Source organism: Lysinibacillus sp. NPDC093190 (assembly GCF_050280425.1).
Lineage (GTDB): Bacteria > Bacillota > Bacilli > Bacillales_A > Planococcaceae > Lysinibacillus.
The window spans coordinates 1-56,756 of record NZ_JBNNVG010000033.1; the positions used below are offsets into that span (position 1 = coordinate 1).

At 36.0% G+C, this 56,756-nt stretch carries 51 protein-coding genes and 3 pseudogenes; 29 read left to right on the top strand and 25 right to left on the bottom strand.

Annotated features, from left to right (window positions below; all coding sequences use genetic code 11):
• The 3 genes and pseudogenes from ACQKOF_RS20835 to ACQKOF_RS20845 all read left to right on the top strand — a co-directional run.
• Window positions 1-231 (top strand): annotated as a pseudogene (locus ACQKOF_RS20835) (collagen-like protein); the annotation flags it as partial.
• 464 nt (window positions 232-695) lie between these two features.
• Window positions 696-1,703 (top strand): annotated as a pseudogene (locus tag ACQKOF_RS20840) (hypothetical protein); the annotation flags it as partial.
• 105 nt (window positions 1,704-1,808) lie between these two features.
• Window positions 1,809-2,360 (top strand): GNAT family N-acetyltransferase, encoded by a 552-nt coding sequence (locus ACQKOF_RS20845; RefSeq protein ID WP_427561213.1) that lies wholly within the window; start codon window positions 1,809-1,811, stop codon window positions 2,358-2,360.
• Window positions 2,361-2,404: 44 nt separating this feature from the next.
• On the opposite strand, the gene ACQKOF_RS20850 is transcribed toward ACQKOF_RS20845, so the two are convergent.
• From ACQKOF_RS20850 to ACQKOF_RS20875, 6 genes are all read right to left on the bottom strand, one after another.
• Window positions 2,405-2,785, bottom strand: coding sequence for a GntR family transcriptional regulator (locus ACQKOF_RS20850; protein WP_427561215.1), 381 nt, complete (start codon window positions 2,783-2,785; stop codon window positions 2,405-2,407).
• Window positions 2,786-2,933: 148 nt separating this feature from the next.
• Entirely contained in the window at window positions 2,934-4,514 is a 1,581-nt protein-coding gene (locus tag ACQKOF_RS20855) for a hypothetical protein (protein ID WP_427561217.1), read from the bottom strand.
• Window positions 4,504-5,229: an ABC transporter ATP-binding protein gene (locus ACQKOF_RS20860; RefSeq protein WP_427561220.1), complete on the bottom strand. Its 726-nt coding sequence runs from the start codon at window positions 5,227-5,229 to the stop codon at window positions 4,504-4,506. Before ACQKOF_RS20860 ends, ACQKOF_RS20855 begins: the two co-directional genes overlap by 11 nt.
• Before the next feature lie 128 nt (window positions 5,230-5,357).
• Window positions 5,358-6,137, bottom strand: a complete 780-nt coding sequence (locus tag ACQKOF_RS20865; protein ID WP_427561223.1) for an ABC transporter permease — start codon at window positions 6,135-6,137, stop codon at window positions 5,358-5,360.
• A 4-nt stretch (window positions 6,138-6,141) separates the two neighbouring features.
• Window positions 6,142-7,044: an ATP-binding cassette domain-containing protein gene (locus ACQKOF_RS20870; RefSeq protein WP_427561226.1), complete on the bottom strand. Its 903-nt coding sequence runs from the start codon at window positions 7,042-7,044 to the stop codon at window positions 6,142-6,144.
• A complete protein-coding gene (locus tag ACQKOF_RS20875) occupies window positions 7,028-7,279 on the bottom strand; it encodes a PLD nuclease N-terminal domain-containing protein (protein WP_427561229.1) in 252 nt (83 codons plus the stop codon). Before ACQKOF_RS20875 ends, ACQKOF_RS20870 begins: the two co-directional genes overlap by 17 nt.
• 176 nt (window positions 7,280-7,455) lie before the next feature.
• Between ACQKOF_RS20875 and ACQKOF_RS20880 the strand changes: the two genes are divergently transcribed.
• Together ACQKOF_RS20880 and ACQKOF_RS20885 are read left to right on the top strand one after the other, a co-directional pair.
• Window positions 7,456-7,992 (top strand): helix-turn-helix domain-containing protein, encoded by a 537-nt coding sequence (locus ACQKOF_RS20880; protein ID WP_386845233.1) that lies wholly within the window; start codon window positions 7,456-7,458, stop codon window positions 7,990-7,992.
• Window positions 7,993-8,026: 34 nt separating this feature from the next.
• Window positions 8,027-8,887, top strand: coding sequence for a YitT family protein (locus tag ACQKOF_RS20885; protein WP_054771156.1), 861 nt, complete (start codon window positions 8,027-8,029; stop codon window positions 8,885-8,887).
• Window positions 8,888-8,939: 52 nt separating this feature from the next.
• Here ACQKOF_RS20885 and ACQKOF_RS20890 read toward each other — a convergent pair whose 3' ends face one another.
• Entirely contained in the window at window positions 8,940-10,127 is a 1,188-nt protein-coding gene (locus ACQKOF_RS20890; protein ID WP_427561231.1) for a YbfB/YjiJ family MFS transporter, read from the bottom strand.
• A 104-nt stretch (window positions 10,128-10,231) separates the two neighbouring features.
• Here ACQKOF_RS20890 and ACQKOF_RS20895 point away from each other — a divergent pair, with 104 nt between their 5' ends.
• On the top strand, window positions 10,232-11,110 hold the full coding sequence (locus ACQKOF_RS20895) for a LysR family transcriptional regulator (protein WP_427561234.1): 879 nt from the start codon (window positions 10,232-10,234) through the stop codon (window positions 11,108-11,110).
• Between the two features lie 167 nt (window positions 11,111-11,277).
• Window positions 11,278-11,586, top strand: a complete 309-nt coding sequence (locus ACQKOF_RS20900) for a hypothetical protein (protein WP_427561237.1) — start codon at window positions 11,278-11,280, stop codon at window positions 11,584-11,586.
• A 37-nt stretch (window positions 11,587-11,623) separates the two neighbouring features.
• On the opposite strand, the gene ACQKOF_RS20905 is transcribed toward ACQKOF_RS20900, so the two are convergent.
• The 5 genes from ACQKOF_RS20905 to ACQKOF_RS20925 all read right to left on the bottom strand — a co-directional run bounded on the left by ACQKOF_RS20905 (window position 11,624) and on the right by ACQKOF_RS20925 (window position 16,416).
• Complete coding sequence (locus tag ACQKOF_RS20905) at window positions 11,624-13,141, bottom strand: HAMP domain-containing sensor histidine kinase (protein WP_427561239.1); 1,518 nt, start codon at window positions 13,139-13,141, stop codon at window positions 11,624-11,626.
• Window positions 13,125-13,826, bottom strand: coding sequence for a response regulator transcription factor (locus ACQKOF_RS20910; RefSeq protein ID WP_427561242.1), 702 nt, complete (start codon window positions 13,824-13,826; stop codon window positions 13,125-13,127). Before ACQKOF_RS20910 ends, ACQKOF_RS20905 begins: the two co-directional genes overlap by 17 nt.
• A 274-nt stretch (window positions 13,827-14,100) precedes the next feature.
• Window positions 14,101-14,694 (bottom strand): DedA family protein, encoded by a 594-nt coding sequence (locus ACQKOF_RS20915; protein WP_427561244.1) that lies wholly within the window; start codon window positions 14,692-14,694, stop codon window positions 14,101-14,103.
• Window positions 14,694-15,266, bottom strand: coding sequence for a class I SAM-dependent methyltransferase (locus ACQKOF_RS20920; RefSeq protein ID WP_427561247.1), 573 nt, complete (start codon window positions 15,264-15,266; stop codon window positions 14,694-14,696). The genes ACQKOF_RS20915 and ACQKOF_RS20920 overlap by 1 nt, the downstream gene beginning before the upstream one ends.
• Before the next feature lie 520 nt (window positions 15,267-15,786).
• Complete coding sequence (locus ACQKOF_RS20925) at window positions 15,787-16,416, bottom strand: hypothetical protein (protein WP_427561250.1); 630 nt, start codon at window positions 16,414-16,416, stop codon at window positions 15,787-15,789.
• A 507-nt stretch (window positions 16,417-16,923) separates the two neighbouring features.
• On the opposite strand from ACQKOF_RS20925, the gene ACQKOF_RS20930 reads away from it, so the two are divergent.
• The 4 genes from ACQKOF_RS20930 to ACQKOF_RS20945 all read left to right on the top strand — a co-directional run bounded on the left by ACQKOF_RS20930 (window position 16,924) and on the right by ACQKOF_RS20945 (window position 20,642).
• On the top strand, window positions 16,924-17,823 hold the full coding sequence (locus ACQKOF_RS20930) for a hypothetical protein (RefSeq protein ID WP_427561252.1): 900 nt from the start codon (window positions 16,924-16,926) through the stop codon (window positions 17,821-17,823).
• 478 nt (window positions 17,824-18,301) lie between these two features.
• Window positions 18,302-18,949, top strand: a complete 648-nt coding sequence (locus ACQKOF_RS20935) for a TetR/AcrR family transcriptional regulator (RefSeq protein WP_427561255.1) — start codon at window positions 18,302-18,304, stop codon at window positions 18,947-18,949.
• Window positions 18,950-18,960: 11 nt separating this feature from the next.
• Window positions 18,961-19,848 carry an ATP-binding cassette domain-containing protein gene (locus tag ACQKOF_RS20940; protein WP_427561334.1) on the top strand — a complete coding sequence of 296 codons (888 nt, stop codon included), beginning with the start codon at window positions 18,961-18,963 and terminating at the stop codon, window positions 19,846-19,848.
• Window positions 19,845-20,642, top strand: a complete 798-nt coding sequence (locus ACQKOF_RS20945; RefSeq protein WP_427561258.1) for an ABC transporter permease — start codon at window positions 19,845-19,847, stop codon at window positions 20,640-20,642. Before ACQKOF_RS20940 ends, ACQKOF_RS20945 begins: the two co-directional genes overlap by 4 nt.
• A gap of 61 nt (window positions 20,643-20,703) precedes the next feature.
• Here the strand turns inward: ACQKOF_RS20945 and ACQKOF_RS20950 are convergent, their stop codons facing one another.
• Window positions 20,704-21,303 (bottom strand): TetR/AcrR family transcriptional regulator, encoded by a 600-nt coding sequence (locus tag ACQKOF_RS20950; RefSeq protein ID WP_427561261.1) that lies wholly within the window; start codon window positions 21,301-21,303, stop codon window positions 20,704-20,706.
• 638 nt (window positions 21,304-21,941) lie between these two features.
• On the opposite strand from ACQKOF_RS20950, the gene ACQKOF_RS20955 reads away from it, so the two are divergent.
• Together ACQKOF_RS20955 and ACQKOF_RS20960 are read left to right on the top strand one after the other, a co-directional pair.
• Window positions 21,942-22,670, top strand: coding sequence for an ABC transporter ATP-binding protein (locus tag ACQKOF_RS20955; protein WP_427561264.1), 729 nt, complete (start codon window positions 21,942-21,944; stop codon window positions 22,668-22,670).
• On the top strand, window positions 22,667-23,683 hold the full coding sequence (locus tag ACQKOF_RS20960; RefSeq protein WP_427561267.1) for an ABC transporter permease: 1,017 nt from the start codon (window positions 22,667-22,669) through the stop codon (window positions 23,681-23,683). Before ACQKOF_RS20955 ends, ACQKOF_RS20960 begins: the two co-directional genes overlap by 4 nt.
• 173 nt (window positions 23,684-23,856) lie before the next feature.
• Here the strand turns inward: ACQKOF_RS20960 and ACQKOF_RS20965 are convergent, their stop codons facing one another.
• Window positions 23,857-24,009, bottom strand: coding sequence for a hypothetical protein (locus ACQKOF_RS20965; protein ID WP_427561269.1), 153 nt, complete (start codon window positions 24,007-24,009; stop codon window positions 23,857-23,859).
• A 577-nt stretch (window positions 24,010-24,586) separates the two neighbouring features.
• Between ACQKOF_RS20965 and ACQKOF_RS20970 the strand changes: the two genes are divergently transcribed.
• The 5 genes and pseudogenes from ACQKOF_RS20970 to ACQKOF_RS20990 all read left to right on the top strand — a co-directional run bounded on the left by ACQKOF_RS20970 (window position 24,587) and on the right by ACQKOF_RS20990 (window position 27,980).
• Entirely contained in the window at window positions 24,587-25,453 is an 867-nt protein-coding gene (locus ACQKOF_RS20970; protein WP_427561335.1) for an ABC transporter ATP-binding protein, read from the top strand.
• Window positions 25,454-25,471: 18 nt separating this feature from the next.
• Window positions 25,472-26,179, top strand: a complete 708-nt coding sequence (locus tag ACQKOF_RS20975) for an ABC transporter permease (protein WP_427561272.1) — start codon at window positions 25,472-25,474, stop codon at window positions 26,177-26,179.
• Window positions 26,180-26,480: 301 nt separating this feature from the next.
• Window positions 26,481-26,966 carry a DinB family protein gene (locus ACQKOF_RS20980; RefSeq protein WP_427561275.1) on the top strand — a complete coding sequence of 162 codons (486 nt, stop codon included), beginning with the start codon at window positions 26,481-26,483 and terminating at the stop codon, window positions 26,964-26,966.
• Window positions 26,967-27,206: 240 nt separating this feature from the next.
• Window positions 27,207-27,347: pseudogene (locus ACQKOF_RS20985) on the top strand (ABC transporter ATP-binding protein); the annotation flags it as partial.
• Between the two features lie 363 nt (window positions 27,348-27,710).
• Window positions 27,711-27,980: an FtsX-like permease family protein gene (locus ACQKOF_RS20990; protein ID WP_427561277.1), complete on the top strand. Its 270-nt coding sequence runs from the start codon at window positions 27,711-27,713 to the stop codon at window positions 27,978-27,980.
• A 263-nt stretch (window positions 27,981-28,243) separates the two neighbouring features.
• Here ACQKOF_RS20990 and ACQKOF_RS20995 read toward each other — a convergent pair whose 3' ends face one another.
• Window positions 28,244-28,702 carry a DUF523 domain-containing protein gene (locus ACQKOF_RS20995; RefSeq protein WP_427561279.1) on the bottom strand — a complete coding sequence of 153 codons (459 nt, stop codon included), beginning with the start codon at window positions 28,700-28,702 and terminating at the stop codon, window positions 28,244-28,246.
• A gap of 243 nt (window positions 28,703-28,945) precedes the next feature.
• Here ACQKOF_RS20995 and ACQKOF_RS21000 point away from each other — a divergent pair, with 243 nt between their 5' ends.
• Entirely contained in the window at window positions 28,946-29,425 is a 480-nt protein-coding gene (locus ACQKOF_RS21000) for an NUDIX hydrolase (RefSeq protein WP_427561281.1), read from the top strand.
• Between the two features lie 50 nt (window positions 29,426-29,475).
• Here ACQKOF_RS21000 and ACQKOF_RS21005 read toward each other — a convergent pair whose 3' ends face one another.
• The 3 genes from ACQKOF_RS21005 to ACQKOF_RS21015 all read right to left on the bottom strand — a co-directional run bounded on the left by ACQKOF_RS21005 (window position 29,476) and on the right by ACQKOF_RS21015 (window position 32,161).
• Window positions 29,476-29,997: a DUF6886 family protein gene (locus ACQKOF_RS21005; protein WP_427561284.1), complete on the bottom strand. Its 522-nt coding sequence runs from the start codon at window positions 29,995-29,997 to the stop codon at window positions 29,476-29,478.
• A gap of 13 nt (window positions 29,998-30,010) precedes the next feature.
• A complete protein-coding gene (locus ACQKOF_RS21010; protein ID WP_376069949.1) occupies window positions 30,011-30,772 on the bottom strand; it encodes a class I SAM-dependent methyltransferase in 762 nt (253 codons plus the stop codon).
• Between the two features lie 186 nt (window positions 30,773-30,958).
• Entirely contained in the window at window positions 30,959-32,161 is a 1,203-nt protein-coding gene (locus ACQKOF_RS21015) for a YbfB/YjiJ family MFS transporter (RefSeq protein WP_427561337.1), read from the bottom strand.
• 119 nt (window positions 32,162-32,280) lie between these two features.
• Here ACQKOF_RS21015 and ACQKOF_RS21020 point away from each other — a divergent pair, with 119 nt between their 5' ends.
• The 5 genes from ACQKOF_RS21020 (at window position 32,281) to ACQKOF_RS21040 (ending at window position 38,619) form a co-directional block, all read left to right on the top strand.
• Window positions 32,281-33,171, top strand: coding sequence for a LysR family transcriptional regulator (locus ACQKOF_RS21020; protein WP_427561287.1), 891 nt, complete (start codon window positions 32,281-32,283; stop codon window positions 33,169-33,171).
• Between the two features lie 463 nt (window positions 33,172-33,634).
• Entirely contained in the window at window positions 33,635-35,002 is a 1,368-nt protein-coding gene (gene guaD / locus ACQKOF_RS21025) for a guanine deaminase (protein ID WP_427561290.1), read from the top strand.
• 40 nt (window positions 35,003-35,042) lie between these two features.
• Window positions 35,043-36,395 carry a uracil-xanthine permease family protein gene (locus ACQKOF_RS21030; protein WP_427561292.1) on the top strand — a complete coding sequence of 451 codons (1,353 nt, stop codon included), beginning with the start codon at window positions 35,043-35,045 and terminating at the stop codon, window positions 36,393-36,395.
• Window positions 36,396-36,529: 134 nt separating this feature from the next.
• Window positions 36,530-37,651, top strand: coding sequence for an N-methyl-L-tryptophan oxidase (gene solA / locus ACQKOF_RS21035; RefSeq protein ID WP_427561295.1), 1,122 nt, complete (start codon window positions 36,530-36,532; stop codon window positions 37,649-37,651).
• Window positions 37,652-37,977: 326 nt separating this feature from the next.
• A complete protein-coding gene (locus ACQKOF_RS21040; protein WP_427561298.1) occupies window positions 37,978-38,619 on the top strand; it encodes a response regulator transcription factor in 642 nt (213 codons plus the stop codon).
• A gap of 551 nt (window positions 38,620-39,170) precedes the next feature.
• Here the strand turns inward: ACQKOF_RS21040 and ACQKOF_RS21045 are convergent.
• From ACQKOF_RS21045 to ACQKOF_RS21070, 6 genes are all read right to left on the bottom strand, one after another.
• The gene (locus tag ACQKOF_RS21045) at window positions 39,171-41,150 is read right to left on the bottom strand and encodes a hydantoinase B/oxoprolinase family protein (protein ID WP_427561300.1); all 1,980 of its coding nucleotides are present in this window, start codon (window positions 41,148-41,150) and stop codon (window positions 39,171-39,173) included.
• A gap of 23 nt (window positions 41,151-41,173) precedes the next feature.
• Window positions 41,174-43,198, bottom strand: coding sequence for a hydantoinase/oxoprolinase family protein (locus ACQKOF_RS21050; protein WP_427561303.1), 2,025 nt, complete (start codon window positions 43,196-43,198; stop codon window positions 41,174-41,176).
• Between the two features lie 180 nt (window positions 43,199-43,378).
• Complete coding sequence (locus ACQKOF_RS21055) at window positions 43,379-44,776, bottom strand: aldehyde dehydrogenase family protein (protein WP_427561306.1); 1,398 nt, start codon at window positions 44,774-44,776, stop codon at window positions 43,379-43,381.
• A gap of 38 nt (window positions 44,777-44,814) precedes the next feature.
• Window positions 44,815-46,143, bottom strand: a complete 1,329-nt coding sequence (locus ACQKOF_RS21060; RefSeq protein ID WP_427561309.1) for an aspartate aminotransferase family protein — start codon at window positions 46,141-46,143, stop codon at window positions 44,815-44,817.
• 525 nt (window positions 46,144-46,668) lie between these two features.
• Entirely contained in the window at window positions 46,669-48,315 is a 1,647-nt protein-coding gene (locus tag ACQKOF_RS21065; protein ID WP_427561312.1) for a sigma-54 interaction domain-containing protein, read from the bottom strand.
• 162 nt (window positions 48,316-48,477) lie between these two features.
• Window positions 48,478-49,893, bottom strand: a complete 1,416-nt coding sequence (locus ACQKOF_RS21070) for an amino acid permease (RefSeq protein ID WP_427561315.1) — start codon at window positions 49,891-49,893, stop codon at window positions 48,478-48,480.
• Window positions 49,894-50,276: 383 nt separating this feature from the next.
• Between ACQKOF_RS21070 and ACQKOF_RS21075 the strand changes: the two genes are divergently transcribed.
• The gene (locus ACQKOF_RS21075; RefSeq protein WP_427561318.1) at window positions 50,277-50,558 is read left to right on the top strand and encodes a hypothetical protein; all 282 of its coding nucleotides are present in this window, start codon (window positions 50,277-50,279) and stop codon (window positions 50,556-50,558) included.
• A gap of 17 nt (window positions 50,559-50,575) precedes the next feature.
• On the opposite strand, the gene rpoN is transcribed toward ACQKOF_RS21075, so the two are convergent.
• Window positions 50,576-51,913, bottom strand: coding sequence for an RNA polymerase factor sigma-54 (gene rpoN, locus ACQKOF_RS21080; protein WP_427561321.1), 1,338 nt, complete (start codon window positions 51,911-51,913; stop codon window positions 50,576-50,578).
• Between the two features lie 223 nt (window positions 51,914-52,136).
• Here rpoN and ACQKOF_RS21085 point away from each other — a divergent pair, with 223 nt between their 5' ends.
• From ACQKOF_RS21085 to ACQKOF_RS21100, 4 genes are all read left to right on the top strand, one after another.
• Window positions 52,137-53,291, top strand: a complete 1,155-nt coding sequence (locus ACQKOF_RS21085; protein ID WP_427561323.1) for an acyl-CoA dehydrogenase family protein — start codon at window positions 52,137-52,139, stop codon at window positions 53,289-53,291.
• The gene (locus tag ACQKOF_RS21090; RefSeq protein ID WP_427561326.1) at window positions 53,288-54,364 is read left to right on the top strand and encodes an acyl-CoA dehydrogenase family protein; all 1,077 of its coding nucleotides are present in this window, start codon (window positions 53,288-53,290) and stop codon (window positions 54,362-54,364) included. Before ACQKOF_RS21085 ends, ACQKOF_RS21090 begins: the two co-directional genes overlap by 4 nt.
• 70 nt (window positions 54,365-54,434) lie before the next feature.
• The gene (locus ACQKOF_RS21095) at window positions 54,435-55,241 is read left to right on the top strand and encodes an enoyl-CoA hydratase/isomerase family protein (protein WP_427561329.1); all 807 of its coding nucleotides are present in this window, start codon (window positions 54,435-54,437) and stop codon (window positions 55,239-55,241) included.
• A 20-nt stretch (window positions 55,242-55,261) separates the two neighbouring features.
• Window positions 55,262-56,404, top strand: a complete 1,143-nt coding sequence (locus ACQKOF_RS21100; RefSeq protein ID WP_427561332.1) for a CaiB/BaiF CoA transferase family protein — start codon at window positions 55,262-55,264, stop codon at window positions 56,402-56,404.
• The last annotated feature ends 352 nt before the right edge of the window (window positions 56,405-56,756 follow it).

Sequence of the window (56,756 nt, forward strand, 5' to 3'; positions counted from 1 at the left end):
CAATTCACACTATTTTTAAATGGTGCACCGGTTACGCAAGCAGTCTATGGTTCAGGAGCTGGTACTCAACAAAACACAGGTCAGGTAATAATTTCCATACCATCCGGCGGGTTTCTTACACTTAGGAATCATTCTTCTGCCGCAGCAGTAATCCTTCAAACTTTAGCAGGAGGCACACAAATAAACGTAAATGCTTCTATTATCCTTAAAATGTTAAGTCCAATTGTCTAGAGATATAAAAACTCTCTTTATTTCAAAACTTCAATAGATTTCATAGTTAGGAGTGATTAACCTTTTGCCAGGAATTACTCCTTTTTTCTCTACATATTTATGCACTCTTCCTTTTCTGAACAATATTGTTCGTTTGATCCTCACAATGGTCAGTAACTCATTTGGAATTTTAAGTTATGCACTAACATTGAAATTACAATTAGTACCTAAGGCAATTTACTTTTTTATTGCACATTAGAAATCCTTCACAAAAAAATGTCTGCTTCCCCTATAAGCAGACATTTTTTTATCTTAACTATACTTTGTTTGAGATATGTATTCTATATCATCAAAAAAATGACTGTAGGAAATGGGTTTCATTTCACTTCGAAGCATCCCCTTAAAGCCGTTGGTTACTCCGAAACATTTCCAAGTGTTGTTGTTTAGTAACCATTTTAAAAATGAAAAAAATCTTCTGCTGTGGACTATTAGGTAGTCTCTTGCCTGTTGAGTTACATATATGTCTGTCAACACTCGGTGTGGCGATGGCGATGAATTTATTTGGTCACGGAATTGCTCTCTCGAGTGATTTTGTTATACAAGGGGCTCCAAAGCTGACTGCTGATGCTGCTGGCATTCCAGTCGGTGAAGTAATGTCTGCTAGTATCCCCTTGTTATTACCATGGGCGTTGTTACTACGTTAGTCGCCCATATTTTATTACGCCGTGATATGAGGCGTGGATCACCGAATTTATACGCTACAAACGACACAAATGAAGACGTAGAACGAGTAATTCCTGAAAACCTGCTAACTCTCGGACAAAAACGCTTTTTCGTAGTACTTATTCCAATTGCCTTTGTACTCGATGTCATTGCAATGTCTATATTAAAATTACAAGGTAGAGATGCAACAGCTTAATAGGAGGGACATCTGTCTTTATCCTACTATTGCTTTGCGTTGTAGCCCACAAAAAACAAGGGCTGGAAAAGACAACAAGCTATTTAATTCAAGGATTCCAATTCGGTTTTAAAGTGTTCGGACCGGTTATTCCCATTGCTGTTTTTTCTATCTAGGAGATTCCGGATTTACACAAATTATTGGTGATTACTTACCAGCCGCTTCACATGGTATCGTTAACGATCTCGGCGTGGGTCTAGCTGCGGTAGTTCCATTAACGAAGGGAATTGCAGTCGTCACTATAGCAATCGTTGGCGCTATCACAAGCTTAGATGGCTCTGGTTTCTCAGGTATTTCCTTAGCAGGCTCCGTCGGTAGTTTGTGCGGTAATGCTATTGGTGGCGGTACTGCAACTTTAACAGCTTTAGGACAAATAACAGCGATCTTTGTTGGTAGATGAACAATCATTCCCTGGGCATTAATCCCGGCTGCTACCATTTGTAACGTTAGCCCCTTCGAGCTTGCAAGGCGTAATTTATTGCCCGTGGTGATTGGTCTTGTGTTTACCACCATTGTGGCGGTGTTTTTAATATAACATTGTAAAGGAGGGAACTCTTTTAGTGGTTTCTTGCTTTTTTCTCTTCCTCACAATTCCAATGGTATAATTTAACTATAATAAATTAGAAAGGAGGTAATTTCAATGAAAGTCTCCTATTGGTGTGGAGATAAAATACGTTTAAGGGCGCCTAAGTCTGAGGACATTCATATATTTGAAGATTTAGATGATGATATACTAAAAAACCATGACTCAATCGCTTTTCCTCGGACAAATCAGCAAATTGAAGAATGGATCAATGAAATATCAAAAGGGGCATCTACAGAGAGTGATGATTTTTACTGGATTGCGGAGGATGCTTCGAACAATGTCGTAGGGACAATTGAGGTTTCTGGATGTGATGCAAAGAATGGGACCTTTGATTATGCTATAACGATATTTCCTTCATATAGAGGAAAAGGATATGCAAAAGATATGATTTTAACAATCTTAAAGCATTATTTCTTTGAACTTCGCTATCAGAAAGCAACCATTTGTGTTTATTCCTTTAACGTATCTTCTATAGCTCTACATAAAAAACTACGATTTGTGGAGGAGGGCAGATTAAGAAATATGATTTATACAAATGGTACCTTTTATGACGAGCTCTATTTTGGAATGACCAAGGATGAGTTTACTAAAATACACTCTAATTAGAAAGAGATGGCTTCTGTACATTGCAGAAGCCATCTCTTTCTTTCTTAACGCTTACTATAATATTTAAGCAAATTCTCATGAAATATCTGCTGTAATTGATGTTCGCTAATACCTAAAACATATGCTTCACACATTATTTGTTCGACTTTTATAGAAATCTGTTGAAGGTTAACACCCTTTGCTTCAGCAGACTTATTAACAATTGCTTTTGAGTTAGGTTTTATAGCAATTATTCCCTTCTTTTGAAGCTCCTTATAGCTTTTATGAACGGTATGAAGATTGAGTTTTGTTTGCGCTGCTAAATCACGAATGGAGGGCAATGGATCACCATTTTGCAAATTTCCTGTCGCTATTTCAAAAAGTAGTTGCTGGGTTAACTGTTGATAAAGAGGAATGTTACTCTTTGGATCTATTTTTACATTCAATTGTTTAGGATCCTTTCATATGACTCTTCGCCAAAAGTAAGAATGACATTGATAAAATGTATGTCATGGATATAAGTTGATTGGAGCGCATGCGGCTCATCGGACGCCCCCAGGGAAGCGCCCAATCGAAACTGAAATTAACTCCACGTTATGATGATAAGCATTCCGAATTTTTCTTATCAAATATTTTGTAAATTAATATAGTTGTACATAGAGTTACAATCATCAAAATAATTACGGCTGTCATCAACGGAGAAACATCGAAAGTAAGTAAGCTAAATTGAAGAAGTCCGATGACAATCAATAATGGTAATCCATATAACAAACTTATTAATACTGTAGGATTTGATTTTATTGCCGCAGATGGATTAGACCATTCAAGTAAAGGATGCCTTTTATCATAAAGCGGGGACAATAAATTATACGTAATGACTAATAGTAATGTAATCAATAAATGTAGTCCCGTAATAATATCGCCTCTACCAAATAGCATGTTAATGATATAGCTTATTACAACCGATATTATACCGATACATGATGAAGTCATAACTTTTGCTAGATAAACCTTTTGTGGATTAAATGGCAAAGTCATGCTAGATGCATAGTATTTCCCCTCTCTTGAATAGGGAGTTCCACTAATATTGTTCATACAACTCATCAACAAAACCATATAGACAAAAAGAAAAGATTCATTGTTCACAATCCATTCAACCTTTAAATTATTCGTCTGTACGAGAATTAAAAAAATGATTGTACAAATTGGCGTTAAAATCATCCCTAAAAAAGCTTGCATTTTAAAGTATGGTTCAGACTGAATAATCCAATATTCACGTTGCAAATAATTGACCAAACTACTTTGAATATCTCTCCCCCAAACTTTGGTCGTTTTTTCTATTCTGCTGACAAGCAAGCCATGTTCATAATACTTAGACGCAATCATTTTTATAGTTGATTTAAACAATAAATAACATAGTACAAATAATAAGATGAAACTTATTGCAGTATTTAATGACAAAAACGTCTCCACGACTGACTGTTGCATTGCAAATCGATAACCTATACCGAGAAAATCTGAAATTGAAGCACTTAAGGCTGATATTGTTGAAGCATCTAATTTCGCTAAAACAATGCTGATAGCATGATAATTATTTATTAGAAAGTACAATATTGGGCTTATTCCAATACCTACTATAAGAATCATCCTACCAAGAAAATACACGGATGTATTAATAAATACACTGCGAAAATGATTCAAAATGGATAATATAAATAAAAGGAACAGTACAATTAAAACGTTCATGATAAGTAAAAATGCAATTGATTTTACAGCAATACCTAGATTAAACTCTATCAGTAATATGAAAAATGTCGGTATTGATAGAATACTTACTACCATCATCGGTAAAGCTACTCCACTTATTATTTTCGACATCACTACCCGCTTCGCAGAAATGGGTAAATGAGCAAATATAGCAAAATCACTTTGACTAAACACTACAAAGATAGCAAAATAAGAAATCAATATATACGTCATACCATTTGAAAGCAGAATATTGTAAAATAAATACACCTCTGGGGTCGCTATAAAATAAATACTTAGAGTAAGCACAAAATACTGAGTGGCTACATAAATGAATGCCATCAATAGGAGTACTTGAATTACTGGCTGCTTTGGCTTTGCATAAAAGGATGTTAAAAAGAATTTGATTAATTGCATATTATCCTTCATTAGCTTGTTTCTCCATAAAAATAGTCTCTAAGCTCCCATCGACTAGCAATTTCTCAACACGCTCATGTAAGACAATCTTTCCATCCTTTAAAAACGAAATGGATTGACAAATTTTCTCGGCAACATCTAACAAATGAGTTGAAAAGAGAACGGTCCCACCCTTTTCAACATACTCTTTCATACAATTTTTAAAAGCAACGACAGCAAGTGGATCTAATCCATTTAACGGCTCATCCATAATTAGGATGGGCGGACTAATTGTAAAAGCAGTAATCAACGCAATCTTATGAAGCATTCCATAAGAATACGTTCCCATAGGTTTATAAATACTTTTTTCCATACTAAAGACGCTAATAAAGTTTTGTAGTTTTTCATCATCAGTCTTTTCATATAGCTTCAAAACAAAATGTATCCAATCATATGCAGCTATATTTGGAAATACATGAATCGTATCGGGTATAAAATAAAATTGCTTTTTATATTCGAGCGATTGCGATTGCGAAACATTATTAATTATTATTTTCCCGCAATTTTGTTCTACTAATCCAGCAATACAATTTAATGTCGTTGTTTTACCTGCACCATTCCCACCAACAAACGCCAGTATTTCTCCCTTTTCAATTTTTAAATCTACGCCCTTCAAAACCTCATGCTGTCCATATGATTTCTGTAAATTTTGTATCGATAACAATTTCATCACCTCATCCCATATCATTTATACCACCTAATGTTTGATCAATTAATGAAAAAGTGACTTAAATTCTATTCATCACCCCATAAAGTGGCAGGGGACATCTGTACCTGTCGCTTCGCTTTCGCACAGAAAACATCTACTGAAAGAAGTTAAAATTTCTTTTTCGCAATGAAACTTTGCATACTAATGATCATCAATAAAACTAACAGCAGTGTTACTATAATATTGATGCCATACCAAGATCCCACATCACCCGACATTAGAATATTTGTTGCATACATACTATTACTAGCAGGATTAACAATGTCCATTAATGGATGTAGCCCAGCGATAAAACGACATATTAATAGGACAACGATGCTTATTAGTGCAATAAATGCAGGACTTTTAAAAAATGTACTCATCATCGCAACAAACGTTATGATGAATAACAGCCAAACACAATAAAATGCAAAAGCCCACATAGCTTGTTTCATAGGAACAGTAGTAAATAAATACGCTGAATAGCCATAGGATGCTGCATAGCCAAGAGCTATACATATAACAGCCAATATATAATGAATGATGATTTTACTATTTAAATAAGATGATATCGATACTGGCCTTGTTAAGATAAATGCCATCATGCCATTTGCTTTTTCCCCTTGAATAATACTCATAGTGGCAACGACCAGAATAATAATACCTAGCTGATCAAACTGTGAATTTAATGTTGAGGCAAGTACCTCCTGTCCCATAGGCTTTGCCATCGTAGGATCAATTATTATACCTTGAACACCACCCGCTGATTGTAAAATAACAGGTAAATAATACATCATAATCGGTTGTGTTAGCCCTAGTAAAATAAATACGATTGGGAGCCACAATATTTTAAACTCCCTTGCCATTTGATGTACTTCTTTTTTGCTTAATTCGATAAAAGCATTCATTCACTTACACCACCAATTCTAAAAAGATTTCTTCTAGATTGTCTTGAATACCCACTTCAAATTTAGTAAACATCACTTTTGAATCCAGTCCGTGCTGTATTAATCGATTAGCATCTGTTTCCAAATTTTCAACGTGTATTTTGAAACCATTTCCACAGCTTTCGATTTTCTGCACATAAGATAATTGTTCAAGCCTTGTTAACCACTGAAAATCTACCTTGCGAATCATTAAAAAGATAGCTGATTCTTGATGGCGCTCAAGTAACTCTGATTTTGTAGCATCCTCTATTTTGTGACCATTTTTAATCATCACAAAGCGCTCACAAATTTCCTCCGCATCGCTCAATATATGCGTTGATATTAAAACTGTCGTTTCTTTTTTTATCTCTTTTAATAGATTTAACACTTCTCTTCTTCCTATTGGATCTAGCGCTGATACCGGTTCATCCATAATCATTAAAGCTGGCTTATGCAACAATGCTTGTGCAATGCCAAGGCGTTGCTTCATACCACCTGAAAATGTCCCGACATGAATATGTGCTTCTTTCCCTAAGCCTACCTTTTCTAAAAGTAATGGAATTTCTTTCTGCAATTCATTTTTTGATATGCCTGAAAGTGTTCCCATAAAGGACAATGTTTCAAATGCTGTCATCCATGAGAAAAAATTAGGATACTGAGGTAAGTAACCAATCTGATTTCTCATAGATGAAATCTTTTGACCATCAAGAAGTATTTCTCCTTTGTCTGCATTCAGAATGTCGGCAATGATTTGAATTAACGTGGATTTCCCCGCTCCATTTGGTCCAATTAATCCAACACACTCATTGGAATCAATGACCATTGAAAAATCATTTACGGCTGTTTTTTGTTTAAACTTTTTCGTAATATTTTTAATCTCTAAGCGCACGTTTATTTACATCCTTCCTACCAATAATGAAGTATAGAACAGAACCAATTGAGTTACAGAACAAAATAATAATTGTCCACATCAGTATGCTTTCCCGCGTATGTCGGTGCCTATATAAATCGAATAAAGCAACAATGATTAGAACAAATCCTACGAATATCAATGGCAAAATGATTGGAAGTATGCTTGCCCAATCCAATTGGCTTATTTCATCAAAACCATAGTGTAATTTCATGCCTAAAACCTCCATTCGTTATCATTATCAATAATGATAACATAAGGTGTAAAAAATTTCATTACCTTTCTACTGTACATCTGTAAAAAAAATATATAGTATATTTATTGATAATGTTCTCATATTGATAACATTTGATTGCTTCCCTTGATACCATCTGATAGGAGGATCGTTTTATGCGGAATAAGGCAGAGACTTTAATGCACCCTGTGAGAATGAAAATTTTCCAAGCTCTGATGCACAATAAAGAAGAAGGTTTAAGCACTTTGGAGATGATTTCTATTATAAAGGATGTACCTCAGGCTACTTTATATCGACACATCCAAATTTTGGTAGATGAAAACATCATAAAAATTGTGAAAGAGCGAAAAGTACGTTCTGTTACAGAGAAATTTTATGCATTAAATGAAGGAGCAGAAAAACTTAGTCAGGAGGATTGGACACAACTAACGATCAAACAAAAATTAAATTATGTTTCCAACTATCAATTAACTTTACTATCTCAATATCAAAATTATTTACATTCACTTGGTGAAGAAGAAAGACTTGCAGATTTAGCAACTTTTTCATTTATTGATTTAACATTAACGACTGATCAATTTATGAGCTTTGAAAATGAATTAAACGATTTAATAATTAAATACTATAATATGACCGACTCAAACAATGATGAGACAAAAACAATAGCTATAAATATTATTCCAAAACCTTAAGTATGATTTTTATGTAAAGAAATGGAGAAGATTTATGAAAAGAAGAAAGTCAGTTGAAAACACACGAAAATTTATCATGATTATTATTGGCGCCATCATCGCAGCATATGGACTAGAAGCGGTATTAATTCCGAACGATGTCATTGATGGTGGCGTGACGGGTATTAGTATTATGGGCGCACACCTCTTTGGTATTCCATTAGGCGTACTGCTCTTTGTATTAAACATTCCTTTTATTTGGATTGGCTACAAACAAGTAGGTAAAACTTTTGCATTGATGAGTAGTGCTGGGATAGCAGCTCTCTCTATTTCCACAGTGCTTATGCATGATGTTAAAACAATTTTAGGTCCAAATGATCCGTTATTAATTGTTTTATCTGGTGGTATGCTACTAGGTGTTGGGATTGGGATTGTCTTACGTAACGGTGGTGCTTTAGATGGCTCTGAGGTTTTAGCCGTGTTACTATCACGTAAAATTCCGTTTTCAGTCGGGGATATTATATTATTTATTAATGCCTTTATTTTCTTAGGGGCAAGCTTTATTTTTGGCTTAGAAAGCGCATTATACTCAGCTTTAACGTACTATATTGCGAAAAACGTTATCGATATTATTCAAGTAGGTTTAGAAAAATCAAAAGATGTTCGTGTTGTCAGTGCAAAATCAGAGGAAATTGGTGATGCGATTCAAGCTCGTTTAGGACGTGGTGTTACATATACTAAAGGGCGTGGCGGTTTCTCCAATGAACCTACTGATATATTAAACTGTGTCATTAACCGTATGGAAGAAAATAAACTTGTATCGATTATTAAAGATATTGATGAAGGTGCCTTCGTAGTTATTTCTGATGTTTCAGAGGTACGTGGTGGGAACTTCAAAAAGCGTGATATCCACTAAAACAAAAGTAAGTAAGTCGCTCGTAGACTTACTTACTTTTTTGTCTATTTGCTTACGTCGCTAGCTCTCCTACTTTTTCTTTTTCATATTTTAATCCACTAATAAGACATAATGCTCCTACTACTACAACGGCTGTTGCGCCAAATAAGGCATACTGATAGCTATTCGTATAATTAGCTAATGCCCCTGCAAGTGAAGGACCTAACATTTGTCCCAAAGCATAACCAGCAGTTAGGTAACCTAATATTTGGTGACTGTTCACAGGCACGACTTGTCTTGCTAATGTTGTAGCTACTGTTGTAATTCCCATAAAAGTCGCTCCAAAAATAAAGGCACTTGTATAAAGTGTCATTGTATTTGTTGCAAACGCTGGTAAAACAATGCCTAGCCCTTGAAACAGCATAGAAATCAATAATGTTCTCACGTAGCCGTATCGCTGTGCCAGCTTAGAACAAACAATACAGGATGGCATCGCTGCAATTCCGACAACAAACCATACAAAGCTAGCATCACCATGAAAATTAGTTGATTCTTCTGCGATTGACACGATAAATGTTCCCGTGACAATATAGCCAAGGCCCTCTAAGCTATAAGCTAAAATGAGCCACTTCATCCATGTCGTAGGTGGGACTTTTTGCGACGCTACTGTTTGACTTGGCTTCTGTTGTGTATATTGTTGAGTAACTGGCTTTATGAACAATACGATGAATACAAGCAATATGACACTAAACAACGCCAAAGCAACCCATGTTCCACTCCAATCAAACATTGCATGTATGGGTGACACCATAACCGCACTTAAGGCAATTCCTGTACCTACCCCGCTATAAAAAAGCCCAGATAAATGTGATTTACCATTCCCAGCTAACTGATCGAGTACAAGGCTTGCAGCAACTACAAAAACAAATGCACTCATAATCCCTGAAATAAAACGAAGTACATACCATGTGAAAACAACATCAGTAAAGCCCATCATAGCCGTTGTCAAAATGCTAATAACGAGTGCTATTTGTAAAAATGGAATACGTTTATCCCCAATTTGTAAGCGACCAGCCACCAATGCCCCTACCAAGTATCCTAAATAATTACTCGTTGCTAGAAAACCTGCTGTGGCACGACTAAAGGCAAAAGTATCTTGCATATACGGCAAGATAACCGTATAGGAAAAACGACCAATACTCATAGCAATGACTAATGAAAAAATGCCTCCTACTAAATATTGAACTGTTTGCTTGTGCATATTTTCCCTCCCCTCCTTATCACTATAACGAAAATGCAGATATCACAAATAGTACGAATTCGTTATAATAGATATCAAATAAATTGATGGCTGGAGGGAACATATTGAATATTAACGATCTCTTAATTTTTCGGACAGTCGTGCAAACAGGTAGCTTCTCCAAGGCTGCTACAGAGCTTAATTACACACAATCCAACATCTCTATGAAAATACAAAATCTTGAGGCCATGTATCAAACAACCTTTTTTTATCGAGGACATCGAGGTATTCGATTGACACCAAAGGGAGAACAATTTTATGAAATGGTATTAAAAATGCTATATCTCTATGAAAAATCCTTTGAAATACTTCAGGATACCGAGGAAAATCGAGGACTTTTACGTGTCGGTTCAATGGAAACGACTGCGGCGCTACACTTACCTACCTTGTTAACTACTTTCCATAAAGCCCATGAACAAGTGGACATCACGATATTGACAAGTCCATCCCAACAAAATATCGAACGGCTAGAAAACTATGAATTAGATGGTGCGTTTGTAAATGGACCCGTTTATAAAGAAAATATCCTTGCGAAGGAATTTGTTTATGAGGAGCTTGTTGTCATCACATCTAGCGAGCATAAACGAATTGATAGCCAACGAGATTTAGAGGACAGCACATTTATTACTTTTCCTCAAGGCTGCTCATATAGAGCGATTTGGGAGCATTGGTTGCGTGAGGACGGTATACAACCAAAAAAGCGTATGGAATTTGGCACCCTCGACGGAATCATTGGCTGTGTTGCTGCTGGGCTAGGTGTAACTTTACTACCACGTGCAATCGCTCAAAGATATATGGATACACAGTCACTGTCGCTGCACATACTAGCAACAAAGCAGGCTCAAATCCCGACCTGGTTTATTTATCGCAATGACGAAGTACAATCACCTGCACTAAAATATTTTCTAGAGACGATTGATGCATACAAATATCCGTCGATTTGAGGGGGCTATCCATTATTTTGATAGTTCTATCCATAATTTTGTCTATCCTTCACTTTGAGGCGGCGCTATCTATCATTTTGATAGTCCTATCCATAATTTTGTCTATCCTTCACTTTGATGGTTCTTTCCATCACTTTTAACATCAAGATATAAAAAAGGAGAAATAAATGGACTTATTTATCGCAAGTAATCGTCAATTACCTATCCGATATTACGTCAATGAAGCGATTTGGATTCGTCGCGGTTGCTTAAGTTTACATCAATTAACACTGCCCTTTTTTGTAGAAATAGAAATGAAAGACCCACTTCATTTATTGAAAATTACAGAATATGTTCAAGAAGTCCAAAAACAATATAGCTATACAGAAATTCAAATTATTATTAAGGACAAAAATATTTTAATGCACTTACAAAAGATTCTCCCTCACTCTAATGCCAATCATATTCTCACTATCGAGCAACTAATTCACCCATAAAAAAGGTAGCATTGCTCTAATGCTACCTTTCTATTTTTTATAAAGCTGTAGCAGGCAGTTCGATGATAAACTGCAGCATACCATCCTTATACTTCGCGTCAATTTTACCACCATGTAGTTCTACAATGCTTTTAGCAATAGCAAGTCCAAGTCCCGAACCTTCCGTTACATTAGTTCTGGATTGATCTTTTTTATAAAATCGCTCAAATAAGCTCATTAGCTCTTCGGATGTAAATTCATTACTTTCATTAGCAACACAAATATGAACATATCTTTCTTTTCTTTCAAGAGAAACAAAAATCTCACCGTCACCCGTACTATATTTAATGGCATTCATTAATAAATTATCAAAGACCCTAACAATTTTTTCAGAATCCACTGTAGCAAAGATCCGCTCCTCTGAGAAATTTTTAATAAATGTACGATGGTTTTCCTCTGCTTGCGGAATCAACTCCTCAATTAACTGATCGAGAAGTTCATTGATGCATACCTCTTGTTGCCCAAGGACAATGCTTTCATTCGTTAGCTTCGTATATTCAAATAAATCATCAATTAGGTTTTTTAACTGTTCGGATTTTGAGAAAGCAATCTTTAAATACTCATCATATTGCTCCTTCGTGTCGTATCTCTCATCTCTTAACAATCGTAAATAGCCCATAATTGAAGTAAGTGGTGTTCGTAGGTCATGCGAAACATTAGTAATTAATTCATTTTTTTGTTTTTCAATCCTTCGTTCCATCTCTATATTTGTCATGATTGCCTCGGCCATATGATTAACATTCTCAGTTAATAAAGCTATTTCATCTATTCCCTTTTTCTCAATTCGATAGCTTAAATCTCCTTTTGCGATTTCCTTTACTCCCTTCGCCAGTGCCTCAATTTGTTTCATTTTTCGTTTTGTTATATAAAAGAATGAAAAAGTAAAAAAAGCAATTCCAATTAAAGCAGGAATAGGACCCTCTGCTGTTTTTGTAATAACTACACCTTTTGGAATTCCACTGACAAACAAATATAAATCTTTATCTTCTATCGTTAATGGATAAAAGGCAATAAATTCTTGCCTCGAATCCTCGACTTGCGGTGTATCATAATTATAGAATGGGTTGTTGATTGCAAAATCCATTACATGACGAATCTTATTATGCAAATCAATTTGTTCCTCTTCCGCTTGTTTTGTTTTATACAAAACCTTCCCGCGCTCATCGGTAACTAACACTTTCAACTCACTCTGTTTCATTTCCATCTTTACATTTTCATCTTCAATCATTTGCTGTAAAGCTTCAATACTATTTTCACTAACAGCCAAATCTGCTGCACGCTGCGCTTGAAAATTTATTTGCTGCATACCTGCACTATAGTCAATGGTAGGTGTTGCATTGATATTTCCCAAAAATGGCAGAGTAGCGCGTGCAACAAGTAAACCGAGAAATGCACAAAGAATAAAAGTTGTTAAAAGTTGAATTCTAATACTTTCCCGAACTTTTGTAATGGCATTCATTATAAATAATTTAAGTTTGCTTAGTAAGTATTTGAATGGCTTAATGATCTTTCTCAATTTTATAACCTACTCCCCATACCGTTTTAATATATTGAGGATTTCTTGGATTTGTCTCAATTCTTTCTCGAATTTTACGAATATGTACCATTACTGTGTTTTCAGACTGAATAGCCTCTTCCTTCCAAACCTTTTCATAAATTTGCTCAGCGCTCATCACAATGCCTTGATTTCTTGCAAGTAATTCAAGAATTGAAAACTCCCTTGGCGTAAGCTTCACTTTTTCATTGTTGACGATTACTTCATGTGTGTCGGTATTGATTCGCAGATCACCAATCTGTATTTCATTCTCGTCCATCATATCTGAACGATTCATTTTGATATATCTACGAAGCTGAGATTTTATGCGCGCAATTAGCTCTAATGGGTTAAAGGGCTTTGTTACATAATCATCGGCCCCTAATGTTAATCCAACGATTTTATCCATATCCTGAGACTTTGCAGACAGCATAATAATTGGCATCTCGGCGATTTCCCTTACCTTCATACACATTTCAATGCCATCCACGTTCGGCATCATAATATCTAGGACAATTAAATGTACTTTATGCTTCTTTAAAAGACTTAAGCCCTCCTCTCCATCACTTGCTTCTAGAACATCATAGCCTTCATTTTTTAAATAAATAGCAATAAGATTTCTAATCTCTTTTTCATCATCAACTATAAGTATTGTTTCTTTAGTCATCTAATCCCACCAATTTCAAAGTATAATCAATTATTTTATTCAGAACCATTATCTTAGCGTAGTGTTGTTTTCCGTTCCATCTGGCCGCTTCCTTAGTATCACAGATGAGCCGTTTCGCTTCGCTCAAGAGTCTCATCTGTGATACTAATCCCCAAAGAGTCGCCCAGTTTTCTCTCCAACCAACCTAATTCATGCAATTATTTCCTATCAATAATTACAATTCCTAATTTTAACTATTTTTTTATTTTTCGTATATAAAAATAATAAAAACATTCTACGATACCGACTTTAATTTTCGTGTATAAAAATAATAAAAACATCCTGCAATACTGACGAAAGCGCCAAAGTATATACCGTATTTTGTTGCAAGAATGGAAATATTTTCAATGTGTTTTCCAAAGAACAAACCAAGTGTAAAGTAAATCAATGTCCAAACAAAACCTGCTGTGTAGTAATACAAAGCGTATTTTTTAAACGACATGTTATTCATACCTACTAAGTATGGAAGTATATGTCTCACAATTGGTATGAAGTAGCTTATAACTAAAGCAAAATGACCATACCTGTCTATTAGTTCTTTTGACTTTAATAAATATTTAGCCTTGTTCTTTTTCACCAATTTATCAAGTATTTTATGGCCAAACACTTTACCAAGGATAAATCCTAAGGAAAGCCCTGAAACTGCACCAAGATAAGTTATTACAAAAGCTTTTAACACACTCATTTTTTCTAACGAAGACATAAAGCCGCCGCTCATAACGATCATCTCATCAGGAAGGGGCATACCCACGATTCCTAGCCATAAGCTGAAAAATAAAGCAAAATAACCATATTGCTCGATATATGATACAAGATCCTGTAATCCCATTAACTAGCCCTCACATTTCCAAGTTTACAGCTCAGCACATAGGCAGGTGGAAGGTTAATCCATACTTTTTCATGTGTAATATCCTCAAAATAGTTTTGGATAAAGGATTTCCTAACAAGTGAATATTGGAATGTAATAAATTTTCCGTCTACTAAGCACTCCTTTACATTCCGTAAAATACGTGAGGAAACGGCAGGATTCAAAGATGTAAAAGGTAACCCAGATACAACATAGTCAATTTTTTCGATATTTAATGCTGACATATATTTGCATAAATCCTCAGCTGATCCATGTATTACGATTATACTCGGCTCATGCTCAAATTGTTCACGAAGTTTTCCATAAAAAATCTCATTATTTTCAATAAGAATTAACTTTGTTGACTGCTCTTTTCTTTTCATTAATTCTTTCGTAAATGAGCCTGTACCTGGACCGAGTTCAACAATACATTGGGCATTTTCAAAACAAATTGTTTCGACCATTTTTTTGGCTAATTTTTTTGAACTAGGTGAAATCGCACCTATAGTTTTTGGATGTTTTATAAATTCAGTAAGGAACGTAATTAATTGCATAAATTTTCTCCCCGATCATGAGTAATGTTTAGATGCTTTTACTATAAAGAGCATTTCTTAAAGAATTGCGAGGAGATTTCTTAAATTTTTCTTAAGAGTTTACATTATTTAACTGTATTTATAGTAGGCGAACTATGATTAAATCTATATTTTCATGTCCTTTTGTATGCAGTAATTTAAAGGAAGTTTTATTTATTGATATTTCATCGTATTCTCATGCGGGGTAATTGGGGTACGGGGCATTTTTGGTACTTGAGGTACTCAAAAATATATGGCCAGGTAGTATATATTGAAGCTGATAACTTTAGTTTAAAAAATTTAAAAAGGTCACTCATTATTGTTCAAATGAGTGACTTTCTTTTTCTATAATTCCTCCACTAGGTGTTAATTTTCTTGCCTTAAGATTAATTTTGGGTCAACATAAACTCTAATGGATTTGTACTAATAACAGTTCCGTAAACAACAGTAGACAACTTTTGAGCATTTAAAACTCCTAAAATCATCTTTTGTACTACGATTATTATTTTTTTTCATTCAAATCATCAGGATAAACAACTTTGTTAATTTCATCTCCATTTGATTCATCTTTAAAAATTACTGTAACTTTAAACTTCTCTGGATCTGTTCCTCCGAAAAGTTGATAATACATTCCCACTATAGCAAGTCCCATTGATGACATAGCATCAAAACTGTTTTCAAACTCTTCTTTATTTACTGTAAGCGTAAACTCCGTAAAAGACTTGTTATAAGTTACATCTTTTATAGAAGTAAAATCATCACTAGTTTTAATCTCTTCTACCGTTTCTAAAACACTTTCTTCCAACTCTTTCATCATTTTTTTATGAACTGATTTAGACATTTTGTATGTTACTGAACCGTCATTATTTTTAATAACTTCTTTAACTCCTTCATTTTTCGCTTCAGTAATCGCTGCATCGATGTCTTGACCTTCAAATAACGAAGCCGGTATTGTAACTTCAACGTTTAAAAGTCCTTTATCAACTTTTATTGACTCGTCTTGAGATGTTTCTTCTGCTTTTTTGTCAGCACTATCGTTTTTTTTACCACTATCACTTTCTTTATTTTGGCTACACGCTACTAACAAAATAGCTAGTAATAATGTTAGTGGAAATATTAGTAATTTTTTCATTGCTCAAACCCCTTCCTCCACAAATATACATAAAAGGATGGAGATTTACTATACCTAATTTATATCGCTTTTTTCTTTTTGCTACTCAATTTGCTTTTGTGCATAAGAAAAAGCACTCAAAATTAAGAGATATTGAAAATCTATTAGATCCTATTTCCAGACAAATTTCCTAATTACACTTTAGAACATGCTTTTAGGTAGCAGTTAATAAAAAATTCATAGCCACGGGCATAAACCTTTAAGTTCATTTCTACGGAAACACCCAACATTTTTGCAGGATACTTTGAGAAATTAATGGAAGCGTAATACGTTAAATTAGTACCCCTCTCCCCAATACATCAACACTTCTTCACTTTATAAGAATTAAATTTATCTTAAGAGTCAGAAAAGGTTTTCAGGTAATTGGTTCTAATAATTATTTCCTATACAAAATAGTCATACAATTGCTTCCAGTAGAATAGAAACCTATATAGAGTTATACGGAAAAATAAAGTGGGGTGTGAAAGGATGCTTAAACTAAATGATGCAAAAGAAACGGTACTCGGAATTGTGCAACATGACCCATTGTTTGTCGTAATACAAAATACGCCTTTAGAAGAAATACTTTATAATGACGACTATTTAGCGCAAATTGAAGAATCAAATCATTATTCTATTTCAGAAGTCGCAGGTTGGTTTGACATAACGGATGCGATGCTTCGTTATTACATTAAACCATTCGAACAATATATTTTTGATAATGCTTCGAATAGCCCAAACACCAATATTCGTTTAAACCTTCCTGCCATTTTAAGACTTCGCATGATTTTACTACTAAAAGATGTTCACCGCGTCAAAGGCTTAAAACTTTTACTAGGAATTGATGACAACGGTCAACTCTTCAAACACCAAGTAACTGCAACAACTATGGGTACTGATGATTTAGCGAATAAAGTTGATGTTCTTGGAAATGTTCTTCAGCAAATGATTCAGACAGGACTTTTTAATATTCTTCCAAACGAAGAACATGGAGCCTTACAAGTAACAATCAATCAAGATTTTCTTACACAAAACATTCAATTAGTATCCTCAGAATCGAATCTTCAAGTAGAGGAAATTCAAAAAGAAACAGCTGAACTTAAACTAGAAAATGAAAATCTACAAAAACAAATTTCAGAACTGCAAGAGCGAAGCGTAAAGGATATTGTTCAAAAAATTCGTGAACGCCATATTGAAAATGAAATTGTGTCGACATTACGAACAGAAGCATTACAGCAATTTGCGGTGGAAAATAAGGCAGGCTTTTTCAGAAAAACTTTTCGTTCCTCTCAAATTGAGATGGAAAAGGAGCAATTTGTGTTGAGCTATATTTCGAAACACCTAGAAGAACGTTTAGACGTAGCACTGAATAATTATTATGGAGAATAAATATCTTTCCTTTAGAAACCATCTAACTTTTTTCAATTCTCCATTCTTTAAACACTTAAAAGCATCTCATCTTGAGTACCAGTCAAAAGTTATTCACTGAGAAGATATTGAGCCTCCTCAGAGTAAAATGATGTGGTCACGAAGGAGTCGTCAAAAGAAGTGACGATTTCAGTCTTCGTACTTTTCTATCATCCCTGCGGAGTCTCACATTTCCCGCTTTTAACCTTATTTTTAAACGGTTAGCTTCAGCTATAAGATTTGATGCTTCCTCCTGCATTTCTCCTTATTTTTGAAAAATAACACGATTTGTCCCTTCCCTCCTCACCTATCTGTTACACATAAATTGTGACAAAGCACAATACCTTAAAATCCACATGATAATTTTTAATTTATTTGTAAAAATACCCATTTTATAAATTGACCACCCTGGTCAACTTATATATAATCATGTTAAAAATACACTGAAAGGAGAAAAACCTTGTATCAAACATTCCTTAATTTAGAGGTTGAAAAACAACATAAAATTATCAACGCTGCACTTAAAGAATTTTCGACCAATAATTACGATACCGCTTCAACAAATAAAATCATTAAAGATGCCGAAATTTCAAAAGGTATTTTATATCACTATTTTGGTAGTAAAAAAAATTTATATCTTTATTTATATGAGTACGTTACAACGATTTTTATTGATGCAATGAATAGCCGCTTAGATTTAGAAGAACCTGATATATTTAAACGTTATGAACAAATCATGAAAATAAAATTGGAGTTAATTAAGCAGTACCATACTTTTTTTGATTTCCTTAAAAAGACATATGCTGAAACAAATGTAGAAGTAAGAAGTAAGCTTGATCAATATAATTTGACTATACAAAATAGTTCCTATAACAGTGTGTTTGCAGGAATTGATTACGATTTGTTTCATAAAAATATAGATAGTAAAAAGGCGATAGATACCCTTCGATGGGTTACGGATGGAATAAGTAATCGATATGAAAAACAATTAAAGAGTAATGTAGATAACAGTGAAGCCTTTAACCAACTGTTAGAACAATGTATGGAAGAAGCAGATGATTATTTTCATTTTTTAAAGCAATTATTATATAGAAACATAAAGGGGTGAATTGTATGCCAATGATCGAGGTCAATAATTTAACTAAAAAGTTTGCGGATTTTTATAGTGTACAGAATGTGAACTTACAAATTGAAAAAGGTGAAGTGTTCGGTTTTTTAGGTCCAAATGGTGCTGGGAAATCTACAACAATACGGCATTTAATGGGCTTCATACAGCCCACAGAAGGACAATGTTTCATAAAAGGGTTGGATTGTCGCCGATCTACGGCTGAAATTCAAAAATTCGTAGGCTATTTACCTGGTGAAATTGCGTTTATCGATAAAATGACTGGACAACAATTTATCAAATTTATTGCCCAAATGCGAGGGTTACATGATTTAACAAGAGCTAACGAACTTATGGAATACTTTGAATTAAATGCCACTGGGCTTATTAAGAAAATGTCAAAGGGTATGAAGCAAAAAGTTGGTCTAATTTGCGCTTTTATGCATAACCCTGAGATCGCCATTCTAGATGAACCGACAAGTGGATTAGATCCTCTTATCCAAACAAAGTTTATAGATTTTATTTTAGCTGAAAAAGAAAAAGGAACGACCATATTCATGTCCTCTCATATGATTGAAGAAATTGAAAAAACTTGTGACCGTGTAGCGATACTTAATGCTGGTAAAATTGTTGCAACGGAAACAATTGCTGACTTAAAAAAGCGAAAATCTAAAAAGTTTTTAATTGAATTTCAAAGCGAACAAGAGCTCTCTCGTTTCTTAGGAGAACAACTTAAAATTGAACAGACTGGGCCAACACAAGCCATTATAAAAGTTCAGGGTAATGTCCAAACACTACTTCATATATTAGCAGACTATAAAATTAATGACCTCGATATAATTTCACAATCACTTGAAGATATATTCATGCATTACTACGAAAGAGGAGGTAAAGAATCATGAACTTTGCTTTGCTAAAACATGAGGTGCTAGCTACTGTTAAACTTTTTAGTATTATACTCGCTGTATTAATGCTCTATATCATTAGTATTGTTTATATGTATAACCCTGAAATGAGTAATACTCTTAATAAGCTTACCGAAACAATGCCTGAATTGATGACAGCATTTGGCATGAGTAACATAGGTAATACGTTAATTGAATTTCTATCAACCTATTTGTATGGATTTTTATTGCTTATTCTACCGTTAGTTTTCATCATTATGTCGGCAAATAAACTAATTATGGGCTATATCGATAATGGTTCCATGGCATACCTAATTGCGACACCGAATACACGTTTTAAAATTGTCTTCACGCAAGCATTTTTCTTAATTGCTAGCATTTTTATACTGCTCTCTATAACAACTTTGGCTGCAGTTATATTTTCAGAGATTCTATTTCCAAATGAATTGGATATAAGTGCTTTTTTGACTTTAAATATTGGTCTTTTTTTCTTACACTTTGCCATTAGTGGCTATTGCTTTTTTGTATCCTGCAGTAGCAAGGATTTAAGAACCTCTTATGCGTATAGTACAGGAATTCCTATTCTATTTTATTTAATTCAGGCACTTAGTAATATGGGTGGTGCTTTAGGAAAGTTACAGTACTTCACCATCTACTCATTGTTCACACCTGAAAAATTAATGACTCAAGATAGCTCGTCTATTTGGATGCTAGGGGCATTATTTTTAATTGGGATGCTTTGTTATATGCTGGCTATACGTGTTTTTGTTAAAAGAGATTTGTATTTATAAAGCTAAAATTAGAATCTGCTTTCTCTGGCAAGCAGATTCTTAGACCTAGAAATATAAAAACTCATTGCTGCAAAGATGCCAAATTACCAAGGAAGCGCAATAAACGAAAATGAATCATTGCTAACTCCTCCACGTTTAACTCCTCATTTCCACTGTCTAGCCACTCTTGAATAACACCTAAAATCGCAGAAGTTAAAAAAGCCTCAAAATATTGTTGAAACCCTGGATCAAGTCCTTCTTCCTGAATAACAGAGATTCTGTCCAATATATGATTACTAAAAACTTTCTTCATCCTCTTACTAAAGGCGGGGCTCCCCTGCTCTCCTAAAATAACGCGAAAGGCTGTTGCATGCTCTTTAATATATTTAAACACTGCTATAAATGGTTGATAAAGTTGGCCTATTTTTATCGTGTGAAAGGCTTCTAGTGGTTGAACGTTTTTTACATAGCTTTCTAGTTCATTTAATAATTCCTGCTGCAAATCTTCCATCACTTCATATTTATCCTTATAATGTAAATAAAAAGTTCCTCGATTAATATTTGCAGTAATAGCAAGTTTTTTTACTGTTACTCGTTCAAAACCTACTTCCTCTATTTGTATAAGTAATGCATTTTTTATAGCTCGTTTTGTTTCAAAATTCATAATATCGTGAATAGACATTTAGAACCCCCATTGTATTATCACTTTATTCCGATTAGTATTTAGCGATGTTGATCAATTATGCCTCGGCATAATTGCGTCTGGAATCGGCTTTGTGCTTAGGCCTGCAGGATGCAGGTCAGTTAACCGTTATCGCATGGATGCGATGATTTTAGGCTAACATCCTTTAAGAACTCCTTTCCGATTCCGTGACATCCGCCGAAGGCTATAACTTCTTTCAGCGGGTGTTTGGACACCTGCTGAAAGAAGTTATATGGTTACCTAATGATCACAACAAGGTCAAAAAGTGTTTGCAATTACAGTTACCTTATTTATCGGCATTCTTCTTTATTTATTTCCATCAATCTAATTTAGTAAAATGGTTATTTAAAAAATTTTTTAAAAGGTATCTAAAGTAGTACTGCAGCACGAAGAATATACATCCTTAATGGTTAAACAACGCGAAAAATTTTCCATTGAATTAGATGATTAATAGCTACTATTTTCAACGACAAAGGCAGTCTGATTTCACCTAGCTCGAAAATGTTGAAATCCAAAATCACTGAACACTTTTTAATTATCTGTTTATTGTAATTCCCCATACACTGCCTTAAAATTTCAGGTATCAACACTGTGTTTAGTAAAGGAGAGATGGATATATGGGAAACAATGCAATTTCATTAAACTCCATAGAAAAAAAGTTTCACCAAAAACAAGTAATTGCCCCGCTTTCCTTAGAAATTCCAAAGGGACAGCTTATTGGCTTACTTGGTCCTTCAGGTTGTGGGAAAACGACGTTAATTAAAATAATTATGGGAATGATCAAACCCGATAACGGTAGTATTCAAGTATTAAATTATACAGTCCCCCATAAGCAATTGCTGACGGATATCGGCTATATGGCACAATCTGATGCGCTGTATTTGGATTTAACCGGTGAAGAGAACCTTCATTTTTTTGCTAAGCTTTATCGATTATCAAAAAAAGAGCGTGCGGAGCGTGTAAATTATGCTGCAAGCCTTGTTCATTTAACGGATGATTTAAATATTAAGGTGTTGAATTATTCTGGCGGAATGAAACGGAGATTATCCCTTGCAATTGCCCTTATCCAAAATCCAAAGTTGTTGATTTTAGATGAGCCAACGGTTGGTATTGATCCCGTATTGAAAAAAGAAATTTGGCAGGAGTTAATTCGTTTAAAAAACGATGAGCATAAAACAATTTTAGTAACAACACATGCAATGGATGAAGCAGAGCGCTGTGACCAGTTGGCTATGCTACGCAATGGGCATATTATCGCGCATGGTACACCACATGATTTGAAAGCTCATTATCAGGCAAAAGACTTTGATGAAGTGTTTTTAAAGGCTGGAGGCGAAGCACTATGAGAATCGGCGCAATTGTTACAAGAATTATGCAGCAAATGATCCGCGATAAACGTACACTTGCCTTATTATTTTTTGCACCTCTTCTTGTGCTTTCGTTAATGTATTTTGTTTTTAATAGTAACGAACCTGAAATGACACTAGTCGTATCAAATGGTCCTGCATCAATAATTGAAAAGCTTGAAGAGGCAGATTTTCATGTTATCGAAAAAAATGACTTTTCTATTGCCAGTTTAAAAGATGAAAAATATGATGGCTGGTTAGCTTTTCATCAAACTCAATTGAAGCTCTCATTATTAAATAATGATCCGTCTACAGCCAAGGCTTTAAAGATGAAGCTTTCTCAAGTTTTGCAGCCAGAACAAACTGCAATGATGAAGTTGAAGACTGAGTATGTATATGGCGATGAAAATACCGCTATTTTTGATATTTTTAGCCCGATGTTGACAGGCTTCTTTGTTTTCTTTTTCGTCTTTTTAATTACAGGTATAGCATTGTTAAAAGAACGAACTTCAGGGACATTGGAACGCTTACTAGCGACACCGATTAAACGTTCTGAAATTGTTGCTGGTTATATGATTGGTTATGGATTGTTTGCTTTTATTCAAACGACTATTATTGTTCTATTCGGAGTTTATGTCCTTGATATTGTACATGTCGGTTCTATTTGGCTAGTTCTGCTAATCAATATTACAGTTGCACTTGTGTCATTATCATTAGGAGCTCTTTTATCAAGTTTTGCTGCTTCAGAATTTCAAATGATGCAATTTATTCCGCTAGTCATTGTACCGCAAATTTTCTTTTCGGGTATTTTCCCACTGGATAATATGGTGGTGTGGTTGCAAAATATTGGTCGTATTATGCCACTATACTATGCCGCTGACGCTTTGAATGGGGTTATGTATAAGGGATATTCCTTTAGTGAAATTCTAGCCGACTTAGCGGTTATTGCTTGCTTCGCTCTTGTATTTATTACATTAAATATTATAAGTTTAAAAAAATATCGATCATTATAATCAAAGAGTATTGGTACAAAAAAACTACCTCTAAATACAGAAGTAGCGGAATTGACGTTTATACAGTTTACTATAACGACGTTTTGGCCTTTTATTTTGAGCTAATTTAATTCGGATTCTTGAAATTATATTAACTCATACTTAACCCCTAGATTTTTTTATCTAGGGGTTATTTAATTTAAAAAAGAATCTCCAGTTATAAATTTTATAATAAAAGTAACAGCATACAAGAAAGCTCCTACTGAAAATACACCCAGAAAAAAATAACCAATAAGTTTTAAATTATCTTTTATTGCCCCTAACAAATCATTTAGAAATCGTTGCATAGATCTCACTCCGTTCAATATTAAGAATAAAATAATTTCAGGAGATACTTCACGTAGTTATTGGAGAATACTTTAAAAGTAAGAAGTATTAATTAATCAATTAGAACTTATTCATCTTAATAATCTCGTATTTACGCTCTTGATTATAACACAGTAAAATATAATTTATTAAAAATAGGCAAAATAGAAACATTATCCCTTTATTGTTATTTTTATTAAATTATTTCCTTTATTTTCGTATCTAATTAAATTTTAGTTTAATTAATTAGTGTTAAAACTTAGGGATTCTGCTCAAAAATTGTGCAGAACCTTTTATTTCTGTGCGAAAGCGAAGCGACAGCAACAAAGCACCTAGCCGGAACGGAAATCAATCCGTGCGTTATGCTGATAGGTCATAAACTACCCAAAAATAGAAAATTACACCAACATTCTATTAGCAAAAGAACAAATATTCATCTATACTAATTTTACAGATAATGGTCTTAGACATTGTACATCGTAAGTAAGCATATATAGAAACGAAAATTACTTATAATAAAAAGCCTAAAAATAAAGGTGTGTAAAGATGAATACGATTATGGAATTACAGAACATCTCTAAACAGTATAGAGGTAAGAAAATTTTAGAGAATGCTACATTTTCTATTTGTGCCAATCAAATTATAGCTCTAGTAGGAAAGAATGGGTCAGGCAAGAGTACACTTCTAAAAATTATTGCGGAATTAGTCGATGCTGACAGTGGTTCTATTGTGAAACATCGACAATCTTTAAAAATTGGCTATGTGCCAGAAGTGACCCCTTCACATATTTTGTTTACGCCTGAAGAATATCTTTATCATATGGGCAGTATTCGAGGCATGGCCAAAAAACAACTACAGCTAAAAATAAATGAGTTACTTGAATTATTTAATTTACAGGATGCTCGTAACATTCGGATTGTTAATTTTTCTAAGGGTATGAAGCAAAAGGTTATGATTATGCAGGCAATGCTTGAAGACACAGATCTATTAATCTTAGATGAACCGTTATCAGGACTCGATCCTAAGGCCCAAAGTGATTTAGAAGAAACTCTCTCTATTTTAAAGGACAAAGGGTTAAGTATCGTTTTAACATGTCACGAAACAAAATTACTGCAACATCTTGTTGATACAGTTCTCGTTATTCAAAATAATAAGGTCATTCAAGCTGATTCATTCAATAAAAATGATAGAAAGAAAAATAAATTAATTTTTGAAATATCAAGTGATAAATTATTGGATAACCTATTACCTTTTCTTGAAATTCAACATCGAAGTCTTTTAAATAATGGTTGTCATGAGGTCATTACCATTATTAAGACTGAAGATACAGATCAAGTATTATTGGATCTCCTACAGAAAAAAGCCTCTATTAAACAATTAATCCCAATTAATCAGAAGGAGGAACAATTTTATACCCATTTTTAAGGAGGAATAGACGCTGACATGACAAGTTTATTGCGCTATCAATTTTTCAATTATTTAAGGACCTATCAATATGTTCCACCTTTTTCAATTTTCATTTTATGTCTCGTTGTCAACTATACTTTTACCCCAAATCCAATATTAAATAGCTATTCGTTTACAGCTATTATTCTCTTTTTTCTAATGGGATGGTTTACAGTGACACTATTTCACGCAGAAGACGAAGGACAACAAGTAATTACAACACTTCATGCCAAAAGTCGCACACAATATAATTTAGGAATTTTTATAGTGTGTGTACTGATTGGTTTATTCTTAAGCTGTATATCAGTAATCTACCCAACTCTAATTGGCGCCTTTGGAGAAAAACCAAGATTTATACATCAATTACTAGGGTTCCTCTCGCATTTTAGTTTATCTGTACTAGCGATTGCACTTTCAGCTATTTTTACGAGAGAACTAGTTAAAAACAAGCAAAATACTTGGTGGGGTGTACTTGCCATTTTGATTGTATCTGTCGTTATCGCTACTTTAAAAGAAACAATTCTGCAGATCAAGGGACTCATTTGGCTGCTTCCCCCTGTCCGTCTATCACTGGAAATGATGGGGTCAGAAGATTCTATAAAATCAATACCGAACATTTTTTATTGGCAATTCGCTTGGATTTTCATCTATACAAGCTTACTTATCATGCTGTTCTTCTTCCTCTCGAATCGAAAAAGGAATTAAACTTCTAAAGAAGGAGAGTTCTTATGGTTAATAAAACTAGAGTAAGCAAAATGTAGGAACAACATTTACATTAACTCATTATAAATCTGTCTTTTATTGGATTTTGAAACTCAAAAAAGTCGATTTGCATCACATTTTTTGTGGCAAATCGACTTTTTCAGTGCCCTTCATTGATAGTGAGCCTTTTTATTACACTAATCTTATTTTAATATCGTTACCCTAAGAATACCCAAAATTAAAGGTTATTTTTTAAAAATTAAGAATATAAGTAATGTAAATCAAAAAATAGGAGAGTGAAGACATGATTCATGAAATAGAGGAATATGTAAAATATTTAGATGGTATTCATAAACGAACGATGCAATATGTGAAGGCAATACCTGAAGAACTTTTAGATTGGAAACCTTCTGAAGATAAATTTTCTATAGGTGATTTATTGCGACATATTGCATCAGCTCGTTTGATGTTTCTTGGTATATTTGTACATGGTTCATGGACGTACGCTGGACATGATACTAGTAAAGGGGCTTCTCTTGAGGATATTTCAAATTATTTAGAGTCATGTCAAGTTACATTAACAGAGGGTCTGTTGAAAATTGGCAACGATATGTTGTTAAAAAAGGTTTTAACCCTTCATGGTCATGAAGTTAGTGCTTGGAGAATACTTATGTCAATTCCCGAACATGAAATCCATCATCGTGGACAAATCTCTACATATTTGCAAATGAACAAGATTGAACCACCTCAAATTTTCGGATTAAAAATTGAGCAAGTGAAAACATTATAATTTTATGACAAAGCTTTGGACATCATCTTATCCAAAGCTTATTTTTGTCTTTATATCAAACTTCCCCATTCTGTATATGGTGAAACTTTATTTAGTGGAGGTTCATCCTCACTGCTTTTTTACAAGCAGTTAATGTGGAATAAAATCACAATATTTTGTAAGAATTTATTAATAATTTAATAAGGACCTTATAATAATTCCCCTTACACTAAAAGAAATACATTTGAAGGAGGTATTCTCGTGGATAAAGAGGTACTTATTCGAGCTCAAAATCTATGTAAGACATATTCCACAGGGAGTGAGCAATTTCATGCAATAAAAAATATTAATATCGAAATATATAAAGGAGACTTTACGGTCATAATGGGAAACTCCGGTTCGGTGTAATCCTGTAAATAAAAATGAAATTGCTATTGGCATTAATGCCAATAGGGCTTTGCACAAAAATTTAGGGGATATTGTAGAAGTCTATATCGAAGGCAAGCAGCATCATTTAATTGTTACTGGTATTTATCAATCGATAGCAAATATGTCTAATTCAGCGAGAATTACCGCTGATGTTATCAAAGTTTATAATGCTACCTATTCTGTTCAGGAGGCAATATATCAATTTGGGATGAGACATTATCAGCTCAAGTCGTTGATGATTTAAACAATAACTTTAAAAGCTCTGTTTCAGCTGTCACTCAACAAACATTATTAGATAAAGTTTTTAAAGATGTAATTGATGTTTTAATTATCCCATTGTCTGTCATAGCGATTTTATTTATCATTGTAACATTCATCATCATTTTTAGTGTTTCTAGAATAAATGTAAGAAAACAAAGCGGAACTTACGGAATTTTTAAATCTATTGGTATGACCCCAACTAATATTCGATGGTCGATTACATCAGTAGTTCTATTACTTTCAGCCCTAGGGACTATGTTTGGGATTTTTATCGGTGTAAAAGTAATACTTGTAGCTTTACAAAGTATTATTTTAGAATATGGCTTACTTGAATTCCCCTTGTGATAAACTGGCCAATAAGCATCGGATTATCTCTCTTAAGCATTGTAGCAGCCTGTCTTGGTTGCTGGGTATCAACGTTGACGGGTGATTGCCCATCTCGATTCGTCTGGGAGCTCTTTAAGAAAACTAGCATAAAACAGAACGAAAATTTTTAGCGAAGAACAGGTGAGGGTTTAAAACAAACGATTTCATTCTGTCGTTTCAATCGCTTGATGAAATTTTTTCATTCGATTTCATGGCACTAATTCCTCTCTTACAATGATTAATTATTTAATATCTGTGAAAAAATCTTCTTCAGAAAAGACAACAATATTATTTCTTCTTAGTAATGCAGTTGTTACGCCTACGCCAACTAACTTTGTACCATTAAAATCTCCATTGTAAATCATTGCACTGCCACAGGATGGACTATACTCTTTTAAAATAACTTTCGTCGCACCTAGTTCGAGTGCTTTCTGTAATGTTGCATATGCGCCCTTTATATAAAGCTCCGTTACATCACGGCCAGATTTTTCAACCACTCTCGCTTTTCCATCAAGAACATCTTCACCATCTCCATCAACAATTTCAGCGGGCTCACGGGGCGTCGAAAAGCCTCCCATAAGTTCAGGGCATACAGTTACCGCCTTATTTTCTAACACAAGCTGTTGAATTCTTTCATCTAAACTATCTGTTCCGTTATATCGTACCTTTAATCCTGCTAAGCAAGAACTTATTAAAATCATATACGCACCTCATTTTTATCCATTTCGTATAATCACAACTATAGCTCATTTGAAAATTCCGTCAACAGCCCTTACTATGACTTAAATTACTTCCTTGACCTACTCTATTCTCTTTTTAATGAGTAACATTATTTTAAAACCGTTTAATTAGTAAGACAACCTTTCCACTAATTTGTGCTACTATTTTATTATCTATATTTCTTTTATGAACTCATTCTATCTTTTAAAAAGGAGGAACAAGACTTGGTTGAATTTACAATTTGTTTTCTTAAAAAGGGTGACCAAATATTATTGCTAAATAGGGATTTTCCAGAGTGGATGGGGGCTTGGAACGGTGTAGGTGGAAAGATTGAGGAAAATGAAACTCCACTGGTTGGTGCATTACGAGAAATTAAGGAAGAAACGGGCATTGTACTGAAGGATATTACATACAAAGGAAAAATAACATGGACTGATGGAATGACCGACTTTGGCTGTATGTATGCTTTTATTGCTGAATTGCCAGAATCCTATCATTATGTGACACCGATTAAAGTTGCAGAGGGCATTTTAGATTGGAAAGATCTATCATGGATTTTCCATCCTAAAAATGTAGGAATAGCAGATTTAAAATATTACTTACCGAAAATGCTAGATGAAACAGTCAATTATGAATACATATTTACATATAAAGATAGTAAATTGATTGATATAACGAGTACCCCATTAGTACTTACTGTCTAAATATAACAAGCCTCGTAAACGCGACAGTAGTGTTTACGAGGCTTGGCTAATTATTTTCTTGGTTGCGCAAATCGCATTCTGCACATCGACCAATTCAATGTTGTTTTTTGAATTTCATCATAGATGTTCCACAGCCTATTGACTACCCGTAATTCAACATTACGTTTAAACAGTTCCTCAAATAAATTTGCTACTTCAAATTTAGCAATAGGACATTGTGTTGTTTCACTTGTATAATAACCAGCATTTTGATCCTGTAGTGTGAATTTGTGGATGTCGAACTCATATAAGTAAAGTTTCGTATTTTTCATCGTCTCAAACCACTTGCTTTCAATTACGACAACATGTGAACATGATGCTGATGCTATATAGGCTCGTTTATCCTGTTCGGTTGTATCGGCACCAATATGATAGCAAACTCGTGGACAATTTCTAGGAGTTAAAAAATTAGGCAAACATGTATCGTTAATTGCCCATACTAGACCTTTTTCTGGATCTAGATCTAGTCGATCAGGTAATCGTGGATGGAATATGGTAATATCGCTTTCCTCACTCACATGAAATATACGCACATGCTCCGCTCCTTTATTTCCTTAATTTAAATACGATAAAATCTGCACAATGTAAATCTTCCTCGAATTGTGGATACTTTATTAGCATCTCTTTTGAAGGCATCGGTTCGATAACGTCCTCTATAGAAAAGCCTGCTTGAATAATTGCTTTCATATAGCTCGCTAATGTTCGGTGATAAAATACAATTTTTTCATCGGAATCTAGCGGAAGCTTTTGATCATATACCCCTTCATAAAAATAACGCTGAACCTTCCAATACTGTTGGTCAAGCCGTTCATTTCTTATCCATCCACTATTCGGCGTAATAAAGCAAGGGTGAAGAATTGAAAAGATGAAAGTACTTTTAGGTTTTAAAAGACGATACATTTCACTCAAAGCTGCCTTATAATCCTCTAGATCTTGAAGGACCATATTGGAAACAATACAATCGAACTGTTCATCTGCTAAAAAATCTAGTTCTTCGCAATTTCCATGTTTATATTGTATCGGAACTTCCTCATGTGTTCTTTCTCTAGCAATTTCTAGCATCTTTTCTGAATAATCAACTGCTGTGACAATAGCCCCTTTTTGAGCAAGTATTCTACTTAAATAGCCTTCTCCGCACCCTGCATCTAGTAATCTTTTTCCTTTCACCTCTTCTAATAATGAAAAAATGGCTGGATTTAATAATACTTCACGGTGTATACCACCATGTTCATCGTAGTTTGCTGTAAATCTTTCTGCATGTTGATCCCAGCGTTTAATCGCCTCTTCTGTCGGTACTGTTCTTGCCATACAATTCCCTCATCTCTGTATAGAATCGTAACGTTACGTCCCTTGTGCACATTACTATTTTTTCATATATCCTCAAAAAGATATAGACTTATATTTTATTTTTTTATATCATTTAGATTGAGGCACGCCATCTTTAAGCAAAAACAAAAGCCAGAAATTCCCAAACGAATTTCTGGCTTTTCTTATTTAAGGACTGGATTGAGTTTTGATAGGCAATGAATTGTCTAAAGTGACCTGTCGTTTAACTGTGATCCACCTTCCACATAACATGATAATTAATGCAAAAAATACAATGACTCCTGCAAAGACAAGCGCTGCCTTGTAGCTACTATAAACCGCCACAAGCTGACCCGCGATGATTGGTCCGATAATTTGTCCAAATGCATAAAACGTTGTTAACAATGATACGACTGGACCGCTTTGTGTTGGGAATAGCTGACGTGCATAGGAGGTCGTTAACGTCACAATTCCTACAAATGTTAAGCCAAATAAAAATGACGATAATAATACGCTCCATACTGTTTGTGAGAATACTGGTAACAATATGCCTATTACTTGCAATACATAGGCGACAAATAAAATTTTGATGGCAGAGAATTTTTCTAATAAAACAGTCCAAACAGGTGCTGACGGGATGGCCGCTACCCCTACAATGACCCAGCTATACGAAGAGTATGCTTGCAGTGAGGGAATATTATGAATGATATCCACTAAAAAAGTACCAGTGATAATATAGCCTAACCCCTCAAAACCATATGCGACGATCAACCATGGCATAAAGCCCTTTGTCATTTTTGCATCTGAGGATTTAGCGGTTTTCACACTATCCTGTACATGCAAACCTCTCCAAAGTATATATGTCATCACTAAAAACACAGCAGATAAAATCCCTAAGCCGATCCATGTACCTTGCCAAGCAAAATGTGCTTCAATAGCAGGGACTAATAAACCTGAAATAGCAATTCCTAAGCCGATACCGCCAAATAAATAGCCAGACCATTTTGTAAGTGAATGCTTTGCTAAGTAATCCATTATAATACTTGATGTTAATACAAAAATAAGTCCCCCTGTAATGCCCGCAATCAGACGAAGTGCAAGCCAAACACTATATATTTCAATGATTCCCATAAGAACAACAGAAAGGACATTCAAGACAACACTTAACAATAAAAAGTTCTTCTTCTGGCGATTGATAAATCCTGCCCACAAAGCGCCAATGAAATAGCCAATATAATTACTTGATGCTAAAAATCCTGCAACTTCAAATGAAAACCCGACATCCTGACGCATAAATGGTAAAATTGGTGTGAATGCAAAGCGGCTAATTCCCATTGCCACTACAAGTAATAGCACTCCACCAAATAAAATTCCGATGTGCTGTCGATTCATCATGTCCCCCACCCCCTAAAAACTTTTTGTAATTAAAAGGATACAGAGTGAAAATTAATAAATCTAATATATAATTTATATAAAAGGATAAAAAATTTTTATAAGAGGTGGAATACATAATGAATTTACATGCTCTTAGATTATTCACAAAAGTAGCTGAGCTCAATAGTGTTTCTAAGGCAGCGCAAGCTCTCATGATTAGTCAACCTGCCGTTACCATTCAAATGAGAAATTTGGAAAAAGAATTAGGCTTAACTCTTTTAGAATCAAAAGGTAGAGGAATTACCTTAACACAAAACGGAGAATTTTTATTTAAACAGGCCCAGCGATTATTTGATTTAGAATTGGATATTGAAAACAAACTAGAACAATTAAAAAATACAGGTAATGAAGAATTACAAATTGCTTCTACCCATGTCCCATCGCATTTTTTATTACCAAAATGGCTAGCAAAATATAAACAAGCCTATCCGACAACTAATATCCACATAAAAACTGCTAATTCCCAACAGGTTATTGAAGAATTACTTCACTATAAGGCTGATATGGCTTTTATCGTAAAAGAGGATGGCCATCATCCAGATATTAATTATCAATTTCTCATGAATCTCGATTATTGGTTTATCGTTCCATTTGGTCATCCACTGGCAGAACAGAAAGTGACATTAGCGGAATTAATGCAGCAGCCATTTGTTTCACGGGAAGATGGTAGCTCTACGAAGGAATATTTAAACGCTTTATGTAAGGTTCATAAAATCCCACCGCCAAGAGTAGGGCTACAACTAGACGGCATCAATGAATCCATTCACGCCATTGCAGCTGGCTATGGTACGATGCTAGCTCCATCTATAGCAGCTTCTAGCTTTATTCAACGACAGCAAGTGGCACGAGTGTTTATAAAAGACATCGATATCCAGCGTCCTATTTATCTTTGCACAAGAAAAAATGAACAAAATACCTCTTCGACCTTTAATACTTTTATTAACATCATCAATGACTCAATTTCATAACAGCCTCTTTTCAAAAGTTTGAACTACACAAAATTTGTATAACAACGAATTGGTGTGTAGTTTTTTTCTTCCTAAAAGATTGTAATTAACTTTATCTCAATATCTCATCAACAAAAGTTATGGATTACATTTGTTAAAACGTATGCTTTGTATATAAGTTGATTGGAGTGAAGACTGGGCGACTCCTTGGGGATTAGCGTCACAGATGAGACCCTGGAGCGAGCAGCGCGAGTGAAGCGGCTCATCGGACGCCCCCAGGAAAGCGCCCAGTCGGAACGGAAATCAACCACACGCTGTGACAATGAACCAGCTCAATGCTTGTTAAAGCTGTTAAAAAATAGTGAAACACATTTAGAAACTCTGTAAAATTCTTATCAATATTCGTTTTTATATAGACTAATCAGTTTTAATGACCTATAATAATCCATACATTCATTAATACACGAACATTAAGGTGGTTTTTATGACTGAATATACGTTAATTTTCAAAGGGACAGCTTTTTCAAGTAAGTCTCCTACTGAAGTACAAATTTTAAAGGATTATTTATTCTTCATTAATGCTGACGGGATGATTGAGAAAACAGTCGCTCCTGAGCATCCAGATTATCAAAATCTGCTAACTACATATCAGCATCAAGAAATTTTCCATCAATTAACTGACGGACAATATTTCCTACCAGGCTTTGTCGATTTGCATGTTCATGCACCGCAATGGGCACAAGCTGGAACTGCATTAGATATTCCACTTTATGACTGGCTGAACACATACACCTTCCCTATCGAATCCAAATTCTCCGATTTAGAGTTTGCACAGGAGGTCTATGAAGATTTAGTAAGTACTCTTCTAGCCAATGGAACGACTACATCGCTCTATTTTGCAACTGTCCATAAAGAAGCAAGCCTGTTATTAGCGAAAATTTGTGCTGAAAAAGGGCAACGAGGTCTAGTTGGGAAAGTTGTGATGGATGATCCTGAACAAAATCCAGACTATTATCGAGATGCAAATACTCAAACTGCACTAAAAGATACAGAAGAATTTATTTTAGCTGTGAAGGAATTAGCCAAATCAACGAAACAAGGTGTTTATCCAGTTGTAACACCACGATTTATTCCAAGCTGTACAGACGATGCTTTAAATGGTTTAGGAGAATTAGCTGCTAAATACGATACACATATCCAGTCACATTGTAGTGAAAGCGATTGGGAGCATGGCTACGTAAAGGAACGATTTAAGAAAAATGATGCCTTTGCCTTACATGATTTTGGGCTATTAGGCGATAAATCTGTAATGGCACATTGCAATTTCTTAAATGATGATGATGCACAGTTATTTGCTGAAACAGGTACAGCGATTGGTCATTGTCCAATTTCTAATGCTTATTTTGCAAATAGCGTCATTCCAATTGCCCACTTCCATGCAAAAGGCGTTGATATCGGATTAGGGTCAGATATTTCTGGTGGCTTCTCACCTAGTCTATTCGATAATGCTAGACAAGCAGTCATGTCGTCTAGAATGCTAGAAGACGGTGTCGATACATCTCTTCCTGCTGAAAAACGAGGTGTCTCAAATTCACGTATTACGATTAATGAAGCATTTTATTTAGCAACAGCAGGTGGCGGAGAAAGTTTAAGCCTACCCATTGGTCGATTACAAGAAAACTACACATGGGATGTACAAATCATCGATACTAACATACCTTCTGCAAAACTTCCTATTTTTGATAACAAGGAAGATTTACAGGATATCTTCCAAAAAATTATGTATCTCGTGCGCCCTGAAAATATCCGTGAAGTTTGGGTACAAGGAAATAAGGTTCACGCTAGAGCCTAAATAAAAATTCTAAATTTACAATTTTGAGGTGTACATCTTAGTGGAAACGCAACATAACAAATTAGCTAACGATAAAATAAAAACTCAGCAGTTAACAGTTTTACCAGATGAAAAGGTATCACTCGGTCAATCCACCCTACTTGGTTTACAGCACGTCATGGCGATGGATGTCTACGTAGTACCTTTCTTAATTGCCATGTTAATCGGTTTACAATCAGGTCAATCAAGCGCATTGATTCAATCGACCTTCATTGCGGCTGGTATTGCAACGATTATTCAAACTCACTTTTGCATGAAGTTACCGATAGCACAAGGTCCTTCATACGTTCCTATCGGTGCCATTGTAGGTATTTATGCAGCAAGTGGTAGTGGAGATCTTGGTTGGAGCACTGTGCTAGGTGCAAGTTTAGTCGGCGCCATCTTAGTTATTATTTTAGGTTTTACAGGTATATTCAATAAAATCGTGAAAACGTTCATTCCACCAATTGTCGGAGGGACAATTATTTTTGTGGTCGGTCTTTCATTAATGCCTGTAGGTTTAAGTAATAACATTTTTAATGCGGCAGGTGCATCTATTAACCAAAACATCTATTTAGCTTTAACTTCAGCTATCGTTCTAATCCTTTGCGTTATGCTAGGTTCTGTTTTTCATAAAAAAGGCCGCGTATTTCGTATTGCTTCAGTAATCATCGCTTTAATCGCAGGTTGTATTGCCGCAAATATTATGGGCATTTTAGATTTATCAGCAGTGTCACAAGCAAAATGGTTTAGTATGCCTCAAATTCCATTTGCTGATTTCAGCTACACGTTTAATTTTTCTGCCATCATTACAATGGTGATTATTTATATCGTCTTAATGGCAGAAACAACAGGTACATGGTTTGCAGTGAGTAACGTCATCGATAAACCATTAACTGATAAACAAATTAATCGCGGTGTGATTGGCGAAGGAATTGGTTGTTTCATCGCATCATTACTAGGCTCAACTCCTGTCACTGGCTATTCAACAAATGCAGGTGTGATATCGATTACAGGTATCGCAAGCCGCCGTGTTTTTATTGCTGCCGGTTTTTGGTTTATTTTATTCGGCTTCTCTGGTAAACTAGCTGCTCTTATTTCTGCCATTCCTTCAGCAGTTATCGGTGGTGTATTCGTGATCGTTTGTGGCATTATTACGATTAGTGGTTTACAAGTAATGAAAAATGAAAACATTGGTGAAAAGGAAATGTATGTAATCGCAGTGCCAGTGATTTTAACATTAGCTCTAACATTACTTCCAAAAGATTTCTTATACTCATTACCGACAACCGTTCAATATTTATTCGGATCTCCAATAGCAACAGCAGCTATAGTAGCCATATTGTTAAATAAATTATTACCTAGTGCGAAATAGCTTTTAAACTCAAATGCACAATCTCCTATTTCGGTTAGGAGATTGTGCATTTTTCTTGTTCAAAATATTTTTCTGAAATTTCTGTCCTATCTTCTTTTATTTTGTTATACTAGAGCAAAAAAGTAGGGATTAAAATGATATACGATGTGATTGTAATTGGCGCAGGATCGATGGGGATGGCAGCAGGCTATAATTTAGCGAAAGCAGGAAAAAATGTCTTGATGCTTGATGCCTTTAATCCACCTCACGAAGAAGGTAGCCATCATGGGGAAACAAGAATAATTCGTTTTGCGTATGGTGAAGGAGCTAGCTACGTACCTTTTGTCAAAAGAGCTGGGGAATTATGGAGGGAGCTTGAAACGTTAACGGATGAAGCATTATTTTTACAAACAGGCGTAATAAATGTCGGTGAAGAGACCCATACTTTTATTCAAAATGTAAAAACTAGTGCAAAGCTCTATGATTTAGCATTAGAGCAGTATTCTGCGGCTAAGGCAATGGAGAAATGGTCTGGATTATCCTTACCTGAAAACTTTGTTGCTTGCTTTGAGCCTACTGCTGGTGTCCTCCGTGTAGAAGCCTGCATTAGCGCTTATAAAAAATTAGCTCTTGAGGCTGGGGCAACCTTACATACAAATGAAAAAGTGCAGAACATCGAAGCTGGAGACATTATACGTGTTCAAACAGCAAATAGCATTTACGAAGCTAAGCATTTAATTGTGACAGCGGGTGCCTGGGCGACTGAGTTACTTCAAACAATGGACATCACCATTCCTGTAACACCGACGCGAAAAACATTTGCATGGTTTGAGGCAGAGGAGCAACTTTATTGTGAAGATGTTTTCCCGGCCTATTGTTTTGAATTTGCTGATTCCGCATACTATGGTTTTCCAAGTATTAATGGAGCTGGCCTGAAGCTTGGCAGACATGATGGCGGTGAGGCTATCAATCCAAACGATCCGCTACGCCCCTTCGACGAACAGGATGCAATAGATTTAAAAAACTTTATCAATCGTTTTATGCCTCAGCACGGTGCACTGAAATTCGGAAAAACATGTAAATACTCGATGACACCAGACGAGGATTTCATTATTGATTTTTTACCTGAGCATCGAAATATTGTCATTGCAGCAGGCTTCTCAGGGCATGGTTTTAAATTTAGTAGTGCAGTTGGTGAAGTATTAGCTGATTTAACCCTACACGGAAAGAGTATACAGGATTTATCTCTCTTTAAGCTAAGTCGTTTTACGAAATAAAAAACCATCAAAGGAATTTGTCTCAAAAGTTAGTGGAGACACATTCCTTTTTACTTGAAACCAGCTATAGAAGCAAACAATCTGCTGTTGTAAAATCTAAGTCGCTTTACCCTTTCTGCATTACATAATAACCCTCTCTATCATCTACAATTTGTACATTCTTCTCTTTTAAGTCGCTTTGAAATAATTAGTTTTCAGTTTATAAAATATTTACCCCTTTAAATCTATGTATGGATTGTATCCCTTTCGAGACTAAAATTGGGTATAATGCATTATAAATAACATTTTATAAAAATAGTCCATTTTAATTAAGGGAGGGTAATAAGTTGATAAATATTTTAGTAGCGGACAATCATGAAGCTGTTGGGGAAGGTATAAAATTATTATTAGAACAAGAAGTAGATTTCCAAGTCACGGTTGTAAGAACTGGTGAGGAAACTTTGAATGCCCTCTCCCAACAAACATTTGACATATTTTTATTTGATATAAACATGCCCTTTTTAAATGATCAAGGATTAGTAAAAAAAGTGGAACAATTATATTCTGAAGCAATTAAAATTATCTACACAGGCTACGACATTGAACCTTTTTTCAATATTTTAATAGAATCAGATGTTTCTAGCTTTGTTAGCAAAACAGCCTCTAAGGAAAATCTTATTATGGCAATACGCTCCGCTCTAGATGGGAATGCCATGATGCCAGTGAAATTATTACGACAATTAAAACTAGTAGATACCCAAACGAACAAAACGGAAATAATGAATCAGTTCATTCAATATGACCTTAAAAAAAATGAACTAGCAGTGCTTAAATTAGTGGCTGCTGGAAAGACAAATAAACAAATAGCAGAAAATTTGCTTGTCAGTTTACGTACAGTTGAATATCGTTTAACAAAGATTTTCAAAAAACTACAAGTATATTCAAGAATAGAAGCTGTTGAAAAAATAAGAAAAATTGGCTTGCTATAAAAATAAATAATTGAATATTCAAGTGACTTTTCTATTCATAAAACCGCAAAAAAACAGTGCTAACCGTTAAAAATCTCGTGGTCATAATGTGGTTTATTTGTGGTCATGAAGTTACAATACCATGATAGAATGAATATAAGTCATCGGTAAAATTTGGGTTTATATTTGATTAATTAATAAAAAATATACCACCACTTTATTTTGGGCGACTGTTCTTACTTAGTTGGCTGATAAATTATTAGTCTAGGGTACACAATAGTTTGACATGCATATAAACAAAAATTCTATGGATGTGATATTATTGCTCCGTAAGCTTATAATGATGGGATTAGCTATGTATCTTACATTGATAATTCAAAAGGTTTCAAGTAATACTGGAATAATAAACAACAACTCCTTAACTTTAGATTTTTTAAGTTATGTAGTGATATTTTTCATAGTATATGCATTACTGGATATTAAAAATTTGTATACCCTTATTTCGTAGAGAGAGTAGTGTGAACTACTCTCTTATTTATTATACTCAATCAGATTGCGCTAGAACGTTTTGATTATCCCCAATATGCCAAAGAACGTTTCTTCATCGCTTCTCGGTATTGCTCTGTTGAGATTGGCAGTGCTTTATTTGTTTCATAATCCATAATGACACCATATCTTCGAACAACATCCATTTGATTAATTTCACCTTTGTTATACATCTGCTCAACTTCTATTGGGTCTGTTTCGAGCCATCTATGGCGATTTTTGCGAATAGTATCGCGTTCTTTTAATGTTTCGACCATATCAATTTCGAAGGCATCCAAATCACGGTCAATTTCGTGGATGACTACGCCATAATCAAGCTTTGCACGCTCAATCGAAACATATTCATCAATAACGTCCTCTAAAATGGCGTTCACATCTCGTGTTATTGGGTCACCCAAACCACCGCCTCCTGCTGAAGGACGTGTAAAGGAATCCCCTTTCTTCAATTCAACATTGGAGAAGATCGTGCCTAAAAATTCTTCATCCTCTTTGTTTGGATTTAAAATAGCCCCCTGTGCGATAGAAGGTAAGCCGCCCATAATCCCCCATGTAATGGAACGAGAACGGTCACAGCAATAAGACATCACTGTTTGGTTGACATCCGTTAAAACGCCGCCCTTTTCTACACCACAGCCGCCACGGTATTTACCTGGACCAGCAGAATCTATAATGATTTCATGCTTCGTTGTAACAACTGGAGACAAACGCTCTTGCCCTTCGCATGGCTGAACACTCAAACCTACTCCGAACACTGGTGAGGTAGTATTCGCACCATCACGGTCAATACGTCCACCATGACCACCAGCCATCCAGTCATACCACATAAAATATTCACTATTATCTCTCCGTTGATCATACCCACCTATTAATAAGTATTCTAAATTAAATGAACATGCAATCGCGCGCTCAGGCATAATATTCGACCATAATTCGAAGCAAGCATTCATAATTTTTTCAAACGCTCCTGAACAATAGCCAGAGACAGCTACTGGGCTAGGTGCGTTAACGACAGAATTTTCAGGGAGGAATATTTTCACAACACGATAAAATCCTGAGTTCAGCGAAATGTCTGGGAAAAATGTTTTCGTTCCTGCATAAGTACCAGAAAGTGCTGAGCCAAACCCTGCATTTAAAAAACAGCTAATATAAGGATGTGAATCGCTTAAATCATAAGCTATTTCATCCTCCGTAATGGTCATTTTCACACGAATTGGAATGAGGCCATCTCCTAATTGTGGATCCATATCGATATAGTCCACCGTTTCCCATTGTCCTTTTGGTAAAGCTTTAATTTTCGCTCTCATTAATCGCTCTACATAGTTTTGAACTTCCTCAAAGGCTACTAGCACCGTGTGAATGCTGTACTTTTCAATCATTTCTTTGAGTTGTTTCTCTCCAACTTTTGCGGCTTCCACTTGAGAACGTAAATCTCCAATACGTTCTTCCGGGATGCGCATATTCATGACAATAATCTTCACAACATCAGTTAAATATTGACCTTTACTATAAATGCGGACAGGTGGGATACGTAGACCTTCCCCATAATGTTCCTTGGCTGTAATATCAAAGGAACCTGGGTTAGAACCACCGACATCTGCCCAGTGTCCATTTGTTTGCATAAGTGCAATCAGTTTGTCATCATGAAATACTGGTAAAATTACACGTACATCACTGAAATGTGTTCCTCCACGATAAGGATCATTTACTAAAAATACATCACCCGGATGAATATCATCAGCGAAATCCTCTAAGACAGCTTTTGCAGTTAAATGCAATGTCCCTACATGTACCGAAATATCTTGCGTTCCCTGCATAACGGTGTTCCCCTGTGCATCGCATAATGCACAGCTGAAATCTCGATTATAAATAACAAACGAGTAACATGTACGTAGCATTTGTTCAGCCATTTGATCGACTAAATTCACAAAGCCGTTTTTTAACACTTCAAATGTTACTGGGTCTAGATTTTGGATCTTATGATTTGTCTCCAATTTCGTTGTACTCATAGCCAATTCCTCCTTATCGCGTATTAGTTCACCGTTATAATAATATTTTTATAGGCATCTACTTCCGCAGTAAATCCTGGTGGAATAACAGTCGTCGTATCAAGCTGATCGATAATGGCTGGACCTGCAAATTGTGTATAAACAGGTATTTTATCGCGATTATATACGTTTGTTTCAATATATTTACCCTCAAAATAAACAGGACGTGTTTCTTTAAAAGCATCTTCCAGTGAGCCTTCAGAAACATATTGCAGGAAATTAGGCTTTGGTACTGTGCCTATAGCCGTTACACGTAAGCCAAATATTTCTACGGTTTGATCCTTATCAGAAAATGCAAATTCTCGTTCATGTTCTTGATGGAATGCTTCCAAAATAGCGTCTAAGGAAGTTATTTGATCGGATACGGGAACAGCTAGAGATCGCCACTGTCCCTTATAACGAAGATCTATATAATTCGTTAATGTCGAAGTATTTTCAGCAATCCCCTCCTCTTTTAATAACCCTCTTGCCTCTTCTCGTAATTCACTAAATTGATTTGTCAGTTCCTCTGCATTTACTTCATCTAGTTTTTTCACATACGTTTTAGAAATGTCATGACGGACATCTACAAGTAGGCACCCCATTGCTGCTGCTACACCTGGATGAGTAGGAATAATGACTTTTGGGATATTTAAATCTTTTGCCAAATAGGCACCGTGTAATGGACCTGCTCCACCAAAAGCTACAAGCGCGAAATCACGGGGATCATAGCCTCTCCGTATCGATATTAATCGAACTGCATCACTCATATTGGCATTTGCAACTTCTATAATGGCACTTGCTGCTTTTTCAACTGATTGGTCGAATGCATTTGCGATTTTTTTCACAGCATCTCTTGCTGCCTCTTTGTTTAACTGCATCGTTCCATCTAACAAATCCACACCTAGACGTCCTAGCACTAAATTTGCATCTGAGTTAGTTGGCTCATTGCCTCCTCTGCCATAGCAAGCTGGACCAGGCACTGCCCCTGCACTTTGTGGTCCATTCCGTAAAGAACCTCCTTCATCTTTCCAGGCAAGGCTACCTCCACCGGCTCCAATTGTTAATATTTCAATGCTTGGGAAACCAATTGGATAGCCATATTCTATAGACCAGTCCTTTGTAATTCGTATATCCCCCTTATACATCAGTGAAATATCAGTACTTGTACCTCCCATATCTAAGCCGATTGCATTGTCAAATCCGCACAACTTTGCGATATGCTTACTTGCAATTGCGCCAGCAGCTATCCCCGAGCTTGCTAATCTAGCAGCATAGCGGGGCACTGTACTTGAAGTCATGACACCGCCACCAGAATGTAAAACTAATATTTCATCGTCATAGCCCTTTTTCTGCATTTCAGTGCTTAACTTACTAATGTAATTACTCATTATTGGTCCAAGAACTGCATTAATAATAGTTGTACTCATACGCTCATGCTCAAAAATTTCTGGAAGCACCTCACTGGAAATACAAGCATAGACATCCGGTAATTCCTCTTTTAAAATTTCTTTGACCCTCGCCTCATTTTCCCCGTTCACATAGGCATTGATGAAACACACAGCAATGGATTCTGTTCCTCGACGTTTTAATTTTTTTGCTAATAAACGAACTTCCTCTTCATCAATGGCTTGAAGAATATTTCCTTCATAATCTATTCGTTCTGTCACTTCAAATCGATCACGTCGTTGAATGTAAGGCTTCGCAGTATCTTTGTACGTATCCCATATATCTTCTTTCGTCCCTCGTCTGATTTCGATGACATCTCTAAAGCCCTTTGTCGTAATAAGAGCTGTTTTTGGCAGCTTGCGCTCAATTAACGCATTCGTTCCAACTGTTGTGCCATGAGAAAAAATTTTAATATCCTTGCCATTCAATTCTGCTTTTGCTACTCCATTTAAAATTCCTTGCTCCGGGTTTGAAGGTGTAGACGACGTTTTTGTGACAAATACTTCTCCCGTCTCTTCATTAAAAACAAAAATATCCGTAAACGTTCCACCGACATCAATTGCTAAACGACTTTGTGCCATAGCTCTACCTTCTTTCATTTACTAAATTTATAACCATATATAGTTAATGCCTCAAGCGAATGCCCCAGATTTTTTAAAATTATTGCGTACAATTTGAGAAAAATCAGGGTCATTACACCGAGGCATATGTGACGTATATTTTTTTGTTTTCTATCCTAAATTTCTATCAAAATAAACTTGTTACTCACTTTTTGTGCCAATCGTAATTGTTTTATACGTTGTAAAGAACTCTTTCGCTGCTTGCCCCTGCTCACGGGCACCAGTACTTGAGTTTTTCATTCCTCCAAACGGTGCTTGAGGCTCAGCTCCACCCGTTTCATCGTTAACCTGTACAAGTCCTACTTCACTACGGTTAATAAAATCAAATGCTTTCGGAATGTTATTTGTATAAATAGAAGCACTCAATCCAAAATTAGAATCATTCGATAATCGAATCGCTTCTTCATAATCTTTTACTTTGATGACCGCTAAAACTGGTCCAAAAATCTCTTCATGGGCAATCGACATCTCATGTGTTACATTCGTAAAAATTGTTGGGTCAATATAGTATCCTTCTAACATACCTTTTGTAGGACCACCGCCAAATACTAGCTCTGCTCCCTCTATTTTTGCTTTTTCGATGGCAGATAATATAGAATCATATTGCCCTTTAGATGACACAGGCCCCATCGTGACACCAACTTCAATTTTTTTAGCTTCCTCAATTAATTGCTCTAATACCTTTTCATAAACCGCTTCCTCGATGTAAACTCGACTAGTTGCTGTACAACGCTGTCCAGTCTGCTTCATCGCACCTTCAATCGTTAATTTAGCAGCTTGATTAATATTGGCATCAGCTAAAATGATCGCTGCATTTTTTCCTCCTAGTTCGAGCTGAATTTTTTTATTAGTAGATCCAGCAGTATCTAAAATACTTTGCCCGACACTATTTGAACCTGTAAATGTAATCGCCTTTACTTCAGGTGCCTCCAATAATACTTGCCCCACCTTTGAACCGCGACCTTGTACGACATTTAATACGTTTTTTGGTAAGCCTGCTTGTTGAAATAATTCGCCAATTAATTTACCGGTTAAAGCGCTTTCAATAGAAGGCTTCCAAACTACTGTATTGCCGTACACTAATGCAGGTGCCATTTTCCATAGAGGAATAGCGACAGGGAAATTCCAAGGAGTTATGGCAGCAACGACACCAAGTGGTACCCGCATTGTATACAATAATTTCGCTTCATTGGCAGACGGTAACACCTCACCTGTTGCCCGCATCCCTTCTTGTGCAAAATAACGTAAAATGGAAGCACCACGTTTAACTTCACCAAGCATTTCATTTTTCGTTTTACCCATTTCACTCGAAGCTATTTCAGCTACTTTATCCATATTTTTCTCAAGCAAGTCTGCTGTCACACGTAAAATTTCTCCACGTGCAACAGAAGACGTGTTTTTCCAACCTTCAAATGCTTCCTGAGCTGCAACGATAACGTCTTTCGTTTCATCTATTGTCAAAAGCTCAACTTGGCCTATACATTGAGATGGTTTCGCGGGATTAAATTGTTCTCGTATTTCTCTAACAATAGTTGTCATAAAACTCCTCCTTCAAATAGTGATCGTTTACGTCGACATTACTGTTTTTCAACAATTGTTTTACGTATATGCTCAAATGTCTCGTCTAAAATACGTAACATTTCATCTAGCTCTACTTTTGATAGAATGAGAGGTGGAGAAAAAACAACTGTATCTTGATCATACGTAACCGTTCGTAGAATCAATCCTCGTTTCATCGTTTCTTGTACAAAAATTGGACTAAGAGGAGACTCAAACAATTCACCCGTCTCACGGCTCTTCACTAATTCAATAGCTCCAAGTAATCCAAGAGTACGTACACGCCCGATAAAGCTATATTTTTCTTGCAGTGCTCGGAATCCTTCTAACATGGCATCCCCCATGTTTGCAGCATTTTCGACGAGATTTTCTTGCTCAAGGATTTCTATGTTTTTCAACCCAACCTGACAAGCGAGTGCATGACCGCTGTAAGTATATCCGTGCATTAATGTCCCTTTAGAAAGTTCGCAAAGATTTTGATGCAGCTTTTCAGATATCGCCACACCACCAAGTTGAACATAACCACTTGAAACTCCTTTAGCGAATGACATCATATCTGGCACTACCCCGTAATGTTCCATACCGAAGAATTTTCCTGTACGACCAAATCCCGTAATAACTTCATCTGCAATGAATAAAATACCGTACTCATCACAAATTTTTCGAACTTCTTTAAAGTAACCTTTTTGTGGAATATTAACCCCACCTGCACCTTGTACGGGCTCAGAAATAAATGCTGCCACAGTCTCAGGGCCTAACGCTTCAATAGTTTCACGCAAATTACGTACGGATTCGCTGTATACATAGTGGAAATCAGGTGCGTGCGAATTCGTAAAGTCACGAAATGCTTGTAAACCTGTCGCATTAGTAGCCCCCATAGCTACACCATGGTATGACTGTGTACGAGAAATAATTTTTTGACGTTCTGGCTGTCCTTTTAGTAACCAGTAATGACGTGCTAATTTAATCGCTGTATCGTTTGACTCTGAACCGCCTGAAGTGAAAAATACAGTGTTTAAGTCTCCCGGAGTTAAAGAAGCAATTTTCGTCGCTAAACGAATAGCTGGCTCATTACTAAATGATGCGAAGCAGGAACTAAATGCTAATGTAGATATTTGCTCCTTCGCCACTTCGGCAATTTCTTTACGACCATGCCCAATATTTACATTCCATAAAGAAGACATCCCATCAATGTAGATATTTCCTTCTATATCTTTTAAATAAATGCCATTGCCCTCTGTAAAAATGGCTGCTGGACCTTGTGTTTGCTGTTGTTCAATAGACGTTGTTGGGTGTAGAAAATGTTTTTGATCTAACGTTTTTAGCTCTTCTTTTAGTTGAATTGTCATAAATGCCAACCTCTTTTCGTTTAAAATTTCATACATTTTTTTAGTAGCAATTCTCATGCCAACTGATGAAAAAATTATTTTAACGAAAAAAATTGCCTTATTTCCATAGCGTGGTTTTTTGTGAAGCAACAATGTAAGGTTTTTGATTCATCACCAAAAGTTAGGGATTATACTTAGATTAAAACGTATGCTATGTAGTTGATTGGAGTGGAGGATGGGCGACTCCTTGGGGATCAGCGTCACAGATGAGACCCTGGAGCGCAAGCGAAGCAGCTCATCGGACGCCCCCAGGAAGCTTTGCTCTGCGCGAAAGCGAAGCGTCAGCGACAAAGCGCCCAGCCGGAACGGAAATCAACTGCTCCAAAAAGAAAAAGAGACGCTTTCTTGTTTGAAAATGCCCCTTTTCTTCTACATCAATTAACAATATTAATGATGTATTTCATCATTTTCCTTGTATGAATTAGCAAGTATTGCGATAGTATAACTTATTGTGCATGAATGAAATTTTGATGCAAAAATACATCATTAGTCCTCATATGAAATTTGTTTCGTTAATTGGAATTTTTGTATTTTACGTACTAATGTTGACTGATCACAGCCAAGTGATTTAGCAGCTTGCCTGATACTTGGATATTTAGATAAAGCTTCCTTAATAATCTGCTTTTCAAACGCAGCTACTTGCTCCTTTAAAGTACCACTAAACTTCGGGGATACAACTTGTTCCTGGATGCTTTGTATTTCTACTGGATCTTCTAGATCACGTATAATAGTTGGGTTACTATCTAACTCTTGTTGTACAATATATGCTGTTATTTCTGGCTGCGTTGCTAATAAGCAAATACGCTCCACCATATTTTTAAGTTGACGTACATTGCCTGGCCAATCATAACACTCTAATATGTTCATTGCAGATGACTCAATTGTCCGATGGATACTATATTTTTCTTCAACAATAGCTAAAAAATGGTTGACTAGTGGGATGATATCTTGGCGACGATGTCTTAAAGGAGGGATTTCAATCGGAATAATATTTAAACGATAATATAAATCCTCACGAAAATTACCTTGCCCCACCATATCCGCTAAATTTCGGTTTGTCGCAGCGATTATGCGCACATCGATAGGAATAGGCTTTCCACTACCTAGACGCTGAACCTCTGATTCTTGGAGCACACGTAATAATTTCGCCTGTAGTAATAAGGGCATCTCTCCTATTTCATCTAAAAACACTGTACCACCTGATGCAATCTCAAATAACCCTGCCTTACCACCTCTTAATGCACCCGTAAATGCTCCTGCCTCATAGCCAAAAAGTTCAGATTCTAATAAATTCTCAGGGATTGCACTACAGTTAATCGTTAATATTTGCTTATTGTGACGCCGGCTATTTGCATGAATAAGCTTTGTAATCTCTTCTTTACCTACGCCCGATTCTCCACCAATTAATACAGTTGAGTCTACCTCTGCAACTCTCATAACTCGCTTTACAACCTGCATCATTGCTGAAGATATAGCTATTAAACTACTTTTTTTGTGTTCTTTATTATGTAAGGCATGTAGCTTATTTTTAAAATTCTCATTTTGAACTTCTAATTTTTTTACTTCTTTCTCTAACAGTTTTAATTGTGTCATATCACGAGTAATAGCAACTACGTATTGTAATTCTCCGTATTCATCAAATATTGGCTTACCTGAAACTAAAAAGCATTTGCCATTAATGAACGTCTGCAAAATAGTTACTTTTTCTTTTGATTCAATTACTTTCATCGAAATGGAATCACTCATTAATCCTTCAGCGATTACGTCTTTTGCATATCTCCCCATTAAATCAATGCCAACAATTTCAATATCATTATCATTTTGAAATAAAATTTTGCCATCGCAATCACATACTGTAACGCCATCAGATATAGAGTTTAATACTTTAATTGACAATGGGTTCATAAAGTCTATATAGCTATACTGCATGAATGGTTTGACATGAAATAAGCTACCTTGCGAAGTCTCTAATACATGAATAAAATAGCCTTCTACCTTAAAGGTTTCTATTCCTTTACTATAATTTTTAATTATTTTTTCAAGAAGCTCTATTTGGATATCACTTTTAATCATTACCTCATCATTTTTTACAATAAAAAAATGCTCATCTTTATGTAGTTGAGTTATCGACATCTAGATCACTCCTTCACGAACTTTAAATAATTCAATAAATAAAAAAATCCGCTCTTTCTACGGGGCATCTGGAAGCCTAAAAGGTGTTAAAGCATCCTTTAAGTTCTTTCATGGCTTGATATCTCGCAGAAATATTGCGAATTTTTCGTATTTTATAGTATTCTACTCTGAGGCTAGCTTTTCCTCTATTTGTTCCGCTGGTCTTGTCGACAGCTTTCGCATAATCATGAACAACACAACTGAGCCAATTAATACAAATGTACTTAAATAGAATTGTGAACGTAAAGATTCGATGAGGGCTTGGCATAAATAAACGACTGTTAAAATAACAATTGTCACATACGATAAATATGGAAATAGCCACATTCTAATCGATAATGGCTCATCTGAAACTTTGTCATAATAACGCCGGAAACGAATTTGTGAAATAGCAATAAAAATATAAACAGCAATCATTAATCCTCCAACGCAATTACCCAAAAAGTAGAAAATTACTTCAGGTGAAATGAAGTATAGCATCGCACAAACATACGCTACTACTGTACTACCAATAACAGCTGGTACAGGCACACCTCGACGATTCTTAATTTGCGAAAATATTTTTGGAGCATCACCTTGACGCGACATTTCAAGTAACATACGTGAGCTTGTATAAAGAGCAGAATTTAAAACAGAGATTAGAGAAATAAAAATGACTATTTGAATAAGTTGAGCAGCAATTGGAAGCCCTGCCATCGTTAAAATATTTGCATAAGGCGCTGCCAATACTTTAGAATCATTCCACGGGATAATTAAAACCATAATAGCTACTGAGCCTACAAAAAATAAACCTAACCGAAAGACAACGTTGCGAATCGCGCGGACAATATTTCTCGCTGGATTTTCAGACTCTGCTGCCGCAATAGCTGCAACCTCAGCACCACAAATCGAAAATATAACAAAGACAATTGCCGTAAAAATCGGGACAATACCATTCGGGGCAAATCCACCGAATTCCGTTAAAATCCCTATCCCCTTCGGTTCATAATTTGGCCAAATCCCTAAAATCATAGCTATACCAACTACTAAAAATACAACAATAGCCGTAACTTTAACGAAGGAAAGCCAATATTCAAATTCACCAAATGATTTTACTGAATAAATATTAACAATTGTCATCAATAACGTTATGCCTACGCTTCCGAGCCATGTTGGTATCATCGGAAACCAATTATGCAGCATTCCCCCTATGAGTGCCGCTTCTAACCCCACAATAAATACCCAGCTTGCCCAATAAAGCCAGCCTACTGTAAACCCTGCCCATGGGCCAATATATTTCCCTGCATAGGAAGCAAATGAACCTAGCTCCGCTGAACCTCCTGATTTCTTTCCTAATACTATTTCTCCTGATGCCATTTCCCCAACCATTTGCATGATCAGAACTATAAGTAAGCATGCAATCGCATATGAAATCACCGCCGCAGGACCAGTACTTAAAATATTTTTTCCTGTCCCTACGAAGAGCCCTGTACCAATAACCCCCCCAATGGAGATCATTGTAATATGCCGTGTTTTCAATGATTTTTGCAAAGCCCCCATTAAACCACCCCTTTAGTGTTTTATGTAGACATTTACTAGCCCCTTTCTTTCTATTTCAATGTCTATCGTTTAATGAGCAATTCTGATGCCAAACCTATTCAATTATTAAAAATTTCAAAAAATTATCAATCTGTACATCTATTGTTGTTATTTAAAAACTGTCTTATCACCAAAAATTGTTGATGACATTTTATAAAACGTAGTAATTTTTAGTTGATTAGAGTGGAGGCTGGGCGACTCCTTGGGGATTAGCAATATAGGAACGAAGGCTAGAACCATCACATCCTGTGATAACGCCTTCGTGACCAACATCGGTGCCGCTGCCGCTTCGCTTTCGCGCAAAAAACATCGGTTGACCCGAGACCCTGGAGCGAGCTTCGCGAGTGAAGCGGCTCATCGGACGCCCCCGGGAAGCTTTGCTCTGTGCGAAAGCGAAGCGTCAGCAACAAAGCTTTATCTGTGCGAAAGCGAAGCGTCAGCAACAAAGTTTTATCTGTGCGAAAGCGAAGCGTCAGCAACAAAGTTTTATCTGTGCGAAAGCGAAGCGACAGCAACAAAGCGCCCAGCCGGAACGGAAATCAACTTCACGTTATGGTGAGGGTACAAAAATCTATGAATCTTTTCATATGCGATTTTCAAATTTTGATGCAAAAAGACATCATTAACAGTTCAATTACATCACCTATTCATATACTCGATTAAATGAACTCATAATATTCATCTCTTCCCTGTACTTCGCTACTGTCCGTCTGGATATTTGGATACCTTCAGCACTTAAAGTATTTGTAAGCTGCTGATCAGTTAAAGGCTTTTGTCTATCCTCTCCCTCGATCAACTGCTTGAGCCGCTTTTTAATATACATAATAGAATCCATTTTTCCAGAAATATTCATTACTCCTTTTGTAAATAACGATTGGAAAGCATACACACCATGAGAGGTCTTTATATATTTGCCACGCACAGCTCGACTAATCGTTGATACATGTAGATTTAAAATGTCCGCTACATCTTTTAACCGCATAGGCTTCAATCCCTCCTTGCCTTTATGGAAAAAATCCTCTTGCAATTCCACTAGTAATCTAGCTAATTCGTACAGTGTTTTATCACGTTGTTCAATTCCTTGTAATAATAAAAGAGCATCTTTCATTGTATCTTTAAAATATGTTTTACAATTCGGATCATTTTTTAGCATTTCAACATAATGTTTATCGATAGTAACGGTCGGTAAATATCCACGATTTAATTTAATCAGCCATTCCTCTCCTAATCTTTCTACTTCGACTTCTGGCATGACATATGAAATCTCATCAAATTTATCTCCTGTCATCACTGGTTTTAAATTTTTTATATAGTTGACAGTTCTCTTCACTTCATGTAGCGACGTTTTATACTTTTTACTTAACTGTTTAATAGCCTGTGCAGCCACTAGTTCTAAATCCGTTTCGATAAATCGAGAGGCCAATTTTGGTGCAAACGCATCACTGTCTACCTGAATGAGTAAAAACTCCTTATAATTACGTGCCCCTACTCCTACTGGCTCGAAAGTTTGCAGTAAGTCCAATAGTGCCTCTACATGCAAAACATTTGTTTTACATTTTTTAGCAACAATTTCTACATCACCATCTAAAAATAGACGCTCATCTAAAGATTGGATTAAAAACGTTATGATTTTTAAATCTACAGAAGATAGATTTTTATGCATAGGTACTTGTTCCAATAAAAACTGCTCATAGCTTTCTTTTACTGCAAGCTTCATTTCAATAGTGTTAAATGAATTATTTTCCGGCCCATAATATTGCGCAGAATAACTCTTATCGGAATAGCTTGCTAATTGCATAATTTCCTCATATTGCATTTTTACCGTCGCATCAGTGACAACTAACAGTGGATTTTCGTTAGCCTTATCATAAATATACTGTTCTAGCTCATTTGTTGAATATTGCAGTATTTCTAAATGCTGTACTAATTGTGGTGATAACACTTGCATTATTTTTTGGGAAGTTTTGATAGCCATTTGCATACCCCACACCTCCATTACAGAATTTTCTACATAGTAACATGTTTATTCTGTATTTTTCCATTTTTTCATCAGATTTTTTATTTTTAACACTTCGTTCATCACTCCAATCGTAAAAATTTTCTAATAATTCCAAAAAAGTAATTGACTACAGTTATAAGTGATCATAAAATACACATATACAATAATTGTTACCACATTACGGTAAAATTTAAGGAGTGATCAAATGTTTCATTTACCAACTGTGCAATTTACACAAGAGCAAGAGCAATTTCGCTTAGATGTTCGAACGTTTTTACAGGATGAATTAGCAAAAGGGACCTTCACGCCTAAATGTGATTCTTGGCTCAGTGGAGATGATCCTGAATTCTCTAAATTAATCGGTCAAAAAGGTTGGATTGGCTTAACTTGGCCTAAAAAATATGGCGGCCAAGAAAGAAGTTCTATCGATCGATACATTTTAACAGAGGAATTTTTAGCTGTTGGTGCCCCAGTTGCTGCACATTGGTTTGCTGATCGCCAAACAGGACCACTTCTTTTACGGTATGGAACAGAAGAGCAGCGTGACTATTTCTTACCGAAAATCGTGAAAGGTGAATGCTACTTCGGCATAGGTTTAAGTGAACCAAATAGTGGCTCTGACCTCGCTTCGGTTAGCACACGAGCTGAAAAAGTAGAGGGCGGATGGATTGTCAACGGTCAAAAAATATGGACGAGTAACGCACATCTTTGCCACTATATGGTGACTTTAGTACGAACAAGTCCTTTTGATCGCAAAAGTAAACATGCAGGGCTCAGTCAGTTGATTGTTGATTTACATGCGGAAGGTGTAACTGTTGTTCCCATCAAATTTTTAACTGGCGAACATCATTACAACGAAGTGTTCTTTGACAATGTTTTTGTACCTGACAATATGGTTGTTGGAGAGATCGGTAATGGCTGGGCTCAAGGATTAGCAGAGCTTGCCTTTGAGCGCAGTGGTCCTGAGCGAATATTGAGCACATTTCCATTAATCGATGAGCTTATTCAAGAATTAAAGCGCCAAAACAACTTAGAAGGGTTACAGCAAGCGTCTAAAATAATAGCTCGTCTTTGGGGTCTACGCAATTTGTCAATTGGAGTAGCCCAGCTTTTAGAATCTGGTAATAGTGAAGACGTATCTATTCCTGCAGCACTTGTGAAGGCACTCGGTACGAAATTTGAGCAAAGTATTCCTGAAATCACACGCTTAATCGTACAGACTTATCCTACACTCGACGCGCAGCGTAAAATCGATCGCTTTATGGCTGAATCTATTTTACATGCACCAGGTTTTACAATTCGAGGAGGAACTTCAGAAGTACTGTATGGCGTTGTAGCGAAAGGGGTTGTAGCACAATGAGTGAGATGAGAGACATGATCGTTGATGTTGTAGAGCGTATGTTAAAAGAAAAGGTTGATAAAGATTTAGTGGATACAGTGGAACAAGGTCATTGGGCACCAGAACTATGGGAACTGTTTAAAGAAAATGGAATGACTGCTGTAGCCATTACAGAAGAAAATGGCGGTGCAGGTGGCGACTTAGAGGATTTATTGAATATTGTTCGTTTAACTGGAAAATACGCGGCACCGATTCCATTTGCAGAAACAACATTTGCAAATTATTTATTGGAGTTTACTAGTTTACAAGTAATTGAGGATTTGGCGACGTATATGCTATGCCCTAACCAAGCATTTACGTTAGAGAATGGCAAATTAACGGGAGAGGCGATTCAAGTCCCTTGGGCACGTTATACAAAACACCTTGTGACACTTGCCTATAGCACGGAAGGTACACATCTTGTAGAAATAGATTTAAGCCAAGCTGAAATTAAGCTAGGGTCGAATTTAGCAGGAGAACCGCGTGATACCGTGATAGTCCATCATGCTACAGTTTCACAAGTATCTGCTGTGTTATCTCCTGACAAGGTACACACTATAACAACACTCAATTCTGCGTTTCAATTAGCACTCATGACTGGTGCCATCGATAAAATAAATGACTTAACTGTTCAATATACGAAAGAACGTGAGCAATTCGGTCGACCGATTCATCGCTTCCAGCTCGTTCAACAGCATATTGTACATTTAGCAGGTGAAACAGCGATCGCCTTAGCGGCATTTAATAATTTAACTGAAGCCCTTCAGATGAACAATCAAAATAGTGAAGTTGCATACGCCTGCATTCGCTTCGAAGAAATTATTCAAGCAGTGACAACAATTGCGCATCAAGTACACGCTGCAATTGGTACGACACACGAGCATAGTTTGCATCAATTTACACGTAGACTTTGGTCATGGCGCGATGAAGGAGCCAGCACATCTTATTGGACTAATTTTGTCGCAACACAACTATTAGAAAATAGTGGTGATAGTCTATGGGGATATTTAACTTCATATAGTGCAAGCTCTCCACTACTCAAAGTGGAAGGATAAAGACGTCAATTATACAATGTTTTAATTAATTTCTGACAAACCACTAATGACATGATAAGGAGTGTTATCAATGACTGATTTACTTTTTGAAGTGCAAGACCATGTTGCCACAATTACATTAAATAGACCTGAAGCGTACAATGCTTTTAGTGAAGAGATGATCGCTAAATGGATTGAAGCCCTTGAAACTGTTCGTGATTCAGAGGATATTCGTGTTGTCATCGTAAAAGGTAATGGAAAATCATTTTGCGCTGGTGGGGATATTAAGGCAATGCAAGCTGGTGAAGGATTTTTCCAAAGTGAGGACGATATCTCTTCTACAGGGTTAGCGCGAAAAAATTCTCTTTGGAAAAAGATTCAGCGTATCCCCCTTCTTCTTGAAGAAATTGATAAGCCCGTTATTGCACAGGTTCATGGGTTTGCAATGGGGGCAGGACTTGATATGGCCTTAATGTGCGATATACGGATTGCTGCAAAATCTACCAAGATTTCAGAAAGCTACATTAACGTTGCGATCGTACCGGGCGACGGTGGCGCTTTTTATTTACCAAAATTAATCGGTATCGATCAAGCATTGGACATGTTCTGGACAGCTCGTGTATTAACTGCTGATGAAGCAAAAGACAAAGGTGTTGTGACATTTGTTGTAGAAGACCCTGAGCTTGACGAATACACATTGAATTATGCAAGGGAATTAGCAAGTCGTCCAACCACGACATTGCAATTCATTAAACGTGCTGTTTATCAAAGTCAACGGATGGATTTACGTACTGCCCTTGATTACATTTCATCACAAATGGCTATTGTAACAGAGCTAGATGATTTCAAAGAGGGTGTAAACGCAGTTGTAGAAAAACGTAAGCCTGTTTATAAATGACGTGTTTAGGAGGAAGAACAATGCAACCTCTTGAAAATATTCGAGTGTTAGATTTATCTCGTGTTTATGCTGCCCCTGCTGGCTCCATGATGTTGGCCGATTTAGGAGCAGAAGTAATCCGTGTAGAACATCCAAATGGCTCTGATAGTATGCGTGATTGGGGGCCATTTGTGAATGGTCAAAGTACGTATTATTTATGTGCCAATCGCAATAAAAAATCAATCACATTAGATTTAAAGACAATAGATGGCAGAGAAAAATTTAAAGAACTTGTCAAAGATGCCGATGTCGTTCTCGAAAATTTTAAAACGGGTGACATGGAGCGGATGGGGCTAAACCATGAGGAATTAAGAAAAGTAAATCCAAGAATCATTTATTGTGCAGTAACAGGATTCGGTCAAACCGGTCCTCTTGCGTATGAACCAGGCTTCGATCCAGTTATTCAAGCAATGAGTGGTTTAATGCATGTCACTGGGTCACCTGAAGGAGAAGCGACAAAAGTTGGTGTTCCTATTGCAGATATTTTAACCTCTAACTATGTTGCCATTAGTATTTTAGCCGCTTTACGAATGCGCGATCAAACAAATACTGGGCAATTTATTGACTTAGCTTTATTAGATGTTCAGATGAGTAGCTTAGCGAATGTAGCAAGCGCTTATTTAAATACAGGTTTTATCTCAGAACGTCTCAGTAATCGTCATAATAATGTTGCGCCATATCAAGTATTTAACTGTGCGGATGGCCCCCTAATGATTTGCGTTGGGACAGATGGACAATTTAAAAAGTTTTGCACGATGTTAAAACGTGAAGAATGGGCCAATGATCCTCGCTTTATAACAAATACGATGCGCAAGCAACATGAAGCGGAGCTAGTTCAGATGGTTACTGACATTACAATGACAAAAACACGAGATGAATGGATTACCTTATTACAGCAATACAAAATTCCAGGCGGACGTGTGAACACAATTGCTGAGGCACTAGAACAACCGCAATTTATGGCACGAGACATGATTGGTGAAATAGAGCACGAACAATATGGTTCAATCAAATTCATCAAAAGCCCGTTAAAGTTCTCTGATCTAACTATTCAATATAAACTAGCACCACCTATACTTGGAGAACATACAAACGAATTCCAAAAGTCCTCTCTACAAAAATAAAATTACGCTATAATAGAAGTACTTTTATGGTTCATCACTGAAAGTTCGGAATGCCATTTTATTAAAAAGTATGTCATGTGGATAGGTTGATTGGAGTGGAGACTGGGCGACTCCTTGGGGATTAGCGTCACAGATGAGACCCTGGAGCGAGCCAATAGAGGAACGAAGGCTAAGAGCATCACGTCCTGTGATAACGCCTTCGTAACCAACTTCGTGTTGGCCCAAGCGGCTCATCGGACGCCCCCAGGAAGCTTTGCCTGCGCGAAAGCGAAGCGTCAGCAACAAATGTTTTATCTGTGCGAAAGCGAAGCGTCAGCAACAAATGTTTTATCTGTGCGAAAGCGAAGCGTCA

What these genes read in the sequence shown, in the direction of transcription:
- ACQKOF_RS20975 (WP_427561272.1), top strand. Translation starts at nt 25,472, where the DNA reads ATGACAAGTTTATTGCGCTATCAATTTTTCAATTATTTAAGGACCTAT.
- ACQKOF_RS20960 (WP_427561267.1), top strand. Translation starts at nt 22,667, where the DNA reads ATGAGAATCGGCGCAATTGTTACAAGAATTATGCAGCAAATGATCCGC.
- ACQKOF_RS21055 (WP_427561306.1), bottom strand. Translation starts at nt 44,776, where the DNA reads ATGACAACTATTGTTAGAGAAATACGAGAACAATTTAATCCCGCGAAA.
- ACQKOF_RS20965 (WP_427561269.1), bottom strand. Translation starts at nt 24,009, where the DNA reads ATGCAACGATTTCTAAATGATTTGTTAGGGGCAATAAAAGATAATTTA.
- ACQKOF_RS20955 (WP_427561264.1), top strand. Translation starts at nt 21,942, where the DNA reads ATGGGAAACAATGCAATTTCATTAAACTCCATAGAAAAAAAGTTTCAC.
- guaD (WP_427561290.1), top strand. Translation starts at nt 33,635, where the DNA reads ATGACTGAATATACGTTAATTTTCAAAGGGACAGCTTTTTCAAGTAAG.
- ACQKOF_RS20915 (WP_427561244.1), bottom strand. Translation starts at nt 14,694, where the DNA reads ATGGGATTACAGGATCTTGTATCATATATCGAGCAATATGGTTATTTT.
- ACQKOF_RS21045 (WP_427561300.1), bottom strand. Translation starts at nt 41,150, where the DNA reads ATGAGTACAACGAAATTGGAGACAAATCATAAGATCCAAAATCTAGAC.
- ACQKOF_RS20970 (WP_427561335.1), top strand. Translation starts at nt 24,587, where the DNA reads ATGGAATTACAGAACATCTCTAAACAGTATAGAGGTAAGAAAATTTTA.
- rpoN (WP_427561321.1), bottom strand. Translation starts at nt 51,913, where the DNA reads ATGCAAATGGCTATCAAAACTTCCCAAAAAATAATGCAAGTGTTATCA.
- ACQKOF_RS20845 (WP_427561213.1), top strand. Translation starts at nt 1,809, where the DNA reads ATGAAAGTCTCCTATTGGTGTGGAGATAAAATACGTTTAAGGGCGCCT.
- ACQKOF_RS20860 (WP_427561220.1), bottom strand. Translation starts at nt 5,229, where the DNA reads ATGATATGGGATGAGGTGATGAAATTGTTATCGATACAAAATTTACAG.
- ACQKOF_RS21020 (WP_427561287.1), top strand. Translation starts at nt 32,281, where the DNA reads ATGAATTTACATGCTCTTAGATTATTCACAAAAGTAGCTGAGCTCAAT.
- ACQKOF_RS20930 (WP_427561252.1), top strand. Translation starts at nt 16,924, where the DNA reads ATGCTTAAACTAAATGATGCAAAAGAAACGGTACTCGGAATTGTGCAA.
- ACQKOF_RS21065 (WP_427561312.1), bottom strand. Translation starts at nt 48,315, where the DNA reads ATGTCGATAACTCAACTACATAAAGATGAGCATTTTTTTATTGTAAAA.
- ACQKOF_RS20945 (WP_427561258.1), top strand. Translation starts at nt 19,845, where the DNA reads ATGAACTTTGCTTTGCTAAAACATGAGGTGCTAGCTACTGTTAAACTT.
- ACQKOF_RS21010 (WP_376069949.1), bottom strand. Translation starts at nt 30,772, where the DNA reads ATGGCAAGAACAGTACCGACAGAAGAGGCGATTAAACGCTGGGATCAA.
- ACQKOF_RS21090 (WP_427561326.1), top strand. Translation starts at nt 53,288, where the DNA reads ATGAGTGAGATGAGAGACATGATCGTTGATGTTGTAGAGCGTATGTTA.
- ACQKOF_RS21070 (WP_427561315.1), bottom strand. Translation starts at nt 49,893, where the DNA reads ATGGGGGCTTTGCAAAAATCATTGAAAACACGGCATATTACAATGATC.
- ACQKOF_RS20910 (WP_427561242.1), bottom strand. Translation starts at nt 13,826, where the DNA reads ATGACTAAAGAAACAATACTTATAGTTGATGATGAAAAAGAGATTAGA.
- ACQKOF_RS21015 (WP_427561337.1), bottom strand. Translation starts at nt 32,161, where the DNA reads ATGAATCGACAGCACATCGGAATTTTATTTGGTGGAGTGCTATTACTT.
- ACQKOF_RS20865 (WP_427561223.1), bottom strand. Translation starts at nt 6,137, where the DNA reads ATGAATGCTTTTATCGAATTAAGCAAAAAAGAAGTACATCAAATGGCA.
- ACQKOF_RS20900 (WP_427561237.1), top strand. Translation starts at nt 11,278, where the DNA reads ATGGACTTATTTATCGCAAGTAATCGTCAATTACCTATCCGATATTAC.
- ACQKOF_RS20995 (WP_427561279.1), bottom strand. Translation starts at nt 28,702, where the DNA reads ATGATTTTAATAAGTTCTTGCTTAGCAGGATTAAAGGTACGATATAAC.
- ACQKOF_RS21095 (WP_427561329.1), top strand. Translation starts at nt 54,435, where the DNA reads ATGACTGATTTACTTTTTGAAGTGCAAGACCATGTTGCCACAATTACA.
- ACQKOF_RS20890 (WP_427561231.1), bottom strand. Translation starts at nt 10,127, where the DNA reads ATGCACAAGCAAACAGTTCAATATTTAGTAGGAGGCATTTTTTCATTA.
- ACQKOF_RS20940 (WP_427561334.1), top strand. Translation starts at nt 18,961, where the DNA reads ATGATCGAGGTCAATAATTTAACTAAAAAGTTTGCGGATTTTTATAGT.
- ACQKOF_RS21085 (WP_427561323.1), top strand. Translation starts at nt 52,137, where the DNA reads ATGTTTCATTTACCAACTGTGCAATTTACACAAGAGCAAGAGCAATTT.
- ACQKOF_RS20875 (WP_427561229.1), bottom strand. Translation starts at nt 7,279, where the DNA reads ATGAAATTACACTATGGTTTTGATGAAATAAGCCAATTGGATTGGGCA.
- ACQKOF_RS20925 (WP_427561250.1), bottom strand. Translation starts at nt 16,416, where the DNA reads ATGAAAAAATTACTAATATTTCCACTAACATTATTACTAGCTATTTTG.
- ACQKOF_RS21100 (WP_427561332.1), top strand. Translation starts at nt 55,262, where the DNA reads ATGCAACCTCTTGAAAATATTCGAGTGTTAGATTTATCTCGTGTTTAT.
- ACQKOF_RS20950 (WP_427561261.1), bottom strand. Translation starts at nt 21,303, where the DNA reads ATGTCTATTCACGATATTATGAATTTTGAAACAAAACGAGCTATAAAA.
- ACQKOF_RS20980 (WP_427561275.1), top strand. Translation starts at nt 26,481, where the DNA reads ATGATTCATGAAATAGAGGAATATGTAAAATATTTAGATGGTATTCAT.
- ACQKOF_RS20920 (WP_427561247.1), bottom strand. Translation starts at nt 15,266, where the DNA reads ATGCAATTAATTACGTTCCTTACTGAATTTATAAAACATCCAAAAACT.
- ACQKOF_RS21060 (WP_427561309.1), bottom strand. Translation starts at nt 46,143, where the DNA reads ATGACAATTCAACTAAAAGAAGAGCTAAAAACGTTAGATCAAAAACAT.
- solA (WP_427561295.1), top strand. Translation starts at nt 36,530, where the DNA reads ATGATATACGATGTGATTGTAATTGGCGCAGGATCGATGGGGATGGCA.
- ACQKOF_RS20880 (WP_386845233.1), top strand. Translation starts at nt 7,456, where the DNA reads ATGCGGAATAAGGCAGAGACTTTAATGCACCCTGTGAGAATGAAAATT.
- ACQKOF_RS20885 (WP_054771156.1), top strand. Translation starts at nt 8,027, where the DNA reads ATGAAAAGAAGAAAGTCAGTTGAAAACACACGAAAATTTATCATGATT.
- ACQKOF_RS21050 (WP_427561303.1), bottom strand. Translation starts at nt 43,198, where the DNA reads ATGGCACAAAGTCGTTTAGCAATTGATGTCGGTGGAACGTTTACGGAT.
- ACQKOF_RS20855 (WP_427561217.1), bottom strand. Translation starts at nt 4,514, where the DNA reads ATGAAGGATAATATGCAATTAATCAAATTCTTTTTAACATCCTTTTAT.